This is a genomic window from Archangium minus (genome assembly GCF_044360475.1).
In the GTDB taxonomy this organism is placed as follows: domain Bacteria; phylum Myxococcota; class Myxococcia; order Myxococcales; family Myxococcaceae; genus Archangium; species Archangium minus.
Genome location: NZ_CP043494.1, coordinates 1,086,346 through 1,143,136, shown reverse-complemented (window position 1 = coordinate 1,143,136; position 56,791 = coordinate 1,086,346). Strand labels below are relative to the sequence as shown.

The window sequence follows — 56,791 nt, the reverse complement described above, 5'->3', positions numbered from 1 at the left end:
ATGTGGACCTCGAGAGCCGCGAGGTGCGCGTGCAGGGCGAGCCGGTGGAGCTGACACGCGTGGAGTTCGATCTGCTGGCCGCGCTCGCCCGTCGGCCGGGAGCGGCGGTGACGCGCCAATGGCTGGTGGAGAACGTGTTGGACCCAGAGCGCGAGGGCACCGAGCGGACGCTGGACGTGCACGTGTCGCGGCTGCGGCGCAAGCTGGGTCCTGGCAAGTACATCGAGACGGTGTGGGGCATCGGCTACCGGCTCGGCGGAGGAGAGGAGGCATGAGGCTCCGGATGCGGCTGGCGCTCACGACGGCGGCAATGGCGCTCCCCGTCACGCTGGTCATGACAGGGCTCCGCAACACCGTCGAGGTGAACGCGCGCAAGGCGGTCCTCGCCGAGTATGCGCTCGCGACCCTGCAGGCCGGCGAGCGTGAGCACTGCGAGGCCGCTCCCGAGAGCTGGAGCAGGCAGCCGCGTCCCCCTCCCCCTCTAGACAGGAAGGGGGAGAGCCCTCCGCCACCACCTCCCGGTGACCGCCCGGGTCCTCGTCTGGAGAGGGAGCTTCAGCTCTTCGCCTACGACGCCCACTTCACGTCCCGCAACCCCGCAGCTCCGCCCCTGGACGCGAAGCTCGTGGAGGCCCTACGGCGGGGAGAGGACCTCGCCAGCCGCTCCGCCACGTACGGACCCACGGGCCCGAGCGAGGTGCTGGTCCGGATGCCCTGGAACTCCGGGCCGTGCGCCTTCGTGCTCGTCAAGAGACGGGAGCCTCGCGACACGGGGATGTTGAAGGGCCTGCTCCCCCCGGCCGACATGTGGCTGATGCCCACGGTCGTCGCCCTGGTCGGAGTGCTGCTCACCCTCGGTCCGGTGGTGCGCCGCCTCCGCCAACTCACCGGCGAGGTGCGGACCTTCGTCCGCAGTGCCTACCAGGGGACCCTCACCATCCGCGGCAACGATGAAATCTCCGAGCTGGCGCGCGCCTTCGACGAGGCGGGGCGCGAGGTGCACGCGCAGATGGACCTCAAGGAGAAGCGGGAGCAGACGCTGCGCACCTTCCTGGAGAACACCACGCATGACGTGATGATCCCCCTCACGGTGCTCCAGGGACACCTGGCCGAGCTGCAACGACGCGCGGCCCGGGGAGAGCCGGTGGACGCGGCGATTGTCACGGCGGCCAGCCAGGAGTCCCACTACATGGCGGCGCTCATCCACAACCTGGGCGCCGCGGCCCGGCTGGAGGCGGGCGAGCCGTCCCTTCAGCGCGCGCCGGTGGACCTCAACGCCCTGGTGGAGCGGTGCATGAGCCGTCACCGGCCCATCGCGCGGCAGCTTGGCGTGGCGCTCGAGTGCGCCGTGCCCGAGTCGCCCGTGGTGGTGGAGGGAGACGTCACGCTCATCGAGCAGGCGGTGAGCAACGTCATCTACAACGCCATGCGCTACAACTCGCGCGAGGGGCACGTCGCCGTCGTGCTCGAGCGCACGCCTGGAGAGACCTTCCGCCTGCGGGTGCTCGATGATGGACCCGGCATCCCCGAGAGCGAGCTGTCACGCATCGTCGAGCGGCGCGTCCGGGGCGACACGGCACGCACGCGAGGGGTCCACGGGCACGGCCTGGGCCTGAACATCGCCTGGCAGGTGACGGTGCTGCACGGGTGGAAGCTGGAGCTGGGGCGCTCGGAGTACGGCGGGCTCCAGGTGGACTTCCTGGGTGGGCTGACGCCCGGCTCCAGGCAAGGCGGGGAACGCGAAGCGGTGGGCAGCCCTGGGATGCGATAGTGGAGTGTCCACGAGGTTCGTGAGTGGTCGGAAATACCCTCACCCTAGCCCTCTCCCAGAGGGAGAGGGGACGTCCACGGACTTTGTCCTATAACTTTGGACTCGCGGCCGGGTAGCACCCCGCCTGCCGTGCTCGCTCACGCACCAGCGTCAGCACCATGTCGCACGTGGGCATCGGCTTGCCCACGAGCTGGCCAAGCTCCACCACCGCGCCCAGCAGCGCGTCGATCTCCATCGGCCGGCCACGCTCGAGGTCCTGCAGCATGGAGGTCTTATGCGCGCCGACCTCCGCCGCCCCCTGAATCCGCTTGTCCACGTCGATGGGGAAGCGCGTGCCCAGCGCCTCGGCGACTGCCTGGGCCTCGACCATCATGGTGCGCGCCACCGTCCGGAGGTCCCCCTGCGTCGCGAGCCGGTCGAGCGTCGCGCCCGTGAGCGCCGAGAGCGGATTGAAGGCCAGGTTGCCCCAGAGCTTGACCCAGAGTTCGTCCCGGATGCGTGGGCGAATCGGTGACTTCAGGCCCGCTTGGATGAACAGCTTGGACAGGGCCTCGATGCGAGGGCTCCTGCTGCCATCGGGCTCGCCCAGGGTGACGCGGTCTCCGTAGGAGTGCTCGATGACGCCGGGCTCGAGCACCTCGGCCGCCGGGTAGATCACCGCGCCGATGGCTCGCGAGGGGTGCAGCGTCTCCCAGAGCTTCCCACCCGGGTCCACGCTCTCCACGTGCCGGTCGCGGTAGGGCCCGTCGAGGCCGTAGAAGTACCAGTAGGGCACGCCGTTGATGCCCGTGATGAGCGAGGTCTCCGGGCCCAGCAGGGGCAGCATCTGCGCCGCCGCCGCTGGCAGGGAGTGCGCTTTCAGCGTGATGAGGACAGCGTCTTGCGGCCCCGCCTCGGCTGGGTTGTCGGTGCAGCGCGGCCGAACGGTGACGCTCTCGCCGCCGCTCCGCAGGGTGACGCCCTTCTCGCGCATCGCGGCGAGGTGGGCTCCGCGAGCGATGAAGGTGACGTCCGCGCCCGCCTGGAGCAGCCGGACGCCGAGGAACCCGCCTATTGCGCCCGCGCCGAAGATGGAGATCCTCATGACGAGAGCCCCAGGCGCGCGGCCAGACCGATGCGCTGCAGCTTGCCCGTCGCTCCCTTGGGAATCTCCGGGAGGAAGAGGATTTTGCGCGGCACCTTGAAGTCCGCCAGGCGCGCGGAGACGAAGTCCTGGAGCTCCCGCTCTCCGACGCTCGCGCCCTCGCGCAGCACCACGGCGGCGGCGATCTCCTCGCCCAGCTTCGGGTGCGGCATGGCGAACGTCACCACCTGCTGCACCGCCGGGTGGTCCATCAGCACCGTGTCGATCTCCAGTGGGCTGATCTTCTCCCCTCCCCGGTTGATGATCTCCTTGAGCCGGCCCGTGAGCCGCAGATAGCCGGCCTCGTCGAGCACGCCCTGGTCTCCGGTGCGGAACCAGCCCTGGGAGAAGGCCTTGGCGTTGGCCTCGGGGTTGTTCTCGTAGCCGGCCATGACGTTGCGGCCTCGGATGACCACCTCACCGAGCGAGCCCGGAGGCAGCAGATTCCCGGCCTCGTCCATGATGGCGACCTCCGGCCCCGCGGCGACACCCACCGAGCCCGCGTAGCGAGGCCTCGGCGGCAGCGGGTTCGAGGCCATCTGGTGCGAGGCCTCCGTCATGCCGTAGCTCTCGATGACCGGCACGCCGAACACCTGCTCCAGCTCCTCCATGACCTGCGGAGGCAGCGACGCGGAGGACGAGCGGATGAGGCGCAGCCGCCCAGCCCGGATGCTCTCCGTGTTGCGGCTGGCACGGCTGAGGATGGCCTGGTGCATGGTCGGCACCGCCGTGTACCAGGTGGGCCGAACCTCCTCGGCCCAGGAGAAGAACTTGAGCGCGTTGAAGCCCGGCGTGCACACCACCTGGCCGCCTGCCGCGAGGCTCGCCAGCACCGCCGCGATGAGGCCGTGGATGTGGAAGAGCGGCATGATGTTGAGACAGACGTCCTCGCGCCGCAGCTCCAGGGTCTGGCCAATGTGGAAGGCGGAGGCCGTGACGTTGACGTGGCGCAGCGGGACGATCTTCGGCCGCGCGGTTGTCCCGGAGGTGTGGAGCACGAGCGCTACGTCCTCGGCCTCGGCGAAGCCCGCCCGTGCCGGCGTGCCGGAGAGTGGCCGCTCCGGCTTCAAGGTGAAGAGGCCCGCGGGACCGCTCGCCTCGGGGACCAGCTCAATGACTGGGATGCCTCGCGCGGCGGCGACGGCGCGGGCTGGGCTCTCCATTCCTTCGAGGATGACGAGCGCCCGGGCGTTCAGGTCCGAGAGGTAGAACTCGAACTCCTCCGCACGGTAGGCGGGGTTGAGTGGAGCGGTGGTGGCACCGCAGGCGAAGGAGACGAAGGCCGTCGCCATCTCCGGCCCATTGGGCAGCACCAGGGCGACCCGCTCACCGCGCCCAATCCCCAGGGCATTCAGCGCCGCAACGGTGCGCCGCGCGAGCTCCCGCAGGCCGCCATAGCTCAGACCGGGCCGCCCCGGCGCTCCAATCGCGAGGTCCCCCTCGTGACCGTGCTCGATGAGACCCACGACCGTATCCGCGCGGTACATGCTCGACGCTCCTCGGCTCGGGCTGGAGACGCCCTGAGACGTCGATACGTCCTCCTGTGCCCCCGTGCAACCGGAGAGATACCGCTCCGTTGGCGAGCGGCGTGGCGTCAGTAGCGCGCCTGAACTCCCAGCGATGGAAGCGTCACGGGCGGCAGACCGAAGGGCTTACGCACCAACTGGCCCTTCTCTGTCCCATAGGAGTAGCGGAACACCTCCCTCGTCAGTGACAGGTTGAAGACGTCCAGCCACGCTTCCACTTCCAGGGGTCCCAGCAGGCCAGTCTTCGAGACCCTGCCGTCCACCCGGAAGTAGCCGGGCAGGCGCGCCACCTGATCCCGGTCCGCCGGCACCCAGCGCGCCGTCCCCTTTTCCGGATCCACCCCCTCGCGCTGCGTGGACGAGAAGAGCAGGCTCCCCGTCTCGGGCGCCCCGGTGTTGTAGTGCAGCGTGGTGCCCACGGTGAGGCCCCACGGCAGCTTCACGGTGACGGCCGCGTTGAGCACGTGCTGCTGCTCGAGCGCGGAGGCCAGGGGCAGCGTCTCCACCCCCACCACCCGGCCCGTGTCATCCCGCCGCTCCACGCGCGTGCTCAACGTGCGCCGCTGAAAGGTGTACGAGGCGAGCAGCGACCAGCGATTCCACAGCCGGCGCCGCGCCATCAACTCCACGCCGTAACCGTACCCCTCCGCGGTGCGCAGCTGCCCCCGCGCCGCGGGGTCGTCCGCGAGGAGGTCGAAGGACAGCACGTCCAACTCCACCGTGCGCACGCTCGGGTGGACGAACACGTCCGCGCGGAAGGTGAAGCCCGCGGCTCCCCGCATGTCCGCACCCGCCTCGAGCTGGAAGGCCCGCTGCAGCCCCAGCCGCGCCGCTGCCGCCTCCACGCCCGGCGCGTCGAGGAGGTGGGCCGGCGGCTGGTGCAGGAGGCCCGCGCCCAGCCGCAGCGCCACCGTCTCCGAGAGCGCCGCTCGCGCATGCAGCCGGGGCTCGACGACCACCCGGTTCAGCTCCGGCGCCAGGAGGTAGCCGTCCACGCGCAAGCTCGGGGTCAGGCGCCACCTGCTCTGGGTCCACGAGGCCTGCGCGTACGCGCCCGCGAACGTCGCCCGGGCAAGCGACTGGAGGACGCTCGTGGTGGCGGTGGGGCGCGCCGGGTCCCCGGCCTCGCCGGGACGAAAGGTGGTGGACTGGTCCACGTGGGTGAGCCGGCGCTCCACGTCCGCGCCCGCTGCTACCACGAGCTGCCGCGAGAGCGCGGTATGCCACGCCAGCCGCGCCCCGAGTGTGCGCTCGGAGAGTCCCACCGTGACGCGCGAGGCCTCCCCTCCACCGTTTGCGCCCAGGGTGTCCTGGCCCCAGGTGACAGCGGCCTCGGCATGCCCCACGCCCAGCGGGTGTGTGAGGCGCAGGTCCACGCGGTGGAAGGCGGTGCCCAGCCGCACCACGTCTCCCGTGCCGCTCAGGCCCGCGTCATCCGAGCTGCCCAGGGCCAACAGGCGCAACGAGCCCCTGCCCACAGCCTGCGTGACGCGCGCCTGGTAGTCGAAGAGGCCGAGCACCAGGTCCGGGCTCGACGGGCCTCGCAGGCCATTGATGACCGAGGCGGCAATCCACGGCGTATAGGCGAAGCGCCCGGCGAGCGTGACTTCGGTCCCCGTGGAGCGGAGTGGCACCTGGGTGAGCACACCCACGTTGAAGAGATCAATGGAGCCCACCGCGAAGACGGTGTCAGTGCTCGGCGCGATGAGCCGCGCGTCCACGGTACCCCCCAGCTCCCGGCCGAAGCGGGCCGGAGCGGGACCCCGGTAGAAGTCGAGCCCGGAGACGAGCCCCGGGTGCACGGTCGAGGGACCAACCCATAGGTGGTAGAGCTGCGGCACGCGCACGCCGTCCAGGTAGAAGCCCGTGGAGGACGGGGCCGCCCCGCGCACCACGGGGAGGCTCGCGCCTGAGACAATGTGGCTCACCCCGGGCATCACCATCAGCGCGCGAAACGGCTCACCCCACGAGCCAGCCAGGTCATGCAGCTCGGAAGACTCGAAGGAGAGGGGGGCGCCCCCCTCACTGGGCATCATGATCAAGCCAAACGGATGACTCCGCGTGAACTCGCCGAGGGCGACACCGCTCGCCGCGGGCGTCTCCTCGGCTCGGGAAGCGGCGCCCACGAGGAGCGCAAGCAGGACACCTGACGTCGGACGCATCTCGGGTTCAGCTCTCTCTCCTGCCGGGAGAGGATGGAGGAGGGGGACCGGGTTATATCCGGGCCCCCCTCACGTCCAGAACTCGCGTGTGACTACGGCGTCTCGCTGTGGATCAGCGTACCGGTGGAGAAGGACGCCTCGGAGCCGCACTGCGTCTGCCGCACCGGAGTGCTCGGGCACGACACCGGCGCGCGGGCGCGGTTGTGGTCCGTGAAGCAGCGAGCGCCCTCCGTGTCCCACTCCGCTTCCACCGCCCAGTTCTCCGTGTCCCGCTGCACGCCCACTGCGTCGTAGAGGTTCACCCACTGCCCGTTCACGGTGTGCGAGGTGCCATCACCGCAGTAGTCCGCGCGGATGAGGCGCGTGCACGCCTGGTGGTGCGCCGCCAGGCTCACCCCGTTGACGCTCGCCCACGGCTTGTAGCCAAAGTGGATGCACTTCGCGATGGCCGCTCCCTCGCAAGCGAAGGTGAAGGTGCGCGAATCGTCATACTTCGCACCGCCCTGGCCCGGCACTCCCTGCCGGTAGTCCCAGCGTCCCGCCACGGCGATGGCCTCCGCGGGCTGCCCGCTCGTGTCCCGGCAGATGGGGTACCACCGGCCATCCGCTGGCTCGCGGTAGGACACCTGGTACGTCCACACATCCCGGTTCTCGCCCGAGCCCGGCGTGATGGAGTCCACGCGCAGTTCCACCTGGCCACCGTTGCCCAGGTTGCCCTTGAAGCGAACCTGCTCGAAGTCGAGCCCGGAGAGGTGACGCCCGCGGAAGCGACCGTGGAAGACCGAGCCCTGCAGCCACACCCTGTCGAGCCGCACCTCCCCTCGCGCGAACCCGTCCTTCTGGTTCAACTTTGCGCCCGCATAGTTCACGGACACCAGCATCCGAGCGAGCCCCTGCCCATTCAGCTCACCTCCATTCAGGTTGGAGCCATTGAGGTTGGACCCGTTGAGGTTCGAGCCATTGAGATTGGAGCCATTCAGGTTCGACCCATTGCGCACTCCGAGAGCAGCCTCCGCCTGCCCGAGCTGCTCCTCCTGAGACACCGGAGCCTCGCCACCACACGCAACCACGCCCACTGCCGCCACGACGACACGGCACCACCCGCTCGCTCGCATGACCCACCCCTCCGCTACTCCGCCGACCCCGTCACGAGCGACGGTGTGCAGGGGCCATCTCGCGGGCAAGCCACACATGCCGCACCGGACACTTGCAGCGTCCAGGGCAATCACCCACGTGAGCGCCCCTTGGGGTCACTCCCGCGTGGGCGGCTTACGGGAGGGCAGATCGGCGCACAGGCGGATGCCCACGGTGATGTCCCGGAGGGTCCGCTCGGGCAGCTCGCGGTTGGCCAGTCGCGCCGAGGCGGCGGCGAAGTAGTACGCGCCACCCCGAGCGACGACGCGACCGGGCTCCAGCGAGGAGCGCGTCCACTCCCAGGCGTTGCCCACCATGTCATCCACGCCGAAGGGGCTGCGGGAGGCCAGGTGCGTCCCCACCTCGTCAGGGCCGAAGCCACCGGGCTCCTTGCCGTAGGTGAGATCGAAGTTGGCATCGTCCGGAGCGAGCACGTCGCCATGAGGGAACTCGCGACCGTCCTCGCCCCGCGCGGCACGCTCCCACTCTAGCTCTGTACACAGCCGAGCCCCCGGCACCCTGCCCGTCCGGTCGAGCCAGGCCGCATAGGCCTCTGCGTCCTCGAACGAGATGCCGGTGACGGGAAAGCGCATCCAGTCCTGGGTGACGCGCCGGTCCCGCTTCGCGTAGTTCAGCAGCTCCCCGGCGCGGACCGTGTAGGGCACGCCTCCCGGCTGGAAGCGCAGGGTCCAGGAGCCTCCCTCTCGCGTCAGCCGGAGCATGCCGTGATAGGTCGTGCTCGTGCGCGGCAGGCGGCGGGTGCGCTCCGCCGCGGGCAACGACTCCACGAAGGTCAGCCACTCCCTGTATGTCGTCTCGCGTTGGGAGATGAGGAAGCCGGCCGTCTCCTTCGCATGCAGCGGCACGGCGTTGAAGAAGCCGCGTACGCTCGCATCCGCCGCGCTCCCGAAGAGCACGCGCCCCGGCGGCACGTAGGCAAAGCCCGAAGGAAGCTCTCCCTCGCGGATCAGCGGCAGGGACAAGCGTCTGCGCTCCGCACGAGCCAGGCGCAGCGGGACAAGCGCGGGCTCATACCCCGGAGCCCGCACCGTCAGCCGCCAGTCTCCCGGGGCCACCGCCACGTCCACCCACGGCCCAGATCCGAGTGGCACCGGCTCGCCGATGGTCTCGCGGCCATCCACGTCCTTGGTGACGGGCCGTAGCTCCAGCATCGCGCCGGGCACGGAGAGGTCCAACGTGACGAGCGCGGGCGCAATCCAGCGTCGCCAGCGCTCTCCCGAGGTGTCGTACAGCCGCAGCCGCTGCAGCAGCGCCGGCAGCTCACTGGTCTCCATCGCCTGCTCGGCGTGCAGGGCGCGCTCGAGGAGGAAATCGGCCAGCGCGTCCCGAACATCCTGGCGCGTGGGGTCCAACACCAGCGCGTGCTCCAGGTGGTCTCCCGCCTCGTCCAGGCGGCGGTGCAGCACGGCCTCCGCCGCGACGGTCCGCGTCCACGCCGTGTCGCCCTCCTCCTTACGACCGGCGTCGTAGTGACGAAGGGCCTCCTCGCGGGCCGCGGCGAAGGCGGCGCGCTCCCGCTGCACCGCGTCCATGGCGGTGGCGGCCTCGGCCAGCCAGCCACGCACGGCCCTGTCCCGCTCCGCCGCCTCGTGCATCCGCACGCCTGCGTAGACGAGCGCCAGCGAGAGGACGAAGGCCACCCAGAGCGCCCGCCGCATGTGACGGCTGCGCACCACCGTGCGACGCGAGGCCTCCAGGAAGGCCAGCTCGCGCCGGGTGAGCTCGGCGGGCTCGAGCAAGGAGGCCTCGGCCAGTTGCCGAGGGCCCCAGAGCATGTCCCGCACATGGCCCACGCGCTCCCAGTGGGCGGAGTCGGCCTCCAGCCGAGCCTGCACCTCACGGCGCTCAGCGGCCTCGGCCAGCCAGCGGGCCAGGGACCCCCAGCCGCTCAGCAGCGCCTCGTGGGCCACTTCATAGGAGGTACCGCCCTCCCCCTCGCGAGCCACCAGCAGGCGCGCGCGCACCAGGCTCTCCAGCACGGTCCGGTGGCGCGGGTCATCTCCCACCAGCTCCTGGTCTGTCTTACGCGCCCGGGTGCCCTCCGCGGTGATGAGGCGCAGCAGGACCCCGCGCGCGACGGTCCGCTGATCCGGCAGCAGGCGAGCCACGGCCTCATCCGCGTGCTTCGCCAGCGCGCCCGCCACCCCGCCCAGTCCGTCCAGCGAGGCCTGGGTGATGATGCCCGTGCTCTCGTCCCGCGCATCCCACAGCTCGGCGAGCGCGAACTGCAACAGCGGCAGCCCGCCCCCAGCGGCCGAGCCCACCAGCGCATCCACCAGGGCCTCGGACTCGAAGCGCACGCCCTTCATCCGCGCCGGGCCCACCACGGCCTCGCGAATCTCCTCCGGGCCGAGCGCTCGCAGCAAATAGAGCGCCCCGGGCACCGCCGCGCCCAAGCCTGGCACCGCCGTCAGCCGAGTGAGGAAGTCGCTGCGGCACGTGGCCAGCAGGCGCACGCCGGACACGCCCTCGGCCAGTCCCCCGAGCGCGAGCCCCGCCTGCGCGGCCTCCGCGTCACCCGCGAGCGTCACCAGCTCCTCCAGCTGGTCCACGTAGACGACGAGCCCCTCTTCCGAGCGGAGGTGGGCCCGCAGCCGGCGCGCGAGTCCCGTGGGGTCCGCGCGCAAGGAGGCGACGAGCCCCTCCTCGTCCGCGCCCAGCACGGGAGCGAGCGCGGCAGCGAGCGCGGCAGCGGGGCGCCGGCCCGGAATCAGCCGAACCCCGCGCCAGCGCCGCCCGTCCTCCAGTGCCCCCTCCGCGAGCCGCGGCAGCACCCCGGCCAGACACAGCGAGGACTTGCCCACGCCGGAGTCACCGGCGACGAGCAGGAAGGGCTCGGCACGCAGCCGCTCCACCACCTCGCGCTGCTCGCGCCGCCGGCCGAAGAAGAGCGCGCGATGCTCGGCCTCGAAGGCCTGGAGCCCCCGGTAGGGATTGCCCTCGGGCACAGCGCCCGCCCACTCGTCGCGAGACAGCTGCTCCAGCGCGTCCAGCAACGCCATCGCGGAGGCGAAGCGCTCCTCGGGGTCGCGGCGCAAGCACCGGTCCACCACCGCCGCGAAGTCCGCGTCCACGCCCGGGGCGGCCTCGCTCAGGGGCCGCGCGTCCTCCGAGGCCATCACCCTGGGGAGCTCGCGCAGGGGCACGTGCCGGAAGGGTCCTCTGCCCGCGCACAGCTCGTAGAGCACCAGCCCCAGCGAGTACACGTCACTCCGGGCGGTGAGCTCCTCGCCTGCCCAAGCCTCCGGGGACATGTAATAGGGCGTGCCCACCAGAGCGCCATGGGGCAGCGAGGGCAGCTCCACCCCGTCGAGCGAGCCCGCCACGACCTCTGGATCCAACTCGGGCAGCGAGGGCGGCTCCTCCTGGGCCATCCGAGGCGCCGGCACCTCCAAGAAGGGCGTGCCCGCATCCATCAGCTTGGCCAGCCCGAAGTCCAGCAGCTTCACCTCCCCCGTCTCGGTGAGGAGGGCATTGCCCGGCTTGATGTCGCGGTGGAGCACGCCCCGCCGGTGCGCGGCGCCCAGCCCGCGCGCCAGATCCTTGCCGAGCGCCAGCACGCGCTCCCACGGCAGCGGCCGGGTCAGCTCGTCCAGCGAGGAGCCGCGAACGAATTCAGAGATGAGGTAGGGGTGGTTCTCCAGCTGTCCCACCCGGTAGAGCGTGACGACGTTGGGGTGCTGGACACGCGCCGCGGCTCGGGCCTCGACCAGGAAGCGGGTGAGCGCACCGGCACCCAGCGCGCGCACGAACTTCACCGCCACCGGCCTGTCCAGCAGCGTGTCATGCGCCAGGTACACGCGTCCCGTGGCCCCACGGCCAATGAGACGCACCAGGCGGTACTCGTCGAATGCCTCGGGGGGAGTCCACCCGTCGACATTGGACCTTGAAGCAGGCGGAAGGCCCACGGGTCGTGCCTACGGAACGAAGAGAAGGGGTGACCGGCGTGAGAAACTAAGGTTTGCCCTTGGCTTTGCTGGGTTTGAGCATCCGGCGAATGCGGTCCTCCAGGTCCTGCGGCAGGCAGGGCTTGGCGACGAACTCGTCCGCGCCCGCCTGCCTCGCCTGCTCGGCGTTACCGGCCAGCACATGGCCGCTGAGCGCCATCACTGGAATGTTCCGCGTGCGGTGGTCCTGCTTCAGCAGCCGAGTGGCCTCCCAGCCATCCATGACCGGCAGGGACAGGTCCATCAAGATGATGTCGGGCGGGGCGCCCTGGGCCTTCTCCACGGCCTCGACGCCGTTGCGGGCCACCTCCACCTGAAACCCAACATATTCGAGGTACTCCGCGTACATCTCGCGGGCGTCATCGAAATCGTCGACCACGAGCACGCGGGTGCGGTCGGCCGAATTGGCTGGCTTGGCGACCTCATTCGCTCTGATTTCGAGGCTTTGCGTGGGCGGAGTGTCCATGGCGCGGGGCCCTCGTACCAAGTGGGAACGCCGCACCATGCTATGCACGCCCCCCTGGATGCGCTCGTGCCGGCCAGGGTCCGGAGGGGCTTGGGCCCTCGAAACGTGTCAGGGACCAGACACTTCACTCACAGCGTTGATGACTTGGGACAACCAGGCGGCGCAGTGCTGCCGCCTGGGGGTGTCCATCCGCGAGCAACGGCGAGCTACAGCTTGGTGAGCGGCGCCTCCAGGCTCGTCGTCGAGGGCACCGGTCCACCCCAGGCCGTCTCGAAGTAGAGCGAGGGGTCCACCGACTGGTACCTCGTGAAGTCCGCCTTCACCCGGACATTGCCAGCGCTGACGTTGATGGGCGGCAACGTCGACGTGGCAACGCCGTACGTAAAGAAGAAGCGGCTCGTGGCTTCGTTGAAGTTCGCGAAGTCGATGGGGTACTTCGTGGTCGTCTCCCCGAAGCAGACATTGCTCGAGGGCGGCGCGGCCGGGTTGACCTTGAAGGACTGGGTCGTGTCCCCCGAGGTGATGACGGCATCGAGCTGCACGGTGGTGACGGTGGCGGGGGTAGGAATCACCGTCTGGTTGAAGGTGAGGATGAGGCACTCGCCCGGCTCCAACGTCCCTGGGGTGCCCGTGGTGCCATCCTTGTAGACGACGCTCGCAATCTGGAGGGGTCGCGGAGTCTTCGGGTCACCGCTGAGGAAGTAGCCCTTCCAGGTCTTGACGGTGCCATCGTACGCCGAGGTGGCGCGCAGGATGAGGTTGTACTCCAGCCCCTCGCGGATCTGCGAGGACAGGGGCGTGAGCGTGTAGACATCCCCTGTGGCGCTCGGCGTCACGGTGAGGTTGAGGGACTCCCTGCCGAGCTCGTCCGTGAGGATGGCCAGCAGCGAGTCCTTCATCACCGGCTGGCTGAAGCCGAGGTAGATGGGCTGACCGGGCCGGACCAGGTTGCGCACGGGCTTCTTCTGCAGCTCCATCTGCGCCTTCTGGGGATCCGTATCCGCGAGCTTCACGTAGTTGAGGCTGGGCACGTTGGTGGCCACCAGCTGGAAGCCCGAGACCGAGCCCTCACCGCCCCCATCGTTGCGCGGCGCGGACATGCGGATGAGCCGCGAGCCGCCATACGTCAGCAGGTCCGAGGCGCTGATCTTCTCGTCATGACCGGCCGAGTCGAAGATGCCGTCCTCGTTCACGTCGACCGGGTCGACCCAGAGATGGTAGCCACCCGCGGCCTCGCCCACGCCACCGATGCGCGCGAGCTCCGCCGGAGCGGGCACGTTGCTGAAGGTGACGACGCCAAGCGCATCCGCCTTGGCAGAGACCACCACCGAGCTCACGGCCGCCGCCGTGCCACCGTTGAAGGCGATGGTGCCGGCGGGGGAGGCCTCGAGGTACGCCTGGGCGCCCGAGGCGGGCTGGCCCGAGGGCGTGACGAGCGAGAAGCTCACGGAGCTCTTCGTCTCGGTGAGGGCGACGGCGCCGATGTTCGCGTTGCCGTTGTTGATGGGGATGTTGCCCGCGGTGGAGGGGACTGTCGCGGTGGCGCGCAGGGTGGCGTAGCCCGCCTTGCTGATCGTCACCAGGACTTCGGAGCCGGCCGGCACGTTCGCGAGCATGAAGTTGCCCGCGGCGTCCGTCTGGGTCGTGAAGGGCTTCTCCGCCGTCGCGCTTCCGATGGTCAGCACCACCGAGGCCTCGGAGAGCGGCTCCAAGCGGGTGTTGAGGACCTGACCGGAGACGGTGCCCTTGGGGTTGGCCGGGGCCACCACCGTCACGGAGTCCGGCTCGCGCACGCCGTCGGCGATGCCGTCTCCGTCGGAGTCCTCCGGCGTGCACCCGATGACCAAGAGCGGCAGCACGACTGCCCAATGCTTCTTCATCTTTCCACCTTGCATGCTTGGAGTGTCAGCCCGCGCGTGGCGGCGGCCTGACAGTCTCCGACCGGGCCCGCCTCCGTCAAGAAGGGGACAATCCGACGGAATGTCAGGCGCGCTGATAGCGTGACGCGCCATGAGCGATGTGGACGTGAATGATCCCTGCCTCGGCTGCGCCGTCGTGAGTGGAAGCCACCGGCCCGTAGGAGGGGTGCTCGCCCGCTCGGCCGGGCTGGTGCTCCATGGCGTGGCCTCGCCCAGTCCCCTGCCCGGCTGGGTGGTGCTCACCAGCGTGCGGCACGCGCGCGCCCTGTACGATCTGGACGAGGAGGCGGTCCAGGAGCTGGGCCCCTTCGCCGCGAGGGTGATGAGGGCCCAGCGTGAGGTGCTCGGCGCGGAGCACGCCTATGCCTTCGCCATTGGAGACGTGCTGCGACATTTTCACCTCCATCTAGTGCCACGCTACCGGGACACGCCCCAACGGCTATGGGGCCGAGGAGCCTTCGACGCGACGGCTGGAGACTGGCGCTCGGCAACCGAGCTGGAAGCCGCGGCGCGACAATTAGCCTCAGCCCTGGCCCGGTGACTTTCCACGCCCACATGGAAGAATGGGTGAGCTCCATGCGCGCGCTCCGTCTCGGCTCCCTCATCCTGTCACTGCTGCTCGTGCCCATGGCCGCCCTGGCCAACAACACGGCGGATGAAGCGGACGTGGCCTTCGAGGTGGGCAACGCGGCCTACGACCGGGGGCTGTACATCGAGGCCCTGCGCTCCTACTTCGCCAGCTACCGGCTCGTTCCCAACCGCAACGTCCTCTTCAACATCGCCCGCTGCTACGAGGCGCTCAGCCGCTACAACGAGGCGTACCGCTACTACAACGACCTCGCGCAGGAGTACATCCCCGCCATAGACAAGGCGAAGGTGAACCAGGCCCTGGAGCGGCTGCGCCCCAAGGTGGCCCTGGTGCGCGTCATCACCGAGCCCGCGGGCGCCGAGGTGCTCGTGGATCGAGAGGACCTTGGAGTGCGGGGGCTCTCGCCTCGGACGCTCGCGCTGCCTCCCGGGCCCCACAAGGTGATGGTGCGCAAGGAGGGCTACCGCTCCGCGGAGCAGACCATCCAACTCCTGCGGGGCCAATCCGTGGAGCAGGAGTTCAAGCTGGAGCTCATCACCGGCGAGGTAGAGCTCGCTGGCACGCCTTATGGCGCGGAGGTGCGCGCGACTCCGGATGGCCCCGTGCTGGGGACGGTCCCTGGCAGGCTGCGCTTCACCCCCGGCCCTCACGTGCTGCATGTCCGCGCGCCCGGCTACAACTCGGCCCAACTCCTGGTGGACGTGCCCGCTGACGCCAGCGTCACGCTCCAGGTGGCGCTCCGCGAGCTGGAGCAACCCACCGGGCGCATCATCGTCACCGCCAACCGTGACAACGCAGCGGTGCGCGTGGACGGCCATCCCTCCGGCTTCACCCCCATGGTCCTCACCCTCCCCGAGGGCGAGCACAACCTGGAGGTGGAGAGCCGGGACGTGTACCCCGTGCGCCAGCTGGTCACCGTGGTGGCGAACCAAGACACGAAGTTCCATGCGGAGCTGCGCTACGAGCCCCCACCGGTGCGCGCCGCGTCCAAGAGCCCACTCACCGTGGACGAAGCCCCCGCCTCCACCACCGTCATCTCCCGAGAGGAACTGCGCGCCTTCGGCTACACCACGTTGGCCGACGCGCTGGCCGCCGTGCGCGGCTTTTTCATCTCAAACGATCGTTCGTACACCTACCTGGGCGTGCGTGGCTTCTCGCCTCCGGGCGACCTCAACACCCGCATCCTCATCCTCTGGGACGGTCACCCCATGAATGATGTGTGGGCCGGGCAGGGCTACTCGGCGCGAGACCTGTCGGTGGACCTGGAGGAGGTAGACCACATTGAAGTGGTGCGTGGCCCGGGCAGCGCCCTCTACGGAACGGGGGCCTTCTTCGCCGTCATCAACGTGGTGCCGCGCGAGTCGCTGGGCCTGGAGCGGAGGGTGGAGGTCACCGGCTCCGTGGAGGCACTGGGCACCACGCGGCTGCACGCGACGGGGGCGTGGGACAACGTGCGCGACTCGGTGCTGCTGTCCCTGGCAGCGGTGAACATGGAGGGCGCGGAGACGACCCGCCTGGGCGACGACCTGCCGGTGGTGGACGGATTGGACGGGGAGCGCGCCATCACGTCCTCGCTACGGGCCCGCTCTGGCGGTCTCTCGCTCCAGGCCCAGGTCCACGCACGGGAGAAGCAGATTCCCACAGGCCCCTTCGGCACTGTGCTGGGCATCGAGGGTACCCACATCCACGACTTCCGCGGCTTCGTCGAGGCCCGCTACGAGAAGATCCTGGACGAGCGAGTGCGCCTGTCGCTGCGCGGCTCCTATGACGTCAGCCGCTACCGCGGCTATTGGATGTACGTGCAGCCGAGCGGCGGCCTGCGGCGCGACACCGACGCCGGCAGTGCCGACTGGGTCTCCGCCGAGGCCCGAGTCCTCCTCTCCCTCTCCAACTCCCACCGCCTCACTGTCGGCGTCGAGGGACAGGGCCAGCTGCGCGTGGAGCAGGAGAGCATGGGCCCGGAGGGGATGGCGCCCATGGCCAGCAAGCGCCGGATGCTGCTCTCCGCCTATGTGCTGGACGAGTGGCGTCTGCACCCGCGGCTGAGCCTCTCGGCGGGCCTGCGCCTGGACAAGTACTTCGACGTGGACATCACGCCCATCACGCCTCGGCTGGCCGTCATCGCCCACCCCTATGACAAGGGCCTCACCAAGCTGGTGGTCGGCTCCGCCTTCCGCGCGCCCAACGTGTATGAGCTCGACTACAACGACAATGGTGTCACCCAGGTGGCTCCGAGCTCGCTGCAGCCGGAAGCCATCGGCACCCTGGAGTTGGAGCACTCGCACGATCTGACGGAGGATCTGCGCCTCACGGTCGCCGGCTATCACAACCGCATCAGCAACCTGATCGTCCTGGAGACGGAGAGTGGACAGCCCCGGTGTGGCACCCCGACGGGGACCGAGGCGTGCCTCGTCTTCGCCAACCGGCCCGGCCAGACGCTCGCATGGGGCGCTGAGGCCGGGCTGCGCTGGCAGCCGGGGCGCTACATGATGGTGGACCTGAGCTACTCCTTCGTCACGCTCCTGAATGCCTCGGAGGAGGTGGCCGCCGCCGTCCCCGCGCACCTGGCCTCCGGACGGCTGCTGCTGCCCCTGGGCAACACCGACGTGCGCCTGTCCACCCAGGCCACCTACCAGAGCGCCCGCGGCGGCTCGAAGGACGGTGCCACCAACAGCGAGGCCCTGCTGCTCGGCGTGGGCCTCTCTGGTGAGTTCCAGCACCTGCGCTACTTCGCCGGGGTGCAGAACCTGCTCGACAGCCACTACACCCTGCCGCTCGGAACGGATCGCGCCGCTGCGCCCGTGCCCCAGTACGGGCGTACCTTCTCGCTGCAGCTCACCGGCGCCTTCTGAGGCTCACAGCCCGGCGCTCACAGCTCCTTCGCGGGGAATTCCCTCTGGCCCTCGGTGCAGAAGAGCCCGAGCCGATTCTTCCCCACGAAGGGCACCTCCCGGACGCCCTTCTCGAAGTCGTTCAGGGGGACCTCCCGCGTACCGCCGGGGGACACACCGCCCAGCTTGTACACGTCCCGTCCCCGAGCGACGAGGATGCAGCCGCTCCAGACGATGGTGTCCGTGTTGGTGAGCTCGATCTTCTTGAGGAAGGGGCCGATGCTCTTGATGAGAATGCGCCCGCTCAACTCCCGTGGTGCAGGTGCGGCGGGAGCTGCGGCGGCCGTGGGAGCCGGCGCGGCCGAAGGCGTGGAGTCCTCGGCCTTGGATGCCGGCTGTTCGGGCAGAACCAGGAAGCGCTCGAGGGAGCCAGCCTTGCGCACGCGGGCGTCGGGTTCCACCACCGAGCGCCGCGGAAACACCTCGAGGACCGTCGCTTCGCCGAGCAGCCTCGCCTTTCCGTCCTTCACCGGCGCTGCCACCACCTGGAGCACCATGCCCTCGCTGAGCCCCGCCAGGCGGCCACGGGGAACCAGATAGGACGAGCCACTCGGTTTCATCGCCACCACGTTCCCCACGGGGATGAGCTTCGATGCGGGGCGTGAAGGAGCCGTGATTGGCTTTGCGGGAGGAGCCGCGGCTGCGACCTTGGGCTCAGCCTGCCCAGTGGCCTCCGGGGGCGTGCCCGGCTCGGGAGCGGAGGGAGCCACGGCATGGGACTCGGGCCCATGGGGAGGAGGCCGGGACTCGAAGTCCGGGCGGGGCTCGTCTGGAGGCATACCCGGAGGTGGCGGAAACCTCTCGTGCGGGGGGCGATCCCCCGGATGCATGCCCGGACCCCGGTGCGGAGGAGGACCCTGATGCGGTGGGTGTCGCCTGTCTGGGGCAACCATGGGCGGAGGGGGACGGCGAGACATCAGGACCGAGGTCACCCCCGCCGTGGCGCCGATCAGACCGAGAGCGCCGAGGGCGATCGCCACCGTCCAGCCCTTGCGGCCCGGCCCGGAGGAGGGCTTGTCCAGCTGGAGCGTCTCCGTCGGCGCGAGACCTTGAGCAGTGCCGACGACGGGCGTGCCGGTGCTGCTGGGCGAGCGCATCAGGGTGGCGTCGTAGCCAGACATGAGCGCAGGGTCCGCGTGGGACACCCCGGGAGGCAGCGGGGTGTGGCGGCCGGTGTTCAGGGGAACAACGGGGCTGCCAGGAGGGGGCGTGCGGCGCAGCCCCGTAGCTCGGGAAGTCGTGAGCCGGGAGAGGAGCTGGCGCTGCGAGGCGAAGGCCTCCGGGCAGAGCGAGCGCACGAAGTTGCCCACCTCCTCGGCACCAAAAGAGGAGGTCGTGCGCAGGAACTGCTCGTTGAGGGCCCGAGCGAAGTCATCAGCGCGGGCGTAGCGCTCCCCGGGGGTAGGAGCCAGCGCGCGGCGCACCACCGCGTCGAGGGCCGGGTCCACGTCCGGCCGCAGCTCGTGGAGCGCGGGCACGGTGGGGTTGGACATGGCGGCCATCATTTCGCCCACGGTGCCGTGGTTGATCAATGGCCGGCCCGCGAGCAGCTCCCACACCACCACGCCGCACGAGTAGATGTCGGTGTGGTGGTCAACGGCCTCGGCGCGCACCTGCTCTGGCGACATGTAGCCGAGCTTGCCCATGACGGTGGCGGGCAGGGTGTACTTGCTGCGCGCGGCGCTCTTGGCGAGGCCGAAGTCGATGACCTTCACCTCGCCCTCGTACGAGACCATCACGTTGTGGGGCGAGACGTCGCGGTGGACGATGCCCAGCGGCGTGCCATCCGGGCCCGTCTTGCGGTGGGCGTAGCCGAGCCCCTCGGCGATGCGCTGGCCGAGCAGGAGCGCCACCGGCACGGGGAGGAGTTGTCCCTGGGCACGCGCCTGCTCCAGCAGGTAGGCCAGGTCCACGCCCGCCACGTACTCGAGGGCCATGTAGTAGGTGCCCTCGGCCTCGCCCATGTCGTACACCTGGGCAATGGACGAGTGGACGAGGTGCACCAGCACCTTGGCCTCATGGTGGAACCGATCAAGGAACTGCGAGTCCTTGAGGAGCGCGGGGAGGATCGTCTTGACGATGCAGGGCTTCTCGAAGCCCGCCGCGCCGGAGATCTTGGAGAGATAGACCTCGCCCATGCCGCCCTGGCCAATAAGGTGGACGAGCTCGTAGCGTCCGAGGAGGCGGGGGAACTGGGGGGTGTCGTTCATCGGCGAAGAGTCCATGGCCCGGGGCGTCATCCATCCTAACCCGGGACGGTGCCGCTCGCTGGTGGGGCCCCTCCGACCAGGGGCGAGAGCCGGAACTCGTGAAGTGTCGGGTGCCAGCCGGCAACCGAGCGAACGAAATTGCCGCCAGGCGGTGCAGTCTCCTAGGGTGAACCCCGCTGGTCTGTAAGATCAGCGAGGATGGATGGAGAGGGGTGGAGCGCACCACTCCCGGGAAGGCCGTACTGAACATTTGTACAGCCCCCCCCCCCCCCCCCCCCCCCCCCAACCATCTGAAATTACTCGGTTTTTTTCGGCTGAACGGGAGTGTGGGGCATGGCCTGGAGGTACCTCGCGCTGGTGTGCGCCGTGATGGTGGCTTGCTCCGGCTGCGGGCACGCGCGAACGGCCCAAGGCCCGGCGGGGAGCTACGTCGTCGACACGGACGCGAGCGGCGTCGGCAGCGCGCTCGGGACCGGAGGCTCTGGCTACGACTGCGACGACGAACTCAACACCTGCTTCAACGCTTGCTGGGAGTCCGCGCGCAAACCCTATCCACACGTTGAAGGCAACGAATGGTATTACGAATACTGCAATCGGGAATGCCGCAAGCAATACATGTCTTGCATTGAGGAGCAGGAGAAGGAGGAGGCGGAGCGTGTCAAGAAACGCCCGCCGCTCGAGTTCTCGAGTCTAGACAAGGCGCGCGACTGGATTCGAGCGCACAAGACAGAGCTGGTACTCGGAACCGTCGTCATCGTCGCAGGGACCGCGTTCATCCTCGTTACAGGCGGAAGTGGAGCGCTGCTCCTGGTCCCACTCGCCCTCTAGAAGCTTGTCATTTCCCGGCCTGCCAATGAAATACAACAAAAACTTCGATGTGGACGCAGTTCTCCGGACCGTGGAGGCCGTGAGCAAGAATCACCCCGAGGGCTCGCCCGAAGACGAGGCGCTCAGGATTTGCGCGGCCGCGTTGCTCTTCGTGCGCGACGACGTCCGGAAGCTCGAGGAGTTCCGCGAGTTCTTCCGGAAGATAACGACCCCGGCCACCGAGGGGATAAAGATTGCCCACACCTTCGCCACGAGAGAAGAGGCGGAGAACTGGCTCGCGAGCGGAGCGGCCACGGACGGCCAGCTCGTCCGGGCGGGTGGCCAGGGCTTCACCGTGGTCGACCGCGGGCCGAAGGGGCTGAAGCTCGTCCGGATACCCCTTCCGGATGAGCTGTCGACTCACAAGCCGGAGAAGTAGCGCCCCGTCACTCGGCCTTCTTTGGCGCGCTGACGGCTTCCACCACGCGGTGGATGGGGTAGAGCTCGCCCACCGTGATGAGCCCGTCCAGGAACTGCCAGCGGCAGAAGCCGTCATCGGAGTGCGGCTCGAGCAGGTACACAATCAGCGTACCGGTGCGTTGCGCCGTGGGGACGTACAGAGTCCCCGCGGGGAACTCGCGCGTGGAGCGCTCGGGGGCCACCGTGAGCACGGTCTCGAAGCGCACGGGCTTGGGCTTCTGACTGAGCGGCACCTCGGCCTGGCCGGGCGGCGGGACGTTCGCGGCCACGTCGGGGCTGAACGTCTCCTCGCGCCGCGCCACCCGGTAGCTGTCGACGGTGAAGCGCCGCGGCGCATCCAGGCGCTCGAAGCGGATGCCATGCCCCTCGAGGCGCGAGGCGAGCTCCGCCGGCACGAGATACGCCATCGGCGTGCTCACCGCCTGCGTGGGCACGAACGTCCGGTGGTGCGGCATCTGATAGGTCCGCCGCCGCTTTCCGGGGTACCGCCGCTCGGAGATGCTTGCCTCGTCGAAAGCCTGGATGTGGGCCACATCACCGGGCTTCGCATGGGCGGGGTACTCGAACACAAGCGAGCCCTTGTCGTCGCGCGTGGCCACGCCGTAGTTGATACCCACGAGCGTCTGCACATCGGGCGACTCGCCGCGCGCGAGGATGTGCTCGGCCTCAATGTCAGTGATGGCGCGATAGGCGGTGGCGTTCTTCGCGGCATCGCGGAACAGCTCAAGCAACCAGGCCCGCATCACCGCGCAGCGGCGCGGGAAATCGATGTAGCTGTAGGTCTCGAGCAGCACGTCCAGCCGGCCGAGCAACCCGCGGTAGTGGCTTCCGAAGCGCGGGAGCGCGGGATAGGTGTGCCAACCGGAGCGGGGATTGCCCTCTTCCTTGTAGTTGCCATACCAGAAGCTGTCGAAGCCATGGCGCGTCTTCACGGCCTTGGCCACGCGCTCGAGCATCACGCGGTTGAAGGCGCGCATCTCCGCGAAGAGCGGCTCGTTCGAGTGCGACGTGTCAAAGGTGAGGTCGAAGGCGTGGATGCTGCCATCGGTGGTGTGGCAGTCGATGAAGAGGTGCGGCCACCACTCCTGGTACAGCTTCGCGATGCAGCGCGTCTCAGGCGCCTCCTGCTTCATGCTGTCGCGATTGAGGTTCCACCCCTCGCCCGTGTAGCGCGTGCCCACACCGCCCTCGGGGTTCACCTGTCCCTCGAGGTTCTTGAGGTCGAGCTTGCGGTTGTTCGGGCTGATGCGGTCGTTGCCGTCCGGGTTGAAGTTCGGAATCAACACGAGGCAGAGCTTGTCGAGCAGCTTCTGGCCGAGCTTCGTGAGGGTCAGGTCCCGGGCGAGCGCGAGCACGGACTCCTTGCCCTCGACCTCACCGGCGTGGATGTTGGCCTCCACCATCACGACAATCTTCTTCTGCTTGCGCGCGAGCTCGGGGGTGAAGCAGCCGCGGTCGCTCACGATGAGCGCCACCATGGGCTGGCCTTCACCGCTCTTTCCGAAGTCGACCCGTCTGGCGAGCTTCGTCCGGCGGCAGAGCTCGTCGACGAAGGCGAGCACGTCGGAGTGGCGCGAGGTTTCCTTGTAGTTCGAGGCTTCGGCGCGGGTAAGCAGCTCGGTCATATGGGGGCGCATCCGAGCGCTCCGCCCCCGCAGCGTCAAGCATTTGCTCAGGCGGCGGAGGCCACGTCCGCCTCACGCGCCGGAGCCCGGCGCATCGGTTGGAGCTTCCTATAGGTCAACGAGCGCCACACCCACTCGACGGGGCCGAAGCGGAAGCGCGCCAGCCAGAGGTGGCTCACCAGGATCTGGACCCAGAAGAGTCCGAACATGAGCGCGAGGCACGGCAGGGGGCGCAGCTTGCCGAGCAGGTTGAACCCATAGCCGTAGTAGACGAGCTGGCTGATGACGGTCTGGCACAGGTAGTTCGTCAGCGCCATCTGGCCGGCGGGGGCCCACACCAAGAGGAAGCGCCGCACGCGGGGACGCAAGAAGAGGAGCGAGAGGCCAGCCACGTAGCACGCGGCAAGACCGAGCACCCCCACCTCCCAGACTGATTGGTTGAGGAGCCGCCACCACAGCGCTGGCTTGGAGAACACCCCGATGCGCAACAGGTAGTCAACGAGCAGCCCCACGCCATTGCCCAGCACGGCCAGCCCCAACCCCCACCCGAGAATCCAGCGGAAGACGGGACGGTTCGCTTCCACGTCGTGGAAGAGCCTCCGCCGCCCGGCCAGGAGACCGAGGAGGAATCGACCGAGGGTGATCAGCGCGTGCGCCGCCGTCATCGGCTTGAGGAAGACATTCCAATAGAAAGCGGCATTGGCCTTCGCCGTGGTGAGGTAGGAGCCGCTCTGGAAGGCGGCCAGCGTCTGGCTGCGGATCTCCGCCAACCTTGCCATCTTCGCTCTGGCCGCCTCCTGCGCGACCTCCGGCGAGCTGGCGAGCAGCGGCACCAAGGTCATGACGGCGGTGACGGCGAGCGGTGCGCCGATGATGAGCACGAGGCTCCAGACGATCAGGTTCCTGTCGGGCAGCTTACGAAACAGCAGGAGCACGAAGCCCATCACCGCGTACAGGTTGAGGACGTCGCCGTACCAGAGCGCGAACAGATGCGTGAGGCCGATGAGCAGGAGCACCGCCAGCCGCCGGGTGTAGACGGAGACGATGGAGCTCCCCCGCGCCTCGGCCCGGCCCATCTGGATGGCGAAGCCGAGGCCGAAGAGGAACGAGAAGGTGGACATGGCCTTCTCGGCCACGAAGCGGGTGAAGAGGAAGTCGGTGACGACATCCACCCGCGTCGACATCAGGGCGTCGGCGGCCTCCTTCGGCAGGAAGCCCCGGCCGCTCAGGTGCACGTAGGCGTTCGAGACGAAGACGCCACACAGGGCGAAGCTGCGCAGGACATCGAGGAGGATCAGGCGCTCGCTGGAATCGACCGGCCGCGCACCGGTGTCCGCGGCAGGCACCGGGGTGGAAGTGCTGTCCATCCGTACAGCAGACGCGTCCCACCCACGCGCGTCAAGCAGCCGATACAGGGTCCTCACCTCGCATGTGAACGAGGCCGCACGCATCTTCCGCACGGACGTTGCGGCCCGGGGTTCGCTTGGATACGTGTGTTCAGGCATGGAACGAGGACGAAGACCGGGGCTGCCAGCGGGCGGCGGGAAGGCTGTGTGGCGGGCGCTCGGGTATCTCAAGCGCTACAAACTGGAGACGGCGGGCGCGCTGGTGTCGCTCCTGCTGGTCTCGGCCGCCAACCTCGCCGCGCCCCAGATGGTGCGGCTGGCCATCGACGGAGGCCTCACCCAGGGAAGAAGCGCCCCGGTCTTCGCGGCAATGGGCGGTCTGTTGGCTATCGCGCTGGGGCGCGGGCTCTTCAACTTCCTCCAGGGCTACCTGGCCGAGCGCGTGTCCCAAGGCGTCGCCTTCGACCTGCGCGATGCGCTCTTCGCGCGCATCCAGCGGCTGAGCTTCAGCTATTACGACCAGGCCCAGACTGGCCAGCTCCTCACCCGGCTCACCAACGACGTGGAGCAGGTGCGCACCTTCGTTGGCTCCGGCGTGCTCCAGCTCGCGGCCTCGTCCGCCATGCTGGTGGGTTGTGCGGTGCTGCTGCTTAGCATCAACCCCGTGCTCGCCGTCGTAGCACTGGCCGCCATCGCACCCATCCTCTGGCTGCTCCGGGTCTTCGTGGGCAAGATGGGCCCGCTGTTCGGCAGGGTGCAGGGAGCCCTCGGCCAGCTCAACACAGTCCTCCAGGAAGACCTGCGCGGCATCCGCGTGGTGCGCGCGTTCTCCGGTGAGGCTCGCGAGGCCGCCCGTTACCAAAAAGTCAATGACGAGCTGCTGGACAACAACCTGCAAATCATTGATGCGATCGCCAACAACTTCCCCTTCGTGAGCTTCTTCGCCAACCTCGGCACACTCGTCGTGGTGGGCGTCGGCGGCATGCTCATCTTCCGTCAGGAATTGACCATCGGCGAGCTGCTCGCGTTCAACTCCTACCTGGGCTTCGTGCTCATGCCCATCATGACGCTGGGCTTCGTCGCGGCGCAGATCTCCCGGGCCGGGGCGTCCGCGCTGCGCGTCTTCGAGCTGCTCGACACCCAGGTGGAGGTGGCCGACAAGCCCGGAGCCCGGGTGCTGCCGCCCCTCCAGGGACGGGTTGAGTTCCGCGACGTGCGCTTCCGCTACGCGGGCGGCGAGCGTGAAATCCTGAGCGGGGTGAGCTTCGTGGCCGAGCCAGGACAGCTCGTGGCGATCCTCGGGACGACGGGCTCCGGCAAGAGCACCATCATCAACCTGCTGCCCCGCTTCTACGACGTGACGGGTGGCGCGGTGCTCCTCGACGGACACGACGTGCGCGAGGTGACGCTCTCCAGCCTGCGCTCGCAGATAGGCGTGGTGCTACAAGACGCCCTGCTCTTCTCCGGAACGGTGCGCGAGAACATCGCCTACGGCCGCCCGGACGCGACGCTGGAGCAAATCCAGGCGGCGGCCGAAGCAGCGCAGGCGGCGGAGTTCATCGCGGGGCTGCCACAGGGCTACGACACGGTGGTGGGCGAGCGGGGCGTCGGGCTGTCGGGGGGCCAGCGACAGCGTCTGGCCATCGCGCGAGCGCTGCTCACGGAGCCGCGCCTGCTCATCCTCGACGACAGCACCTCGGCGGTGGATGCCGAGACGGAGGCAGCCATTCAAGGCGCGCTCGACCGGCTGATGCGCGGCACGCACCGCACCGCCCTCGTCATCGCCCAGCGGATCAGCACGGTGCGCGACGCGGACCTCATCCTCGTGCTCGACGAGGGCAAGGTGGTGGCACAAGGGAACCATGAGCAGCTCCTCGCCTCGAGCCCGCTCTACAACGAGATTCTCGGCTCGCAGCTACAGCCCGGGACGGTGGAGGCAGCATGAGACCCGGATCCATCCACTCGATGGCGGAGCAGGAAGACCAGCGAGCCGCCAACCGTGGCACGGTGGCGCGCCGACTGCTGACCGAGATGAGGCCCTACCGAGGCACGCTGCTCGTGGCCATGGGGTTCATCGTCGTGGGCGCACTGACACAGGCCGCGGGACCGTACCTGGTGAGCCGAGCCATCGACCACGACATCTCGAGCGGGAATGTCCTGGGCCTGCTGCGCACCATGGTGCTGCTGCTCGTCGTCTACGGAGCAGGCGCGCTCTCCGGGCGGGCGCAGACGCGGCGAGTGGGCGCGACGGGCCAGAAGGTGCTCTCCTCGATGCGCACCCGGCTCTTCGACCAGCTCCAGACGCTGCCGCTCACGTATTTCGACAAGCGGCCGATCGGCGACCTGATGAGCCGGCTGCTCAGTGACGTGGACACGCTCAACCAGTTCTTCTCCCAGGGCGTGACACAGCTGCTGGGCTCGATGCTGGGGCTGGTGGGCGTGCTGGTGGCGATGCTGGCGCTCAACATTCCCCTCGCGCTGGCGTGCTTTACCCTCATTCCGGTGATGCTGCTCACCACCCGGTTCTTCGCCACCCGAGCCCGCAAGGCCTATCGCAAGACGCGGCAGACGGCGGGCAACGTGACCGCGGAGTTGCAGGAGGAGATCGTCGGCGTGCGGCAGGCGCAGGCGTTCAACCGCACGGACGTGAACATCCAGCGCTTCCGTGACCGGAACGCCGCCAACCGGGACGCCAACGTGGCCGCGGTGGGTATCACCTCCGCGTTCTCCCCGGCGATGGACATGCTCTCCACCATCGCCACGGCGCTCGTCATCGGTTACGGCGGCTACCTGGTGCTCCAGGGGCGGCTGAGCGTGGGCCTGCTGGCGGCGTTCCTCATCTACGTCCAGCAGTTCTTCCGGCCGGTGCAGCTCATGGCCTCGGTGTACACGCAGATGCAGTCGGCACTCGCTGGAGCGGAGCGCATCTACGCCATCCTCGACGAGACGCGCGAGCCCGCTGATGCCCCGGACGCGGTGGAGCTGGGACGAGCGGAAGGACGCATCACGTTCGAGAAGGTGTCCTTCGCCTACGACCCCGCGCACCCGGTGCTGCATGACATGAGCTTCGAGATCCAACCCGGCCAGACGGTGGCGCTGGTGGGCCGCACGGGCGCGGGGAAGACGACCGTGGCCAACCTCATTCCCCGCTTCTACGACACGACGACGGGGGTGGTTCGGCTGGACGGGCAGGACATCAAGCGGGTGACGAGGGCGAGCCTGCGACGGCAGATGGCGATGGTGATTCAGGAGCCATTCCTGTTCTCCGGAACCATCGCGGAGAACATCGCCTATGGCCGGCCGGGCGCGAGCCGCGAGGAGGTCGAACAGGCGGCGCGAGCGGTCCATGCACACGAGTTCATCACGGCGCAGCCCAAGGGCTACGACTCGGTGCTGGGCGAGGGAGGCGCCACACTGAGCCAGGGCCAGCGGCAGTTGCTCGCGTTCGCGCGAGCAGTCATCGCGGATCCCCGCGTACTCATCCTCGATGAAGCGACGGCGAACATCGACACACGGACGGAGGCGCTCATCCAACGTGCGCTCTCCACGCTCCTAGCGGGCCGGACCAGCGTGGTCATCGCGCACCGGTTGAGCACCATTCGGAACGCGGACCTCATCCTCGTCATCGATGCCGGACGCATCACGGAGCGCGGCACACATGAGGAACTGATGGCTCGGAACGGCCTGTACGCGGAGCTGTACCACCGGCAGTTCCGAGAGCCGCCGCCCGCCGCACCAGCGAAGCTCGCGAGTGGAGACACACGGCCGCTGAAGATGTGATTCCCCCTCTCCCCTCGGGAGAGGGACGGGGTGAGGGTATCGGGTGGACCCGGGTTGGATCCCTTGTTCACACTGAGGGCCACGGGCTGAAGAACGGGCTCGACTACCCTCACCCTGACCCTCTCCCAGAGGGAGAGGGAAGGGAACATCATCACGTCCCTGAAAGGGATTAGGGAGCGGAAGTGACGGGCTTCACGGGCTCGCCCTGGCGGAAGCGCTGCTCGGGGCCGGGGCCCACGTACACCTGCACGGCGCGGAAGCTCGGTGCACCCTCGGGAATGCGGGCCGAGTGGCGGGTACCTGCCGGAATGTAGACGGCATCCCCCTGCTTCACGGGCAGCGTCTGCCCCTCGATGGTCATCTCCGCCCCACCCTCTTCCACGTAGAGCATCTCCACGCTGTGCTCGTGAATGTGCTCGGGCACTCCGGCCCCTGCCTGGAGTTCCAGAATTCCCATGGCGGCGGCACGCGCTCCGGTCTCCTCGTTGACGAGCAGGATGGCAGTGCCCTTGCCTTGGGAGATGCGAAAGGTGGGGGCCTCCGCGCTGCCCACCACGTGGCGGACGGGCACGGTAGGGACCCGGGCACAACCGGCGGAGACACAAAGCAGGGCCGTCAGGAGCGAAGTGCGGAACATGGCTCCTATTCGTAGCACGGGAGTCACTGCCCTGGCGGACCCGGTCCCGCTAAGGTGCCCAGCGTGAGCCAGCCTCGATTCATTCCCGGACATGACGCACCCACGCGCTCGCGTGACACCGCCCTGCTCTTCGCCGCCCGCGGCCTCGACCTCCTCATCGTCGAACGCGACGGCGCCATGCACATCCCCACGGGCGCGGAGCTGCCCGCGCTCGCCGCTGAGGCGCACTTCCTCGGCGCGCTCGATGGCGTGGACTGCTACGCCGTCGCCCTTCCCAAGGACACCGAGCCCCCCGCCGGGATGAAGCTCGTCCCCGCGCGCGGCCTCTACACCCAGGTGGACGAAGTCCTCTTTGGCATCGTCGGCCGGGCGCTCGCCACCGCCGAGTGGGACATCACCCACCGCTTCTGCGGGCACGATGGCCAGCCCACGGTGCTCGTCCCCGGTGAGCGCGCTCGCCGCTGCTCCGTCTGCCGCACGCCCTTCTACCCGCGCATCTCCCCCGCCGTCATCGTGCTCATCACCCGCGGCGACTCGATGCTGCTCGCGCGCAACGCCAACTTCCCTGGCGCCTTCTTCAGCACCCTGGCCGGCTTCGTCGATGTCGGCGAGTCGCTCGAGGAGACGGTGGTGCGCGAGGTGAAGGAAGAGGTCGGCGTGGAGCTGAAGAATCTCCGCTACTTCGGCAGTCAGCCGTGGCCCTTCGGCCGCTCGCTCATGCTGGGCTTCACCGCCGAGTACGCGGGCGGCGACATCCAGGTGGACGGAAAGGAGATCGCCGAGGCTGGCTGGTTCACCCCAGACAACCTTCCGAACCTCCCCCCGCCCATGAGCATCGCTCGCCAGCTCATCAACAGCTTCATCGCCCAGGTGAAGGCGCGCTCCACTCAGGGCTGAGGACTGAGCTCCAACGCCCGCTCTCCCTGGAGGGGGACGGGCGTCTGGAATTCCTGTGGGACGTCGCATGGTTGAGGCCCAGGGGCCATCTCCGCTTGCATCCACCTGCCCAGGTGAGATTGAAGCGGGTCCCCGGACTTCCCCATGCCCCTCGCGCGTCCCCACATCGAGCCTCGTCGTGTTCCCACCGCTGACTCGGTGGTGGTCAAGGAGATCTACCTGTCCGTGCAAGGCGAGTCCTCGCACGCGGGGCTCCTCTGCTCCTTCGTGCGGCTCACCGGCTGTCACCTGCGCTGCTCCTACTGCGACAGCGAGTTCGCCTTCCATGGCGGCACGCGCATGAAGAATGCGGACGTGGTGGCTCAGGTGAAGGCGCTCGGCGCGCCCCGGGTAGAGGTCACGGGAGGTGAGCCCCTGCTGCAGCCCGGGGTGTATCCGTTGATGGAGGAGTTGCTCGCCGCGGGCCTTATCGTGCTGCTGGAGACGAGCGGCGCCATCGACGTGCGGCTGGTGCCTCCAGCGGTCCACAAGATTGTGGACATGAAGACGCCGTCCTCGGGCGAGTGCGACCGGAACGACTACCGGAACCTCACCACGATGAACGCCAACGACGAGCTCAAGTTCGTCATCGGCAGCCGCGAGGACTACGAGTGGTCCAAGCGGCTCATCGCCGAGCACCGGCTGCTGGAGAAGCCCTACGAGCTGCTCTTCTCCACCGTCTTCGGCAAGCTCACGACGAAGGCGCTGGCCGAGTGGATCATCGAGGACCGGCTCCCGGTGCGCTTCCAGCTCCAGATGCACAAGTACACCTGGGATCCGAACGAGCGCGGCGTGTGACGGCGGGGCGCGGCCGTTTCAGGGCCGCCGGGCGGGGTCGTAGTAGTCGCGGACGCTCTTGACCACCAGGTAGGCCTGGAGCAGCACGTATCCCAGATGGAGCCAGGCCCCCGCGTGGACCCATCGGAGCCACCGGCTCGCGGAGGGTTGAAGCCCCGCCCGCCCCAGGCGGCGCCGCTCATACAGCACGGCCCCGAACCCGAGCCCGGCGGCGAGCACGCTGAGCACCGGGCTGAGCACCGGAATGATGCGCAGGAGCGAGAAGACCTGGAGCGGCGGGAGCAGTGCGAGCGGAATGGACGCGAGGGCGATGACCTCCAGGCCGAGCGCCAGCTTGAGGAACAGGGAAGGCGCCCCGTGCTTGCCGACAAAGGCCATGCAGGAGGCGCAGTACGTGGCCTCGCCGAGCAGCTCCGTGCACTCGCCACACAGGAAGGTGCCACAACGCACACAGGTGGCGACTGCGGTCCGCTGATGGGTGGGACAGCGAGCCGATGTGAAGACGGTCGAGCTCAGAAGATGGGAGGCGGAGGCGGGCGCAGCATGACCTGCTCCAGCGCGTGCGCGCCAAGCCCGAGGAAGACAGCGGCCAGCACGGTGCCGCCGAAGAAGCCCGCGAGGATGAGGTTCTTGCGCGGGTGCTCGAACTGACTGAAGGCGTAGACGAGCATGTAGAAGGGAATCAGCAGCACCATGATTCCTGTCCCCAGGCTGCGGCGGAACGCATGGACGAGCAGGAAGGCGGCGCAGACGAGCGTGATGACGCCGAACAGGGCGGCAAGAGGAAGGAGCGGCACGGCCTTCTGATAGCACGGCTCTCGCATCCTCGCGGTCCAAGTACGCAGATTGCGTGCTAAAGGACGCTCCCACGTCTCCTCACCGAGGTACCCGGATATGGCCACACTGAAGACGCTGCTGACCTTCATTCTCGCGGGGGCCTTCCTGGGCCTGGCCACGGCTTCGTGGCTGGCGCCAAAGTGGCTCGAGTGGGACAACACCACCCGCTTCCAGTCGACGCAGACGATGTGCGACCTGCCCCAGGTCATCCGGCAGATCTCCGCGGACCTGCTGCACTACCAGCTCATCGGTACCCTGGTCGGCGCGGGAGCCTTCTTCATCCTGGGCATCTTCTTCGTGGTGGCGCGCTCCAAGAAGCAGAAGCAGTCCCAGCAGCCGCCCCCCACCCCGCCCCAGCCCCGTCCGGCGGCCTGAGCCCCACCCGCGGCGCCTAGGCCGCCGGCAGCTCCACGATGAAGCGCGCACCGCCCTCGGGGCGGTTCTCCGCGTGCAGCGTGCCCCCGAAGGACTCCACATACTGCCGCGACAACGCCAGCCCCAGCCCCGTCCCCTTCCCCGGCGCCTTCGTGGTGAAGAAGGACGTGAAGAGCCGCGGCAGGTTCTCCGGCAGGATGCCCGGCCCGTTGTCCTCCACCATCAAGCGCACCCGTCCTGCCTGCACCTCCACGCGCACCGCCACCCGCCCGTCCAGCACCTTCGAGTCCTCGATGGCGTCCGCCGCGTTCAGCAGCAGGTTGAGCAACACCTGTCCCAGCCGCCTCGACTCGGCCCGAACCGAGAGCGCCTCCGGCACCTCCACCGACAGCTTCACCAGCGACTTGAGCCGCACCGACGCCAACCGCACGCTCGCGTCGATGATGGGTGACAGCTCGCACCGCCCCACGCCCTCCACCGACTCCTCCGCGCGCGACAGTGCCGTGAGGTCCTTCACGATTTGATGGATGCGCTCCACCCCCTGCATCGTCTCTTGCAGGGCGTCCGTGTATTCGGTGTCGGTGGCACCCGTCATCGGCTGCCGCCACTCCTCCAACAGGAAGCGCAGGTTGGCCTGCACGTAGGCCAGCGGGTTCTTCACCTCGTGCGCCACACCCGCCGCCAGCCGCCCCACCTGCGCCAACCGCTCGGCTTCCAGCACGCGCGCCTGTGACGCCACCAGCGCCGCCTGCACCGCACGCTGCTCCGCGTCCGCCTTCTTCCGCGCCTGCCGCAGCCGCCGATAGAAGGAGCTCATCTGCAGCCCCACCGCGCCAGAGCCCGCCACCAACAGCAGCCACGGCACCGCCTTCACAGCCGGCGCCGCATCCAGCCACAGCAACGTCCCCGCACAGCCGAGCGGCACGAGCGTGCTCATCAAGGCCTGCCACGTCTCCCCTCGGGACACCGTGAGGCTCACCACCGGCATCACGCAGAACCAGCCGAAGAGCGGGTTATCCACCCCACCCAGCCGGTGCACCACCACGAGCAGGAAGAGGTTGGGCACCACCACCCCGCCCGTCGTCAGCACCAGCCGGCGGCTCGATGGCTCTATCCGCGGCAGCCACCAACCCATCGCCCACGTCAGCCCCGACCACGCCACGCGCAGCGCCAGCGTGTCCCAGGTCGGCCGCATCACCGACAGCGCATCCACCACCCAGAACGGCAGACACGTAAGGGCCAGCATGTAGAGGAAGCGCTGCTCATTGCGGAGCACCAGGTCCTCGCTTCGCAACGTCGCTTCCTGGCTGTCCAGGGTCTCTCCCCCGTGCTGCTGCGTCATGTCCTACCGGTCTCCCCCGGATTCTTGGGTATGGAGAGTTGCGCCCCGAACACTGTCACAAAATGAGGTCAAACAAAACCCATCCCGGGTCAGCGGCGCACCCGTTGGACAAGACGGAGTTTCTCCATTCGTGAGAGACGCTTGAGCGCAGCCTCGCGGCGCAGGGCGGCGCTCCGGTCGGCTGCCGGCTCGCTCCAGACGAGCGTCACCGGCAGGCGGGCACGGGTATAGGCGGCGCCTCGGCCCCGGTTGTGGGTGGCCAGGCGGCGTTCCAGGTTGTTGGTGGCACCGGTGTAGAGCGTCCCATCCCGGCAGCGCACCATGTAGACGGTCCAGGCGTCCGGCACGGCGGAGCGGCAGCATAGCGCACGCCCGCGCCCGTCCGGACGCCTGCTTGGAGTGCCTGGCACCTCATGGGGCCACCAGACATTCTCCCCGCGGCCTTTCACATGCCGCCATCACCAGCGACACCGGCAGGAGGGGGTCCACACCCCAGGCCGACAGGATGTGGGCCTTGCTGATGAGCCCCACCACCCCTCCGGCCTCCCCTACGACGGGCAGCAGGCAGACTCGGTACCGCTCCATCACTCGCAAGGCACGCAGGAGGGTATCACTGGGAACGAGGGTGACTTCAATCGAGGACAACTTTTCCGCTAGAGTCTGCTTTTGCCGCATCCACGAGCCTCCCGTGATGAATGAGGGAGTACCTCTGCAACCGTCCTGCCGACATGTGGGTACGTGGGATTTTCGACACGGCACTCGTACCCGAGGGCATTAGATTCCAGTCGTGACGAACCGAAACGGGCCCAGGCTGACGCGGATGGCGGATCTCTTCTCTCGGGCGGTCAACCGCGAGGGAGAAGGGTTGCTCACCCTGACCTTCAAGCCGGACGAGCTGTACCGAGTGCCCACCGACGACGGCGCGGCCATTGCCCTGGGGCGCTACCACCCTCGGGGCGAGCGCCGGTACGCCGAGCCGGTCATCCTCTGCCATGGGCTCGGGGCCAACCGGTTCCACATGGACTTCGATGAGCGCTACAGCCTGGCGCGCTACCTGGCCCGGGCGGGCTTCGAGAGCTGGGTGATGGAGCTGCGCGGCCGGGGCCTCGCGGGCCCGTGTGGCGATGCCTCCTTCGATGACCAGGCCGAGCACGACGTGCGCAGCGCCCTGCGAACCGTCCTGTCCACCGGGGCGAAGGAAGTGCTCTGGGTGGGCCATTCCAAGGGCGGTCTCACCCTCTACGGTCATCTGGCGCGAAACCCGCAAGCACCGGTGCGCGCCGCAGTGGCCATGGGCAGTCCTTTCACCTTCGCGGTGCAGCCGGGCGTCAAGCTCTTCATCCAGAAGATAGAGCCGCTGCTGCGCTTGAAGGTGATTCCCACCCGGCGCATCACCGGCATTGCCCTGTTCGGCGCGCCGCCGGGGCCACTCAGCCGTTACATGATGTTGGACTCCAACATGGAGCCGGACGTGGTGCGCAAGGCGCTGGCCAACGTGCCCTCGGACATCTATGGCGGCGTGGTGCGGCAGTTCGCCCACTGGATTACGACGGACTCCTTCTGCATGGTGGACGGCACCTGCTACCGCAAGCCGCTGGCCGGGGTGAGGCTGCCCGTCATGCTGCTCGCGGGGAGCAAGGACCTGCTCGCTCCCCCGCTTGCCGTGGCGCGGGCCCAGGAGCACCTCGGCGGGCCAGTGAAGCTGGTGGTGGCCGGGCGGGGGCATGGCTTCGCTGAGGACTACGGCCATGCCGACATGGTGCTGGGGCGTCGGGCACCGGACGAAATCTTCCCGCTGGTGGAGGCGTTCCTGTCCGCGCACGCGACCCGGGCTTGACGCCCCGGGGGACGGCTGGTTGTCCGCTCCCCCCTGGCGTGCTACCCCACGGGCCCGCACTCCATGTCTTCCTCTTTCCGTTTCCTCGCCCTCGCCCTGTTGGCCCTCACGGGCTGCGAGCGCGGCCCCGCGCCGGGCCTCGCCGTGGTGGACTTCCGCCATGCCCGGGAGTCCGGGGGCACGCCGGTGGCCTCCTGGAAGGGCGACCAGGTGACGGCCGAGGAGCTGCGCCAGCGCCTGGAGGAGATGAGCCCCGCGCTGCGCGAGCGCTACCAGACGCTGGAGCAGAAGCGCGAGTATGTGGAAGGCCTGGCCCGCTTCGAGCTACTGGTGCAGGAGGCGCTCGCGCGCGGGCTGCAGAACGACCCTGAGGTGCTGGCCAGCACCAAGCGCGCCCTGGTGTCCCGGCTGATGCGCTCGCAGCTCGAGGAGGCCAGGCCCCCCGTCTCCGACGCGGAGGTGGCCGCGTACTATGCGAGCCACGAGGAGGACTACGTGCGGCCGGAGCAGGTGCGGCTCTCGCACGTCTTCCTCGCGGCACCCCGAGCGGACGCGGCCCGCGTGGCGGCAGCGCGCGCGAAGGCGGAGAAGGTGCTCGCCGAGGCGAAGGCGCTCCCTCCCAAGGACTTCGCCGCCTTTGGCCGGCTGGCGCGCACGCACAGCGAGGAGCCCCGCACGCAGCCGCTGGATGGAGATCTGCGCTACCGCTCCCTCGAGGTGCTCGCCCAGGACTTCGGGCCCGAGGTGGCCGAGGCCGCGCGTGCCCTGGTGACCAGCGGTCCGGGCGCGCTCTCCAGCGTGGTGCAGACGGACGCGGGGCTGCACGTGCTGCAGCTCACCGGCCACCAGACGGCGTCGGACCTGAAGCTCGAGGACGTGCGCCAGCAGATTACCGGCCGCCTCTCGCAGGAGAAGCGCACCCAAGCCTGGGCAGAGCTGCTCTCCCACCTGGAGCGCCGCGCCGGCTTCACCGTGGACGCCACAACACTTTCGCGGGTGCACGTGGACATGAGCACGCCCATGTTGCCCCCGAGCGGCCCTCCGCCCGGTACCATTCCCGCCCCCTTCCCCACCGCCGCCGCGGAGCAACCGTGACCGTCGAGAGGAGCTCCTTCATGCGTCAGGCCTTCGTCCGTGCTACCCCGCTGCTCGCCACCCTGGCACTCGCTCTGGGCTTGGCGGGCTGCACCAAGAAGGACCAGGAGGACCCAGACACCAACGTGGTGGCCACGGTGAATGGCGAGGTGCTCTCCCGCGCGGACTTCGAGAACGAGCTGGGGCGGGAGCTCGCCTCCTCGGCCACCGAGTCCGCCCAGCACACCCCGGAAGAGGTGGAGCCCTACAAGCGGGCCCTGCTGGACACGCTCATCTCCCGCATGGTGCTGCTGCAGGAGGCTCGGACGCACAACATCACGGTGACCCCTGAGGAGGTGGACCGGGGCGTGCTGCGGCTGTCGAGTGACTACCCGGCGGGCAACTTCAACGAGGTGCTGGCGCAGGGTCAGCTCTCCATGGCGGAGCTGAAGGCGCGTGAGGCAACGCGGCTCACCATCGAGAAGCTCTTCGCCAACGAGGTGTACACGCGCGTGGCCCTGACGGAGGAAGAGCTACGCGGCTACTACTCGGCGCACGAGGCGGAGTTCTCCGAGCCCGAGCAGGTGCGCGCCGCTCAAATCGTGGTGAAGGGCATGGACGAGGCGCGGCGAGTCCAGGCGCAGCTCAAGGCCGGCAAGAAGTTCGCGGAGCTGGCGCGCAAGTATTCGCTGAGCGCGGACGCCAAGGTGGGAGGCGACCTGGGCTTCTTCCCTCGCGGGCAGATGCCGCCGGCCTTCGACCAGGTGGTCTTCTCCATGAACGTGGGCCAGGTGTCCGACGTGGTGGAAACGGAGTACGGCTACCACCTGTTCCGGGTGCTGGAGAAGAAGGCGGGCCGCAAGCTGGAGTTCGCCGAGGTGCGCGAGCAGGTGGAGGCGAAGCTCCTGGAGCAGCGCCGCTCGGAGGCGCAGACAAAATATGAGCAGGAGCTGCGGGCGAAGGCGAAGGTGTGGGTGAACGAGGCCACACTGCAAGCCATCCGCGGCAAGCCGGCCACGCAGGCGGCGAAGAAGGAATGAAAACCCGTCCCCCTCGACACGGGCACGGAAAAAGGAAGCATATGAAGAAGCTGATCGGGACGATGGTGGCGGCGCTGTTGCTGAGCAGCGCCGTGGCTCGCGCGGAGATGGTGGATCGGGTGGCGGCGGTGGTGAACCGTGATGTCATCGCGCTCTCCGAGGTGGAGAAGCGCGCGGCGCCGGAGCTGTCGAAGCTGGCGGGTGTGAGGGATCCCCAGAAGCGGGCCGAGGAGCGGACGCGGCTCATCAAGACCGCCCTGGACGCGCTCATCGGCGAGAAGCTGATGGAGGAGCAGATCCGCGAGCTGGGCCTGGGCGTGACGGACTCGGAAGTGGAGGCGGCGGTGGCGGACGTGAAGCGGCAGAACAACGTCGCGGACGACGCCCAGTTCGAGCAGCTACTGTCCGGCGAGGGCTTCACCATCGCCACCTACAAGCAGTTCCTGCGCAACCAGATGTCGCGCATGAAGCTGGTGCAGCTCAAGGTGACGCCGAAGGTAAAGGTGTCGGAGGAGGACCTGAAGGCGGCCTACACGCAGTACTCCAAGCTGGAGTCGGGTGACGCGGAGGTGCACGCGCGCCACATCCTGGTGCAGGTGGACGCGAAGGCGACGCCGGAGCAGGTGGAGGCGGCGCGCAAGAAGGCGCTCGCGCTGGCGGAGGAGGCGCGTCAGCCGGGCGTGAACTTCGCGGAGCTGGCGAAGAAGAAGAGCGAGGGCCCGAGCGCTTCGGATGGCGGGGACCTGGGCTTCTTCCGGCGTGGCGTGATGGTGCCGGCCTTCGAGAAGGTGGCCTTCACGCTGAAGGAGGGCGAGGTGAGCGAGCCGGTGCGCACCCAGTTCGGCTGGCACGTGCTGAAGGTGGAGGCGCGCCGCGCGGTGGACGTGGCTCCCTTCGACCAGGTGAAGAACGAGCTGGAGTCTCGGCTGAAGATGCAGAAGACGGAGAAGTACGTCGAGCAGTACGTTCAGGAGCTGCGGCAGAAGGCCTCCGTCGACGTGAAGATCTGACGCACAGGGAGAGGGAAGACGCGTGAACGAGCGACCCGTCGTAGGCATCTCACTGGGAGACGTCTCCGGGATCGGCCCGGAAGTCACAGCGGAGGCTCTCTCCCTGCCCCGGGTACGCAAGTCGCTGCTGCCCGTCGTCTTCGGAGACGGGCCCACGCTGGCGCGCTTCCCTCTCTTCAAGAAGTACGCCCACACCACGCCCCAGACGCTGGCCCGCGCCACGGAGCCCACGGTCTGCGTGGTGACGGAGCTGGCGGAGAAGGACCGCGTGCTGGGGAAGCCCGCCCGCGCCGGAGGCCGCGCCCAATACGCTTACATCCAGGCGGCCATCGAGGCAGCGCGCGCCGGCAAGGTGGACGCCCTCTGCACGGCGCCCGTATCGAAGGAGCAGATCTCCCGAGCCGGCATTCCCTTCATGGGACACACGGAAGTCCTCGCGGAGGCGTTCGGCCGCGAGGTGCTGATGCTCATGGACGGCCCGCGGGTGCGCGTTGCGCTGGCGACGAACCACGTGCCGCTGTTGGAAGTCTCGCGGATGCTGACGGTGGAGCGGCTGGTGGGCCAGCTCCAGCTCTTGTCGCGAAGCCTGAAGCCGGTGGTAGGCCGGACGCCCCGGATTGGGGTGCTGAGCTTCAACCCCCACGCGGGCGAGGGCGGGCTGCTGGGCCGCGAGGAAGTGGAGGTCCTCACGCCAGCCATCAAGCGCGCGCGCCGGCTGCGGGTGGACGCGCACGGGCCGCTCGCAGCGGATGGGCTGTTCGCCCAGGTGGAGCGCTTCCCCTACGACGTGGTGCTGGCCATGTACCACGACCAGGGCCTCATCCCGGCGAAGGCCCTGGACTTCGAGCGAACGGTGAACGTGACGCTCGGACTGCCGGTACCGAGGACCTCGCCGGACCACGGCACGGCCTACAGCCTGGCCGGCACGGGCAAAGCGAGCAGCGTCCCCATGGTGGAGGCGCTGCTCAAGGCTGCCCAGCTGGCTGCGCGCTGAACCCGCTCAGTACGTGAACGGGAAGCGGACGGGCTCGCGGCTCTGCACCCGGTGCTGCGGGAACTTCCACGAGCGCACCTGCCCCTCGATGCAGCGAGCGAACGGCGTGCCCTTGAGGGCCTCCGTCTCCATGGCGACGTCGATAGCAGAGCCCGACGGCTGCACGCGCCAACGCACCACGAACTTGTCCTTGCCGGAGTCCGACATCCGCTCGGGCTCGTGCGTGTCGATGCAGGCGAGGATGGCCTCCTTGTGCGAGCTCACCACCTGCACGATGTCCGAGGTGGAGAGGGAATCGGGCACGTCCTTGCCGGGCTCGGGCGGCACATAGACGCTCCGACTGGAGCGCGGATCCTCCGGCGTGTGCTTCGGCGCCCCCTTCGCGAAGCCGAGCTCCCGCTCAAACTCCTGGTCGATCGAGTCATCGAAGTTGGTGGGGTCCACGGCCGGCGGGTTGTCATTCACCGCCGTACGCGGCTCCGTGCTGACAGGAGCCACGGGTGCAGGCGGAGGCTGCTGGCGGCGCTGCGAGGCCGACTCAGCGACCCGCGCGATGCGCTCCTCCGAGGCCGACGCGGCCACCACCACGGACTTCGGCTTCTCGTGCTGCGCCGGAGCGGCGACGACCTTCGACGCGACAACCTCGGGCTGAGGCGCCGGAGGCTGCGCCACTGGCGCCGCGGGCTGTACGACCGGAGCCGCCGCAACCACGGGCGCGGGGGCGGGAGCAGGCGGAGGCGTCTGGGCCACAATGGGAGCACTCGGCTGCGTGGCCGCCACAGGGGCCGGAATGGGCTGCGGAGCCACCGCGGTCACCTGCTCGGGTGCGCGACGCACCTGAGGCAGCAGCATCATCGCCCCCACGATGACGCCCGCGACCGCCGAGCCGATGAGCGCACCCGCCAGGAACATCCTCCCCCGCCGCACAGGCGCGAACGCCTCGGGAGGAACAGGAACGGCCATCATGGCGGGAACAAGGGGAGGGGCCATGGGCAGGCCCGGATACGGCGCAACCGGCACACCCACCTGGGGAGGAGGAACAGGAATCGGCCCCAGCAGCCCCCCCGTCGCCACGGGAGCCACCGGCGCCACCACGGGCTGCATGGGCGGAGCCACCGGCACCACGGGAGCCACCGGAACGGGAGCGCTCGGCGCATCCAACAAGGCCAGACGAGCCTCCTCCTTGGCCTGCTCCTTCTCCTCCTCCTGCTTGCGCAGCCACGTCTCTTCCTGCTGGACGAGCGAGTGCAGCGCGGAGACGACCTTCTTCTCCGAGCCGGGCTCCTTCGCACGAACCGAGGAGACACTCGCGTCCGCGGCCACCGTGGGCAGCCCTGAGATGGTCATCGCGGCGACGAGCTCGGGCACGTGGGACAGCGGCCTCCAGTTCGTCCACGCCTCACACCAGAAGAGGGTGTCAGGGTCGAACTCGCCCTGGTGCCACAGCTCGCGCAGCCGCTCCAGACGGAACGGGCCCGCCGGCTGCTCGTTGCGCTCCATGTACCAATCCATGGCGCCCACAGGCACGGGCGCGGTGACCGCTCCGCCAGCGATCTCCTCTGCCTGGACCGCCTCCAGCGTGGGCGGCCCGAAGAGCGCGCCATCGAAGATGGCATCCAGGTCATCCGGCCTCACTTCACGCAAGGCGGATTGGACGCTCGGTGGCGCCTCAGGCTCGGACAGAGACAGCTGCGGCGGTTGAGCCCCGCTGCCCGCACGAGAAATGGAATCGCCCTCGATGCTCGAATGGTTCCCGTCCACACGCCCTCCAACCGGCCCCCGCTGCCCAGACGTTGGGTCAGCACAGGCCTCAAGCTAAGGACGTCCGACGCCCCAGCTAGGATTCACATTCCTGGGTGTGAGTGGTTCTTTTCACTTTCGAGCGCTTCCCGAGAAGGAAAGTTCTGCTCTGGACGACACCAAATCCCTGGCAGGTCCAAACCCCTGGACAACCGGACTACGGCGTTTCCGATGATGGGCAAGAAAGGTGCGTGAGCAGCTCCGCGCCATCCCTCGCTGGGTCGATCAACACCACATCCAAGAACTCGCCGTTGCGCCGGAGCTGGACACTCACGAGCCCCACAGGGCAGTAACCGAGGCACCCGGTGAGGCTCACCCGGACAGACTCGGCACACCCCTGCGCGGCGAGCGTGTCGCGAATGCGGCGTGGCAGGTCTACACCCCCCGCGCTTGTCTCGAGCCGCAGCAGGCAGCGGTGACAGACCTGGGCCTGCGTTTCCTGTGAGCCCTCGTCACGCATGAAGCACCTCGGCACTACCCCTCCACATCCCGCGCACCCGCTCAAGAAATTGCTGGAACCCCAACACGGGGAACCCCCTGGCTGGCCGTTCCCGGAGCGAGCCTCCAGGCGGGCGCTGGCTCGAAAAACCGAGGGGCTGCCACAAAATCCAGAAGGCACCGGAGCCTCCCGCTGGCGCAAGTCCTCGTCTTTTGGGCCTTGCAACGGAGGCAACATCTGGCGTGGGGCTTGCTGTCCAGGGGCCTCTACGTCTTCAACTCAGGAGGACCAGGCGTGTCTCTCGTACGTGGAGTCTGCAGCGTTTGGGTCGCCGTTCTGCTGTGGGGTGCGGGGTGCGACGGTTCGCGGGACGAGCCCCCTCCGGAAGGCTTCGCCGGCGTGTTCCACTGGGAGGACAAGCCCGATGCCTACAACCTGTCCATCGAGCCGGGTGGACGGGTGCGCTGGTCGCACAGCGGCTGCGACACCTTCAGACAGGGACATGGACAATGGGAGGTGCGTGACGGAAAGCTGGTGCTGACCGGAGTGGGGGGTGGCTCCACGGTGACGCTGGAGCGCGCCACCGATTTCGATGGACTCATCGCCAACGGACCCGTGCTGGCCAGCGATGGCTCGCCCACGCAGCGCTGGCCCCGAGGCGGAGTCTGTGCGGTGTGCAAGAACCCCGATGGCGGACCCGTCCTGGGTCCCGTCGAGGTTCGCGCGTGCGACAACCCGACGCTCCCCTGACAGGAGCAGCGATGTCGGCTTGAGTCGTGCGCACCGCCTTGTGAGGATGACGGAACAACAACCTCTTCTGGCTGGAGAACCTGGATGGCCTCCTTCTTCGTCTCTGCTGGTGTCCATCGCGGCGCCCTCTGTCTCCTCCTCGGAGCGGGACTGCTCACCGGATGCGGACCCAGCGGCAGGTGTGATGGCACCGTGGGCGGCACGCTCATCCAGGGCGACATCGATGGCGACAGCTCGCTCACCATCCAACCTACGACCTTCAGCGTCAATCAGTCCGCGCACGTCCGGGGAGCGTGGCTCCAGCTCTCCTACGGAGAGGGCGCGCTGCGACTGCTGATGGAAATCAAGCTTCCGGCGGAGCAGGACACGACGGAGCTGCCCCTCGTCATGACCGAGGAGGAGTGGCGCCAGCGACCACCACAGAATGGCGCGGTGTCCATCTGGAAGCTCGAGTCGCCCGCGAACGCGCCAGCCCTGAGCGGCGGCACCATCACCGTGAAGCTCGCGGATGCCAACAACCTCGAGGGAAAGCTCAACGCACAGTTCGAGGACGGCTCTCGCCTCGAGTGCACCTATGACGTGCGCGGCAAGAACTTCGTACCGGGTGACGACCCCACCTACAACGGCCCGCCGTGAGTTGGGTGGGAGCCCGGGAACGACAAGGGGGATGGCTCGAACGGAGCCCTCCCCCTCACGTGCTTCAACGGTGGGCGCGGAGCCCTTCAGCGTAGTGCTGCAGCTGGCGCCGGGCGGCATCGAAGGCATCGTTCACAGCCTGGTAGGGGTCCTCGTGCGAGCTCTTCTCCGCGTGCTCGCGGTCGACCACGATGTTCTTACCGGGGACGTGCAGGTCCAGACGGACGTGGAAATGCTTGCCCTGCTGATGATGCCGGTGCGGCTCCTCTACCACCACGTGGCAGCCAGTGATGCCGTCGAAGAACTGCTCGAGCTTGTCCGCATTGTCGCGGATGTGCTCCGAGAGGGCATCGCTGGGGCTCATTCCACGGAAGGTGATCTGCAGGTTTCGCTTCATCTTCGCGCCTCTTGATTGGCTCACCGTTGGAGCCGTCGTGACGACCACTCTCCACTGCATACGGGAAGCCAACGCCTCTTCCCTCGGAAACCAGGGGGTTGGGCCCCGCAAATGGCGCAGCCTTTGCGGTAGCCCTCGCGGGGCACGCAGCCTTTGCGGTGGCCGCACACCGCGTCTGAGAACCCATACGGACAGGCAACCCGAGGGGCGACCAGGCGGGCACATGCTGCGGAGCGTCGAGGCGGTGCACACCCTGTGCGGTTGGAGGTGCGTGAGTGATTCGCATCGGCCCCGCGGGGTGGAGCTACGATGACTGGGCGGGAGTGGTGTACCCGAAGCCGAAGCCGAGGGGATTCGACCCATTGGCCTTCCTGGCGGAGTACTTCGACGCGCTGGAGCTGAACACCAGCTTCTACCGGCCCATCAGCCGCCGCAACGCGGAGCTCTGGGTGGAGCGCACGGACTTCAACCCGGACTTCCGCTTCACCGCGAAGCTGTGGCGGCGCTTCACCCACGAGCGCAACGCGGTGTGGACAGCCGACGAGGTGCGCCAGACACGCGAGGGGCTCGACACCCTTCACGATGCAGAGAGATTAGGGGCAGTGCTGGTGCAGTTCCCCTGGTCGTTCCGCAACAACGAGGAGAACCGGGACTGGCTGGACGAGATTGTGACCACGTTCTCCGACTGGCCGCTGGTGCTGGAGGTAAGGCACGAGTCCTGGAATGTCCCGGACGTGTTCGCGGAGCTGGCCGAGCGAGGCGTGGGCTTCGTAAACATCGACCAGCCGCTCTTCCATAACTCGATAGCGCCGAGCGCGCGGGCGACGTCGTCGGTGGGCTACGTGCGGGTGCACGGGCGCAACTACCGCAACTGGTTCAGCAAAACGGCGAACGCGATGGAGCGCTACGACTACCTGTACTCGGCGAAGGAGCTGAAGCCCTGGGCCGAGCGCACGAAGGAGATCGCCGAGCACCCGCGCGTGAGTGATGTGTATGTGGTCACCAACAACCACGTGCGAGGCAAGGGCATCGCCAACGCGATGATGCTGCAAACGATGCTCACGGGCCGGAAGGTGCACGCTCCAGAGACGCTGGTGCGTGAGTACCGCGATACGCTCGGGCCCTACGTGCTGCCGCCGGGGGAAGAGGCTCCCGAACCACCCGGCGCGAGCCCCCCGGGCTGAGAGGCGCGAGACTTCAAACCTCGATGAATTTGGCGCCGGTGATGCCCTCTTCTTCCATGGCTTGCTTGACGCGCTCAGAGACGATGAGGACCACCTTCCAGCCCCAGGGGCGGAAGATGTTGGCCTTCCCAATCTTCGCCGGATCCACCTTCAGCCCTCGAACATTCCTGTATCCGCCCAGCTTGTCCGGGCGGTTGTCCTCCGGTAGCCAGTAGAAAACCTCCTCACACTTGGCATCGTCGATGCAGCGGATGACGTACAAGGTATTGAGGATGAACCAGGGCTCCGTCTGTCCCTCCACCTCCACGGCGATGAACTGGACCTCCTTCTGGATACCCAGACGTTCAAAGAGTGAGACAACCCGGCGGTGAACGACGGGAACCCCCATGGAACAAAGGGTGAAGTCCAGGGCAACACCCGCAAGCTTCAAGGGAAAGCGGATCAACCCCTCAATATCGAGAACTCTTCCCTCGTTGAACCGCCAGGTGTCGATCCACACACCCCGACCATCAACAGGCATCTTCAAATGCCAACGCCCTGGGATATACACGTCGTCGTATAGCTCGTAATACTTCATTTGTGCTGTCACGATCTCCTCGTGGCAAGCTTGTTGAGTGTGGAGCCGGGCGTACACACTTCCCCAGCAATCCTGTCGAGTTCATCCACGAGCTTGGCTCGACAATCAGCCCCAGGCCTACAGAACTCAAGCACCTCCCTCAGTCGTTTGAAGATTTCGCTGTGATACTCCTCGGGATGCGGCCCCTTGTGGCCTCGTAAATAAACGATGTTCGCGGGATCCTCTAGGCTCATTCCCGCCCGTTCGAAGAGTTCCTCGAACCGTGGCGTCCAGGGGCCACCATTGCTCTCGGACTTGTCGTTCTTGTTGGTGCACAGGTGGTGAGCGTGGTTGTCATCCGCCTTTGACCCAGCACACGCCCCTGTCGTCCGTGCCAAGGACGCCGCAGTGGTGATTGCGGAGACGGTTGTGCTCGCTGACACGCCCATGAACACCACCGTGCCGTCCGCCACGCTCACCCGCGCGCGAGTCCCCGCGCTCACCTTGAAGCCTCCCCGCCCTCCCGCGAAGGCGAAGCGTGGAGGTGACAGCCGCGCCCACAGCCCGCCCGGGGGGACCTCCGGCAGTCCCCTGGCCAGCTTCGCTCCCGCCACCGTTACCAGCACGCGCAACCCCACTCCCCCAAGCGTCTTGCCGAAGCGCTCTGCCACCGCCTCCAACTGCGCCTGCGTCCTCGCGGCCTCCGCCTCCCGGTACAGGTGCAGGCACGCCAGCCCCACGGCGTAGAGTTCCGCCGCCGTGTAGGTCATCATCAACCCGAGGGTGACCGCAGCGGCCAACGCCTTGGAGAAGAAGGGCTCGGGAGCCGCCCAGGCCATCATGTAGAGCATCATCGACAGGCCCACCGACAGCAGCACGGCGGGCGAACTGAACATCTCCACGGCGGCTTCGCGTACCCCGTCGCCCATGTAGCGCGGCGAGAGCGCGAGCGCCTGAAACCACCTGGCCCTCTCCAACGAGCCCGGCAGCTCTACCTGTGCAGGCCCATACAGCGCCTCGTACGCCTCACGGCCCCGCCTCTCCAATGCTGGCGGGGTATGTGGCGACAGCAGGGACATCATGCCCACCACCTCCCTTCTCGGGCTAGCCTTCTTCCCCCTCGTCCCTGCCCTTCCCACCCACCCGAACTCTTCCTCCAGAGCCACCACCACCTCCCGCGCCTCCTCCAGCGTCCACAGGGCCAGAGCTGGCTCCGCTTCCAGCGCCTTGAAGCCAAGTCTCACTCCAATCCCCTCATCTCCGCGGTATTCGTCCACCCGCACCGGCTCCAACATCCGCAGCCGTGATTGGCCTTCGGACGGGGTTGCCCACACCAGAAGCGGTAGCAACAGCCACGGGCAAAGGGCGGAGATGACTCGCGAGTTCATGACCGGCTCCGGCGGCCCCTGGTCATTCAGGGGCGTCGAAGGCCATTGTCCATCCCCAGGTAACAGAGAGCCAGAACCAGCCGGATCCCATGAGGGAGTCCCCACCTGGACGGAGACTCGGATCGCACTCGCGGAAGAACACCCGGCACACTCGGTCCCCACGGTCTCGTGCCAGTAGCTTGTCGGTGTACCCCACCGTAGAGGGTGGACCAGAGGGATGACGCCCCAGGTGGTCCTTCCGTGGGGAATCGAGACCCGCGTAGAACCCGGTCCGAGTGTCGAGTCAGGTTCGAGGAAGAACTCAACAAGAGCGCAGGACAGATGCCCGCCCGGCTCTCGGCTCAACACGCCCACTACGAGGCAATCATGACCGCGCAGATGAAGTACTACGAACTCTACGACGACAAGTACATTCCAGGGCGATGGCACGTAAGGATGCCTCGTGATGATGAGGAAGGCCGCGAAGAATTGTTCGACGTCTGGCGATTCAACGAAGGCCGGGTCCTGAACATTGAAAAGCCAATTCGCTTGTCCGTGGAACCGCCGGGCATTCCGCTCGAGTTCTCTCACGCGCTGGGGATTCCCATCGTCCACCGCCGGGTCGTCGCGCCGTTCGAGCGGCTGGGGCTCCAGAAGGAGGTTCAGTTCATCCCCGTCGAGGTGGAGGGACAGACGGAGCCCTGGTTCATCCTCAATGCCCTGCAAATCATCCGGTGCATCGATGATGCCCGGTGTGAGGAAGTGCTCTACTGGCTGCCGGAGGACAACCGCCCGGACAAGTTGGGCGGGTATCGGAACGTTCGAGGCCTGAAGGTGGATCCGGAGAAGATTGGAGAGGCCCACATCTTCCGCCCTTGGGGTTGGAAGGTCGTCCTCATCGTCTCCGAACACCTCAAACGAGCCATGGAGGATGAGGGCATCACTGGCATCAAATTCCTCGATGTCTGACCGGCAAGCAGAGACAAGCCATGAACACCCTGAACAGCTACTTCGATTTCATGGATGACATGAGCACCCCGGGACGCTGGCACTTGAGGAGCCCTGTCGATGCCCGGGGACAAAGGGTTGATCCCTGGCAGTTCAAGAAAGGACAACCCCTCGATATCGAAGGAGTCATTCGATTTCCCGTAAATCCAACTGGAATCGCGCTCGAGTTCACTCTCGCGTCTTTCCTCATCCCAGTGGTCCACCGACGGGTCGTCGCGCTGTTCGAGCGGCTGGGGCTCCAGAAGGAGGTTCAGTTCATCCCCGTCGAGGTGGAGGGACAGACGGAGCCCTGGTTCACCCTCAATGTCCTGCAAATCATCCGGTGCATCGATGACGCCCGGTGTGAGGAAGTGCTCTACTGGCTGCCGGAGGACAACCGCCCGGACAAGCTGGGCCAATACCGCAACGTCGCGGGGCTGAAGGTGGACCCTGCGAAGATTGGAGACGCCCACATCTTCCGCCCCTGGGGCTGGAAGGTCGTCCTCATCGTCTCCGAGCACGTCAAGCGGGCCCTGGAGCAAGAGGGCATCACCGGCATCAAATTCCTCGAGGTCTGACGGGCGGGTAGAGTCGCCATCCACGGAACCACTCATGCAAACACGTCTCCTTCTCGCATTCTGCGTGTGGCTGTGGGTGCCTGCTTCCGCCCAGGCCGCTCCGCCCACAACCGAATCGCGACTCCATGTGTTGGAAGCCGTGGCAGTGAGCGGATACCAAGGCGATGAGGGACAGGGACTGAGGCTCAGCTTCAAGCCGCTCGGACCGAACCCGGCTCTATCCTTGTTCACGCTGGAGGACGCTCGCGAGGTGGTGGCGGCGCTGGGGAACCGCTCGCCACCCAGGAAGACCCGCCCGACCGCGATAATCGCAGGCGGCCTGCTTGGGCCACCATCAGACTACCGGCGCTCAGACCTGGAGAGTCGCACGCGCGAGGAATACGAGGTGCTGTATGGGCCTGCCCTGGTGGAGTTGCCGGGCTCGCTGGAGAGCGCCAGGTGGTTTCAGGCACTCGCGCTCTCCCCACGCTATATGGGCGACGGGGTCCGCGAGGCCGCCGTGGAGATGTTCAGTTCGCCCGCCGTGCTGCTGTCGGTGGGCCTGTCGATGATGCTCTACATGATGGCCTGGGCGGCTCCCGAGCCCTTCTTCTCCAAGGCGTTGGCCGCTGCGGTCACCCTCGGGTTGATGATGACCTACACGGCGGCGGAACTCTACGCCGTGGGGCTGGCGTGCCTGCACCTGTACCGGGAGGCGGAGGCCGCGAGGACGCAGGCGCAGTTGGAGGCGGTGGCCGAGCGCTTCGGCAAGGCGCTTGGGGGAGTGGGGCTGCGCGTGCTGGTGACGGTGGCGGGAGCGAAGCTGGCCAGGGGGCTTCCAGAGGTTCCCCCGGGCGGGCTGTGGGCGCGGCTGTCACCTCCGCGCTTCGCCTTCGCGGGAGGGCGGGGAGGCTTCAAGGTGAGCGAGGGGACGCGCGCGCGGGTGAGCGTGGCGGACGGTACGGTGGTGCTCATGGGCGTGTCGGCGAGCACGACCGTCTCCGCGGTCACGGCGGCGGCTTCCTCTGCTCGGACGACGGGCGCGTGTGCCGAATCGAGGAAGGATGGCCACCACGCCCACCACCTTGCCACCAACAAGAACGACAAATCCGAGAGCCGTGGTGGCCCCTGGACGCCGGAGTTCGAGGAACTCTTCGCACTCGCGGGAATGAGCCTCGAGGACCCGGCGAACATCGTCTACCTGCGAGACCACAAAGGGCCCCATCCCGAGGTGTACCACAGCGAGATCTTCAGGCGACTCAGGGATGCGCTCAAGAATTGTAAGAATCAGGTCGATTGTCGAGCCGGGCTCGTGAGAGCGCTCAATGAGATCGCAAGCGAGGTATGTGCGCCGGGCTCCAAGCTCAACAAGCTCGTCACGAGGAAACCATGACCGCTCGGATGAAATATTACGAACTCTACGATGACAAGTACATTCCAGGGCGATGGCACGTGAGAATGCCTCGCAATGATGAGGACGGACGGGAAGAGCTGTTTGACGTCTGGCGATTCAACGAGGGCCGGGTTCTGAACATCAGAAATCCGATTCGCTTGTCCGTGAAGCCGGAGGGTATTCCGATCGAGTTCTCTCATGCTCTGGGGATTCCCGTCGTCCACCACCGGGTCGTCTCGCTGTTCGAGCGTCTGGGCCTGCGGAGGGAAGTCCAATTCATCCCCGTGGAGGTGGAGGGACAGACGGAGCCCTGGTTCATCCTCAATGCCCTGCAAATCATCCGGTGCATCGACGACGCCCGGAGTGAGGAGGTGTTCTATTGGAGACCGGAAGACGGTCAGCCAGACAGGGTGGGTGAATACAAGAACGTTCGAGGCCTGAAGGTGGACCCCACGAAGATCGGAGAGGCCCACATCTTCCGGCCCTGGGGCTGGCCAGTGGTCCTCATCGTCTCCGAGCACGTCAAGCAAGCCATGGAAGAAGAGGGCATCACCGGCATCAAGTTCCTCGAGGTCTGACGGGCGGGCGGCGTCGTGCCCCTCGTGCGAACAGCGCGAGGAACACCTGGGAGCACGCCCGGCTCACACAGGGCGAATCGCGTCACTGCCTGGCGAGAATGCGTCCTTCACCATCGACGGCGTACTCCGCACCTCCGTCAGTGATGATGGCGCCAGGGGCACATCGCGACAGGTCTGGAGTAAAGCGAACGAAGAAGATGTTGTTGTCGTTCGGCTGCCAGGCAGACACTTAAAACGTCTCTCGAAGGGATAGGCACCGCGCCACGGGATCGTCTCCCTTCCGAGGTGCCGTTCCGGGCGGCAGGAAGTCATTCATGGCCGCTGCCAGCGCCACAACCATGGGTCCCTCAAGGTGGGCACCCTTCTCATATGAATTGGGGAACTTCACCTTGGTAGCCACTTTCGGAGGTACCCACTCCGCCTTCTTGTACAAGCCATATCCGAAGAGCGAACAACCCGGCAGGCTCATCAGACAAAAAGGAACAACAAAGAAAACCCGTTTCATGAGTATCCCTCCCATGGCTCGTCTCACACGAAACCCGGGCTGTGGGTCCCCCCGGGTTCCTCACGTACTCTTCGCCAAGCCTCAGTCACTGGAACAGAATCAGCGCATCACGGCTGGTGGGTCGTCCCCACCGTCTCTCCTCGGAGGAACCGTTCCACGGCGTGGAGCACGTCACGGTCAGACATGAGCTCCACGTGCTCGGCGGAGCTGTCCAAACGCTGATAGGAAATGGGCAGCTCGGGCAGCGCTCGCGCGGACTGCACCGAGCCATCTCCATCCGCACGCGGTGGGTTCTTCAGGTCGAGCTTCCCGTTCACCATCCGCATCCCGCTCACCGAGGGCCGCCCCGTTCCCACCACCACGAGCGTCTCGAAGGCAGGCGAAGGCAGCCCAGGTCGCGGCGAGAGCGCCTCGCGGAACTCCCGGTGCGCGTCCAGCATCCGCACGAGCTGCGCCCGGTAGGCCTCGTCCTCGCGCAGCGCCGGGTCCGCGAAGGGTCCCCAGCCCTCCTTCAACCAGACGGCCGGGTCAAAGGCATCCACCTCCACCGGCCTGCCCTCCGCGTCCACGAAGAAGTCGCTGCGCGTGGGCAGCATCTGGAACGCCGAGGCGAAGGTGAAGAGCGCCTCGGGTGCCATCAGCGCCCGGTTGCGCATCGTCTCCGTGCCCACCTGCAAATCATCGAACATGCCCGGGCCCCCGCCAAACGGCGTGCCGATGATGGCCACGCGCTTCACGTGCTCCGCTCCAGCCCATGGCCTCTCGCCAGTCCGTGCACCACCGTGGAGCAGGCAGTGCATCGTCACCAGCCCGCCCATGCTGTGGGCCACGATGTTCACCTTGCGCCGCCCTCCCCCTTCCGCCACGAGCTGCTCGATGCGCGCGCACAGCGCTCCGGCGCTCTCGCGGATGTCCCGCCGCCAGTCATAGGAGAACGGGACGAAGCCCGGCAGGTGGTCCCGACCAAACTCCATGAACGAGCGGTACGCGTCCACTGACACGAAGAGCGCCGACAGCTGGGTGAGCGGTCCATCCGGACGCAGGGAACCGTAGGTCGGCACGGGCCGCTGCCCCGGGAAGGGAATCGCCAGTGTCTTCTCCCCCCGCGAGAGCGCCTGTCCCACCGTGAGCCAGGCGCGCTCGGGCTCCGGGCCCTCGGTGACGAGGAAGCTGCCGCGGTAGCCGGGCACGAGAATCGTGACCTCCTCCCCCGTGGGCGGTGGAACGGTGACTCGGGCAACAGAGCAGCCGGCGAGGACCGACCCCAGCAGGAGCAACAGGAAGCGCGCGCGATAGAGAGTCTTCATGGCGCGCAGCTTCCGGGGGAAGGCCCACGCTCGCAAGCCTCCTGCCTCTCCGCCAGGCAGCCAAGTACCCGGGCCCCAGAAAACCTGTCACCGTCCGCTGACGCTCGCCAACACCGTTCGCACTTTGGGGCAAGGAGGTACCCCATGTCGAACGACCCTTTGGAGAAGCTGCACCAGCGCGAGCGGCAACAAGAGCGGGAGCGGTTGCGCGAGCTGGAGGCCAAGGACCTGGAGGTGGAGGCAAAGCGCGGCCCACGCCCGCTCGAGGGCTTCGCCGGGGGCCACACCACGTGGACTGGCAAACAGGACGATGAGGCGGCTTCAGAGGTGCATGCCCACGACGCGCGGGACGCCTGGGAGGCGAGCGAAGAGCAGGTGGCGCGCCTCTCGCCTGACGATGAAGCTCCCGCGCGCACGGACGAGGAGTAGCCTCACACCGCGAGTCGCAACGGCCGCAGCACGCCGCGGAAGCGCCGATCTCCACCCACGGCGAAGTTGCGCGTGGCGCCCAGCTTGTCGAGCAGCGGGAGGGCCGCCAACATCAACCGCGGCAACAGCCCCGTGCCCACCAGGAATCGCGCCTGCCGCGTCTGGATGGTCTGGATGTCGGAGACCTCGGGCAGCCGCTCGCCCTGCACGCGCGCGGCGGCGGCATCCAGCGCCTCGGGCGAGCCTTCCGCGGCGAGCACGGGGAACAAGTGGTTCGCAGCCACGAGTGCGTCGCGCAGGGCCACGTTCACGCCCTGTCCTCCCACGGGGGACATGGGGTGCGCCGCGTCCCCGATGAGCAGCAGCCCCGGCGCCGTCCAGTGCACGAGCCGATCGCAGATGACATCCAAGAGGAACGGGTGGCTCACCGCGCCCCGGTGGGCGAGCAGGTGCGCGCCCAATTCCGGCCGCACCGCCCGGGACAACGCCTCCACCCATGCCTCCACGCCCAGCCCGCGCAGCTCCTTGAACTTCCCCTTCCGCATGCTCCAGCCAAGCTGCAGCATCCCGTCATAGGAGGGAAAAGCCAGACACAGGCCGCCGAGGGTGGTGGCGTGAATCTCCGCCTCGCCCGGCCGCCAGAAGGCGGGAACAGGCACCTTGCACCAGAGGATGTCGAAGGACTGCGGCGTGCGATCCTCGTGCAGGCCCGCCTTGCGGCGCAGCACCGAGTTGCGCCCGTCCGTGCCGATGACAAAGTCCGCGCGCAGCTCCTCCTCGTGCCCGTCCCGCTCCACGCGCACGCCCACCACGCGCCCGCCTTCACGCACCACGTCCCGAACCGCCACGCCGCGCTCCAGGCGGAAGTGCGGGAAGCGCCCCGCCTCCTCCACCAGCATCTCCAACAACGCCGGCTGGCTCACGATGCGCACCGTGTTGTCGCGGGCCTGCTCGGGCACGTCCACTGACAGCAGCTTCCGCGAGCCCCGCCACACGGAGACCGCCGCCATCCTCACGGACGGCAGCGCGTCGAAGCGCGCGCCCAGCCCCATCTGGCGCAGCACGTCCTGGCCGCTCGGCTGGAAGCCTTCGCCGCGGAACTCGCGCGAGAAGTCCCGTTGGCGCTCCAGCAGGTGCACCGGCACACCCCGGCTCGCGAGGATGTACGCGAGGGCCGCGCCCGCCGGTCCCGCTCCCACGATGAGTACCCGCTTCATGACTTCCCTCCTGGTTGGGCCGGCGTGAGCAGCCGACGTATGGCATCCACGACACGGTCCGCGTGCTCTCGCATGGCCGCGTCGTCGAGCTGCTCCCAGTGCTCGAGCAGCCATTGATCTCCCGCACTGTCGAGGGCGCGCACCCAGGCACCGAGCAACGCCTCGGGCACGTCCTCGCGAATGACGCCCAGCTCGCGGCCTCGCACGAGTAACCCACGCATGAGGGCCTGGCCCCGCTCGATGAGGACCGCCATCGGCCCGCTCTCGCGCAGGTGCGGCGGCAGCGTCCACACGGCTCGCGCCACGCCCATCATCCAGGGGTGCTGGCGCAAGAGACCGAACTGACGCTGGTAGAGGGCACGCAGGTGCTCCCAGAAGGTGTCGGCCCGCAGCACCTCCGGCCGCAGCGCATCCTCGACCATCAAGTGCTCCCAACAGTGCAGCAGCACCGCGAGGAACAGGTCCGCCTTGTCGTCGAAGTAGTAGTAGGCCGCGCCCTTGCTCAGCTCCGCCTTCTCCAGGATGCGGTTGAGCGACGCCCCCTCGTAGCCGAGCGCACCGAACTCGCGCGCCGCCACCTCCAGGATGTGGGCGCGACGCTCGGGTGGAAGCTTCTCGAAACGCGGACGGGGCATGGCGGCGGGCACCTCGGGCCGATGGGTAGACCGGGAGTACGAACCCTCTGGTTAGACCAAGTAGTCTGAACGCTCGGTCCACGCAAGTCCGCCTGCGGTCAAAGGAAGCCAGACTCCCAGGCAATTTGAATTTCCAGTTAAATCGAATCCTACCGCCTTGCTGGATTCCCAAGGATTGAGATAACGACGGATGTCCCTGTCCCAGGAGGCGAGCCCATGCTCACCCACCCGCTGACCCGCGTCCGTTCCCTGCTGCTGCTGACCGCCTTATTGCCCACCCTGGCCTGGTCGCAGGGCCTGCGCTTCACCACCCTGGACATCGGACAGGGGGACGCGGCGGTGCTCATCGCGCCGGGGGGCTGCGTGGCGCTGTTCGACGGCGGCCCCACGGGCTCGGGGGCCACCATCAAGGCCTACCTGAAGTCGTTGGGGGTGACGAACATCGACATGGTCTTCGTCTCGCACATGCATGCCGACCACATGGGCGGCATCGACGAAGTAGACGTAGGGACGGACGCGGTCTCCATCGATGCGGTGTACGACCACGGGGGCAGGTACGACTCAGCCACGTATGACGACTACGTCAGCCACTTCAACGGTCGGCGCTTCACGGCGATTCGGGGACAGACCTTCTCGCTCTGCGGCGAGGTGACGCTCACCGTCGTGGCAGCCAACGGCAACGGCATCTCCAGCGCGGATGAGAACGCCAAGTCCGTGGCGGTGAAGGTGTCGTATGGCGAGTTCGACGCCCTGGTGGGAGGCGACCTCACTGGCAGCCCGGACATTGAGTCCACCCTCCTCAATGACGTGGGAGAGCTCGAGCTGTACAAGGTGCACCACCACGGCTCGCGCAGCTCGTCCAACGACTCGTTCCTGGACGCGACGAAGCCCACGGTGTCCTTCATCTCCGTGGGCAAGGACAACACCTACGGCCACCCGACGCAGGAGTGCTTGGATCGACTGACGGCGCGCGCCTCGGACATCTGGCTGACGGAGGATCCGGCCACGAACAAGGTTCGGGGTCACATCGAGCTGAGCTCCGCGGATGGAAGCACCTTCGTGGTGAAGCAGGGCACCGTGAACGTCTCGTACGCCTCGAAGGGCCCGGACCTTCAGCCGCCTTCCGCGCCTGGTGCGCTGGTGGCCAGCGCCGTGTCCTCTACGGAGATCGACCTGTCCTGGAATGCCTCCACGGACAACGTGAAGGTGACGGGATACCGGGTGTATCGGAGCATCAACGGCGGCACCTTCACGTCAGCAGGCACCACGAGCACCCCGGGCTTCGCGGACCTGGGCCTGACGCCCGGCACCACGTACGCGTACCTGGTGACGGCCGTGGACGCGGCAGGCAACGAGTCCACCGCGAGCAGTGCCTCCACGCGCACGCCCGCGCCGGGCATCACCGTCACCCGGCCCAACGGTGGCGAGAGCTGGGCGGGGGGCCGGGCGCAGAACATCACCTGGACGGCCCGGGACATCTCCAACGTGAAGCTGGAGTACTCGCTCGACAACGGCACCACGTGGACAGTGATTGCCAGCAGCGTGGCCGCGTCCACGGGCAGCTATGCGTGGACAGTCCCGAGCACGGCCAGCACGGCGGCCCGGGTGCGCGTGAAGGACGCCTTCGGCACGGACTGGGACATGAGCGATGGCCCCTTCACCATCAACATGGTCAACAGCCCGGCGAAGGTCATCCTCAATGAGATCCTGGCCAACGAGCCCGGCAGCGCCACGGACAGCGAGTTCGTGGAGCTGGTGAACGTGGGCGGCGCGTCCATCGACATCAGTGGTTGGACCCTGTCGGACGCGACGTCCGTGCGGCACACCTTCGCCGCGGGGACGGTGCTCGGCGCGGGCAAGGCCATCGTGGTGTTCGGCGGCTCGAGCGGGATTCCCGCCGGGACGACCAACGCCGTGGTTGCATCCACCGGCACGCTCAGCCTCAACAACGGCGGCGACACGGTGACGGTGAAGACTTCTTCCGCCAAGGCCGCGACGACCATCGACACGGTCACCTACACGAGCGCGCTGGCCGGCCAGGACGGCGTGTCGATGAACCGCAGCCCCGACGCGAGCGCCACGGGAAGCTTCGTGCTCCACACGAGCCTCTCGTCGCGGAGCGCATCACCGGGTACACGCGTGAGTGGCGTCGGCTTCTAGCCCATCCCTGTGGCGCTCATGTCCAACACCGACAGGTGCCGTCACTCCATCCCAGCCATGGCACCCCCACCCTCGTGCCCGGCCCGAGAATGCGCGCCCGCTCACCTGCCTTCACCACCGTGCCGACGATTTCGTGCCCCAGCACCAGCGGCAACCGGGGGCGCGTCAGCTCTCCGTCCATCACGTGCAGGTCCGTGCGGCACACCGCGCACGCATGCACTTTCAGTAGGAGTTGCTCGGGACCCGGCTCAGGAACCTGCCGCTCCTCCAACTGGAGCAGCTGACCTGGAGCGTGGAGCACCATGGCACGCATGGGGGCTCACCAAGAGGAGCGCGTCCGGCACGGGCTCACCAGCCCCACACCCACCATCCGGCACCCACCCCGTCCCGCACCGGAAACCCACTCTCGTCCGTGCCGGGCACGCATCTAGAACCTAGGTACGTTCCAGCCGGGCACCACCCCCCCTTGAGGGATGCCCGGCCGTCGAGCCGCCAGGAGGAGAGGCGCTCGAAGTGCCTCTTGCGGCTCAGATCTGAATGCCGGCGACCAGCCCCGGCCACACCTGCACGCGGACGTCATCCGAGTAGAAGACCCGACCCTGCTTGAAGCGGTCCGTCCCCGACGGCGCCTCGCCCTCCCAGGTGACGAGGGTGTTGGCCGTCACGCCACCGAAGATGGCGAAGTGCTTGAACGGCTGGAAGCCGGCCACCAGGCGCAGCTGGCCCAGCAGGTTGTGGCTGGAGTCGATGAACGCGCCCTCGTGCAGGGAGCTGGCCAACGCGTCCAGGTCGAAGAAGAAGAAACCAACGGGGATGTGGCCGCCGAAGCCGATGCCCGACGACCAGAGGCGCGGCTCGCCATCGAGGGGGGGCCGCATGCCCACGGTCAGCAGCGTGTGGAAGTACTTGCCGCCGAACTTCAGCGCCACGTTCGCCATGGCCATCTCGCTCACCCAGGCCTGCACGTGGTGCTGGCCGTTGCCCACGATGCTCAACACGCCGAGGTTGACGCCCTCCGCCTCACCCGCCACGTTGAGGATGCCGAGCTGCAACCCCTTCATCCGCCGCGCGATGTTGACGATGCCCACCTGCGCGCCGCTCACGTCCCCGCCGATGTTGAGGATGGAGATCTGGGCACCCTCGAGACGGCTCGCGATGCTCAGGCCCGACGACGTCTGCACGCCCACCATGTCCGGGGCGATGTTGAGTCCCACCGC

The 56,791-nt window shown here is 68.0% G+C and carries 51 protein-coding genes (2 of these 51 running past the window's edge); 25 read left to right on the top strand and 26 right to left on the bottom strand.

What is annotated here, in order from left to right:
• Together F0U60_RS04870 and F0U60_RS04865 are read left to right on the top strand one after the other, a co-directional pair.
• Positions 1-275, top strand: the 3' portion of a protein-coding gene (locus F0U60_RS04870; protein ID WP_395814584.1) for a response regulator transcription factor. Its footprint begins 397 nt before the window's first position; the window shows 275 of its 672 coding nt (coding positions 398-672); the start codon falls outside the window, past its left edge; it ends in the stop codon at positions 273-275.
• Complete coding sequence (locus tag F0U60_RS04865) at positions 272-1,771, top strand: sensor histidine kinase (RefSeq protein WP_395814581.1); 1,500 nt, start codon at positions 272-274, stop codon at positions 1,769-1,771. Before F0U60_RS04870 ends, F0U60_RS04865 begins: the two co-directional genes overlap by 4 nt.
• 88 nt (positions 1,772-1,859) lie before the next feature.
• On the opposite strand, the gene F0U60_RS04860 is transcribed toward F0U60_RS04865, so the two are convergent.
• From F0U60_RS04860 to F0U60_RS04830, 7 genes are all read right to left on the bottom strand, one after another.
• Complete coding sequence (locus tag F0U60_RS04860; protein WP_395814579.1) at positions 1,860-2,855, bottom strand: 2-dehydropantoate 2-reductase; 996 nt, start codon at positions 2,853-2,855, stop codon at positions 1,860-1,862.
• Positions 2,852-4,381 carry an acyl--CoA ligase gene (locus F0U60_RS04855; protein WP_395814577.1) on the bottom strand — a complete coding sequence of 510 codons (1,530 nt, stop codon included), beginning with the start codon at positions 4,379-4,381 and terminating at the stop codon, positions 2,852-2,854. Before F0U60_RS04855 ends, F0U60_RS04860 begins: the two co-directional genes overlap by 4 nt.
• A gap of 107 nt (positions 4,382-4,488) precedes the next feature.
• Entirely contained in the window at positions 4,489-6,582 is a 2,094-nt protein-coding gene (locus F0U60_RS04850; RefSeq protein WP_395814574.1) for a TonB-dependent receptor, read from the bottom strand.
• 92 nt (positions 6,583-6,674) lie between these two features.
• Entirely contained in the window at positions 6,675-7,697 is a 1,023-nt protein-coding gene (locus F0U60_RS04845; protein ID WP_395814571.1) for an ADYC domain-containing protein, read from the bottom strand.
• Positions 7,698-7,832: 135 nt separating this feature from the next.
• A complete protein-coding gene (locus F0U60_RS04840; protein ID WP_395814568.1) occupies positions 7,833-11,645 on the bottom strand; it encodes an SUMF1/EgtB/PvdO family nonheme iron enzyme in 3,813 nt (1,270 codons plus the stop codon).
• A 46-nt stretch (positions 11,646-11,691) separates the two neighbouring features.
• On the bottom strand, positions 11,692-12,150 hold the full coding sequence (locus F0U60_RS04835; protein ID WP_395814565.1) for a response regulator: 459 nt from the start codon (positions 12,148-12,150) through the stop codon (positions 11,692-11,694).
• Positions 12,151-12,356: 206 nt separating this feature from the next.
• Positions 12,357-14,030: a carboxypeptidase-like regulatory domain-containing protein gene (locus F0U60_RS04830; RefSeq protein WP_395814562.1), complete on the bottom strand. Its 1,674-nt coding sequence runs from the start codon at positions 14,028-14,030 to the stop codon at positions 12,357-12,359.
• Between the two features lie 130 nt (positions 14,031-14,160).
• Between F0U60_RS04830 and F0U60_RS04825 the strand changes: the two genes are divergently transcribed.
• Together F0U60_RS04825 and F0U60_RS04820 are read left to right on the top strand one after the other, a co-directional pair.
• Positions 14,161-14,610 carry an HIT family protein gene (locus F0U60_RS04825; protein WP_395814559.1) on the top strand — a complete coding sequence of 150 codons (450 nt, stop codon included), beginning with the start codon at positions 14,161-14,163 and terminating at the stop codon, positions 14,608-14,610.
• A gap of 35 nt (positions 14,611-14,645) precedes the next feature.
• Positions 14,646-17,510 (top strand): TonB-dependent receptor domain-containing protein, encoded by a 2,865-nt coding sequence (locus tag F0U60_RS04820; RefSeq protein WP_395814556.1) that lies wholly within the window; start codon positions 14,646-14,648, stop codon positions 17,508-17,510.
• A gap of 17 nt (positions 17,511-17,527) precedes the next feature.
• Here F0U60_RS04820 and F0U60_RS04815 read toward each other — a convergent pair whose 3' ends face one another.
• Positions 17,528-19,759, bottom strand: coding sequence for a serine/threonine protein kinase (locus F0U60_RS04815; RefSeq protein WP_395814553.1), 2,232 nt, complete (start codon positions 19,757-19,759; stop codon positions 17,528-17,530).
• A 333-nt stretch (positions 19,760-20,092) separates the two neighbouring features.
• On the opposite strand from F0U60_RS04815, the gene F0U60_RS04810 reads away from it, so the two are divergent.
• Entirely contained in the window at positions 20,093-20,587 is a 495-nt protein-coding gene (locus F0U60_RS04810; RefSeq protein WP_395814549.1) for a hypothetical protein, read from the top strand.
• Positions 20,588-20,666: 79 nt separating this feature from the next.
• Positions 20,667-21,005 (top strand): hypothetical protein, encoded by a 339-nt coding sequence (locus F0U60_RS04805; RefSeq protein ID WP_395814546.1) that lies wholly within the window; start codon positions 20,667-20,669, stop codon positions 21,003-21,005.
• Positions 21,006-21,012: 7 nt separating this feature from the next.
• On the opposite strand, the gene F0U60_RS04800 is transcribed toward F0U60_RS04805, so the two are convergent.
• Together F0U60_RS04800 and F0U60_RS04795 are read right to left on the bottom strand one after the other, a co-directional pair.
• Complete coding sequence (locus tag F0U60_RS04800) at positions 21,013-22,671, bottom strand: M14 family zinc carboxypeptidase (RefSeq protein ID WP_395814543.1); 1,659 nt, start codon at positions 22,669-22,671, stop codon at positions 21,013-21,015.
• 47 nt (positions 22,672-22,718) lie between these two features.
• The gene (locus F0U60_RS04795) at positions 22,719-24,038 is read right to left on the bottom strand and encodes a DUF418 domain-containing protein (protein ID WP_395814540.1); all 1,320 of its coding nucleotides are present in this window, start codon (positions 24,036-24,038) and stop codon (positions 22,719-22,721) included.
• 136 nt (positions 24,039-24,174) lie between these two features.
• Between F0U60_RS04795 and F0U60_RS04790 the strand changes: the two genes are divergently transcribed.
• Both F0U60_RS04790 and F0U60_RS04785 read left to right on the top strand, forming a co-directional pair.
• Positions 24,175-25,962, top strand: coding sequence for an ABC transporter ATP-binding protein (locus F0U60_RS04790; RefSeq protein WP_395814537.1), 1,788 nt, complete (start codon positions 24,175-24,177; stop codon positions 25,960-25,962).
• Positions 25,959-27,797 carry an ABC transporter ATP-binding protein gene (locus F0U60_RS04785; protein ID WP_395814534.1) on the top strand — a complete coding sequence of 613 codons (1,839 nt, stop codon included), beginning with the start codon at positions 25,959-25,961 and terminating at the stop codon, positions 27,795-27,797. Before F0U60_RS04790 ends, F0U60_RS04785 begins: the two co-directional genes overlap by 4 nt.
• Positions 27,798-27,966: 169 nt before the next feature.
• Here F0U60_RS04785 and F0U60_RS04780 read toward each other — a convergent pair whose 3' ends face one another.
• The gene (locus tag F0U60_RS04780) at positions 27,967-28,434 is read right to left on the bottom strand and encodes a cupin domain-containing protein (RefSeq protein WP_395814531.1); all 468 of its coding nucleotides are present in this window, start codon (positions 28,432-28,434) and stop codon (positions 27,967-27,969) included.
• Between the two features lie 63 nt (positions 28,435-28,497).
• On the opposite strand from F0U60_RS04780, the gene nudC reads away from it, so the two are divergent.
• Positions 28,498-29,331, top strand: coding sequence for an NAD(+) diphosphatase (gene nudC, locus F0U60_RS04775; protein ID WP_395814528.1), 834 nt, complete (start codon positions 28,498-28,500; stop codon positions 29,329-29,331).
• 144 nt (positions 29,332-29,475) lie between these two features.
• Positions 29,476-30,168: a radical SAM protein gene (locus tag F0U60_RS04770; protein WP_395814525.1), complete on the top strand. Its 693-nt coding sequence runs from the start codon at positions 29,476-29,478 to the stop codon at positions 30,166-30,168.
• 18 nt (positions 30,169-30,186) lie between these two features.
• Here the strand turns inward: F0U60_RS04770 and F0U60_RS04765 are convergent, their stop codons facing one another.
• Entirely contained in the window at positions 30,187-30,618 is a 432-nt protein-coding gene (locus F0U60_RS04765) for a hypothetical protein (protein ID WP_395814522.1), read from the bottom strand.
• A gap of 62 nt (positions 30,619-30,680) precedes the next feature.
• On the bottom strand, positions 30,681-30,992 hold the full coding sequence (locus F0U60_RS04760) for a hypothetical protein (protein WP_395814518.1): 312 nt from the start codon (positions 30,990-30,992) through the stop codon (positions 30,681-30,683).
• Between the two features lie 70 nt (positions 30,993-31,062).
• On the opposite strand from F0U60_RS04760, the gene F0U60_RS04755 reads away from it, so the two are divergent.
• Positions 31,063-31,380, top strand: coding sequence for a hypothetical protein (locus F0U60_RS04755; protein WP_395814515.1), 318 nt, complete (start codon positions 31,063-31,065; stop codon positions 31,378-31,380).
• 16 nt (positions 31,381-31,396) lie between these two features.
• Here F0U60_RS04755 and F0U60_RS04750 read toward each other — a convergent pair whose 3' ends face one another.
• The 3 genes from F0U60_RS04750 to F0U60_RS04740 form a co-directional block, all read right to left on the bottom strand.
• Complete coding sequence (locus F0U60_RS04750) at positions 31,397-32,722, bottom strand: sensor histidine kinase (RefSeq protein ID WP_395814512.1); 1,326 nt, start codon at positions 32,720-32,722, stop codon at positions 31,397-31,399.
• 89 nt (positions 32,723-32,811) lie between these two features.
• Entirely contained in the window at positions 32,812-33,045 is a 234-nt protein-coding gene (locus F0U60_RS04745; protein WP_395825975.1) for a GIY-YIG nuclease family protein, read from the bottom strand.
• An 88-nt stretch (positions 33,046-33,133) separates the two neighbouring features.
• Positions 33,134-33,367, bottom strand: coding sequence for a CBS domain-containing protein (locus F0U60_RS04740; RefSeq protein ID WP_395814509.1), 234 nt, complete (start codon positions 33,365-33,367; stop codon positions 33,134-33,136).
• 175 nt (positions 33,368-33,542) lie between these two features.
• Here F0U60_RS04740 and F0U60_RS04735 point away from each other — a divergent pair, with 175 nt between their 5' ends.
• From F0U60_RS04735 to pdxA, 5 genes are all read left to right on the top strand, one after another.
• Positions 33,543-34,559, top strand: coding sequence for an alpha/beta hydrolase (locus F0U60_RS04735; RefSeq protein ID WP_395825972.1), 1,017 nt, complete (start codon positions 33,543-33,545; stop codon positions 34,557-34,559).
• A 63-nt stretch (positions 34,560-34,622) separates the two neighbouring features.
• Complete coding sequence (locus tag F0U60_RS04730; protein ID WP_395814506.1) at positions 34,623-35,654, top strand: peptidylprolyl isomerase; 1,032 nt, start codon at positions 34,623-34,625, stop codon at positions 35,652-35,654.
• 20 nt (positions 35,655-35,674) lie between these two features.
• A complete protein-coding gene (locus tag F0U60_RS04725) occupies positions 35,675-36,673 on the top strand; it encodes a peptidyl-prolyl cis-trans isomerase (RefSeq protein WP_395814503.1) in 999 nt (332 codons plus the stop codon).
• Between the two features lie 41 nt (positions 36,674-36,714).
• Positions 36,715-37,683, top strand: a complete 969-nt coding sequence (locus F0U60_RS04720) for a peptidylprolyl isomerase (protein WP_395814500.1) — start codon at positions 36,715-36,717, stop codon at positions 37,681-37,683.
• Positions 37,684-37,705: 22 nt separating this feature from the next.
• Positions 37,706-38,677: a 4-hydroxythreonine-4-phosphate dehydrogenase PdxA gene (gene pdxA / locus F0U60_RS04715; RefSeq protein ID WP_395814497.1), complete on the top strand. Its 972-nt coding sequence runs from the start codon at positions 37,706-37,708 to the stop codon at positions 38,675-38,677.
• 6 nt (positions 38,678-38,683) lie between these two features.
• On the opposite strand, the gene F0U60_RS04710 is transcribed toward pdxA, so the two are convergent.
• Both F0U60_RS04710 and F0U60_RS04705 read right to left on the bottom strand, forming a co-directional pair.
• A complete protein-coding gene (locus F0U60_RS04710) occupies positions 38,684-40,438 on the bottom strand; it encodes a GYF domain-containing protein (protein ID WP_395814494.1) in 1,755 nt (584 codons plus the stop codon).
• A gap of 196 nt (positions 40,439-40,634) precedes the next feature.
• Positions 40,635-40,937: a hypothetical protein gene (locus F0U60_RS04705; protein ID WP_395814491.1), complete on the bottom strand. Its 303-nt coding sequence runs from the start codon at positions 40,935-40,937 to the stop codon at positions 40,635-40,637.
• A gap of 273 nt (positions 40,938-41,210) precedes the next feature.
• Here F0U60_RS04705 and F0U60_RS04700 point away from each other — a divergent pair, with 273 nt between their 5' ends.
• Together F0U60_RS04700 and F0U60_RS04695 are read left to right on the top strand one after the other, a co-directional pair.
• Positions 41,211-41,666 (top strand): hypothetical protein, encoded by a 456-nt coding sequence (locus tag F0U60_RS04700; RefSeq protein ID WP_395814488.1) that lies wholly within the window; start codon positions 41,211-41,213, stop codon positions 41,664-41,666.
• Positions 41,667-41,750: 84 nt separating this feature from the next.
• Entirely contained in the window at positions 41,751-42,302 is a 552-nt protein-coding gene (locus F0U60_RS04695) for a hypothetical protein (protein ID WP_395814485.1), read from the top strand.
• A gap of 64 nt (positions 42,303-42,366) precedes the next feature.
• On the opposite strand, the gene F0U60_RS04690 is transcribed toward F0U60_RS04695, so the two are convergent.
• Positions 42,367-42,699: an HPF/RaiA family ribosome-associated protein gene (locus F0U60_RS04690; RefSeq protein ID WP_395814482.1), complete on the bottom strand. Its 333-nt coding sequence runs from the start codon at positions 42,697-42,699 to the stop codon at positions 42,367-42,369.
• 275 nt (positions 42,700-42,974) lie between these two features.
• Between F0U60_RS04690 and F0U60_RS04685 the strand changes: the two genes are divergently transcribed.
• On the top strand, positions 42,975-43,883 hold the full coding sequence (locus tag F0U60_RS04685; RefSeq protein ID WP_395814479.1) for a DUF72 domain-containing protein: 909 nt from the start codon (positions 42,975-42,977) through the stop codon (positions 43,881-43,883).
• A gap of 13 nt (positions 43,884-43,896) precedes the next feature.
• Here F0U60_RS04685 and F0U60_RS04680 read toward each other — a convergent pair whose 3' ends face one another.
• Both F0U60_RS04680 and F0U60_RS04675 read right to left on the bottom strand, forming a co-directional pair.
• Positions 43,897-44,460, bottom strand: a complete 564-nt coding sequence (locus tag F0U60_RS04680) for an imm11 family protein (RefSeq protein ID WP_395814476.1) — start codon at positions 44,458-44,460, stop codon at positions 43,897-43,899.
• An 8-nt stretch (positions 44,461-44,468) separates the two neighbouring features.
• Positions 44,469-45,827 carry an AHH domain-containing protein gene (locus tag F0U60_RS04675; protein ID WP_395814473.1) on the bottom strand — a complete coding sequence of 453 codons (1,359 nt, stop codon included), beginning with the start codon at positions 45,825-45,827 and terminating at the stop codon, positions 44,469-44,471.
• A 366-nt stretch (positions 45,828-46,193) separates the two neighbouring features.
• Here F0U60_RS04675 and F0U60_RS04670 point away from each other — a divergent pair, with 366 nt between their 5' ends.
• The 4 genes from F0U60_RS04670 to F0U60_RS04655 all read left to right on the top strand — a co-directional run bounded on the left by F0U60_RS04670 (position 46,194) and on the right by F0U60_RS04655 (position 49,321).
• Positions 46,194-46,775, top strand: a complete 582-nt coding sequence (locus tag F0U60_RS04670; protein ID WP_395814470.1) for an imm11 family protein — start codon at positions 46,194-46,196, stop codon at positions 46,773-46,775.
• 20 nt (positions 46,776-46,795) lie between these two features.
• A complete protein-coding gene (locus F0U60_RS04665) occupies positions 46,796-47,371 on the top strand; it encodes an imm11 family protein (RefSeq protein WP_395814467.1) in 576 nt (191 codons plus the stop codon).
• A gap of 145 nt (positions 47,372-47,516) precedes the next feature.
• Positions 47,517-48,743, top strand: coding sequence for an AHH domain-containing protein (locus tag F0U60_RS04660; protein ID WP_395814464.1), 1,227 nt, complete (start codon positions 47,517-47,519; stop codon positions 48,741-48,743).
• Complete coding sequence (locus F0U60_RS04655) at positions 48,740-49,321, top strand: imm11 family protein (RefSeq protein ID WP_395814461.1); 582 nt, start codon at positions 48,740-48,742, stop codon at positions 49,319-49,321. Before F0U60_RS04660 ends, F0U60_RS04655 begins: the two co-directional genes overlap by 4 nt.
• 612 nt (positions 49,322-49,933) lie before the next feature.
• Here the strand turns inward: F0U60_RS04655 and F0U60_RS04650 are convergent.
• Positions 49,934-51,133, bottom strand: a complete 1,200-nt coding sequence (locus F0U60_RS04650; protein WP_395814458.1) for a lipase family alpha/beta hydrolase — start codon at positions 51,131-51,133, stop codon at positions 49,934-49,936.
• A 144-nt stretch (positions 51,134-51,277) separates the two neighbouring features.
• On the opposite strand from F0U60_RS04650, the gene F0U60_RS04645 reads away from it, so the two are divergent.
• On the top strand, positions 51,278-51,562 hold the full coding sequence (locus tag F0U60_RS04645; protein WP_395814455.1) for a hypothetical protein: 285 nt from the start codon (positions 51,278-51,280) through the stop codon (positions 51,560-51,562).
• 2 nt (positions 51,563-51,564) lie between these two features.
• On the opposite strand, the gene F0U60_RS04640 is transcribed toward F0U60_RS04645, so the two are convergent.
• Together F0U60_RS04640 and F0U60_RS04635 are read right to left on the bottom strand one after the other, a co-directional pair.
• The gene (locus F0U60_RS04640; protein ID WP_395814452.1) at positions 51,565-52,779 is read right to left on the bottom strand and encodes an FAD-dependent monooxygenase; all 1,215 of its coding nucleotides are present in this window, start codon (positions 52,777-52,779) and stop codon (positions 51,565-51,567) included.
• On the bottom strand, positions 52,776-53,414 hold the full coding sequence (locus tag F0U60_RS04635) for a TetR/AcrR family transcriptional regulator (RefSeq protein WP_395814449.1): 639 nt from the start codon (positions 53,412-53,414) through the stop codon (positions 52,776-52,778). Before F0U60_RS04635 ends, F0U60_RS04640 begins: the two co-directional genes overlap by 4 nt.
• Before the next feature lie 216 nt (positions 53,415-53,630).
• On the opposite strand from F0U60_RS04635, the gene F0U60_RS04630 reads away from it, so the two are divergent.
• Positions 53,631-55,574 carry a lamin tail domain-containing protein gene (locus F0U60_RS04630; protein WP_395814446.1) on the top strand — a complete coding sequence of 648 codons (1,944 nt, stop codon included), beginning with the start codon at positions 53,631-53,633 and terminating at the stop codon, positions 55,572-55,574.
• A gap of 16 nt (positions 55,575-55,590) precedes the next feature.
• Here F0U60_RS04630 and F0U60_RS04625 read toward each other — a convergent pair whose 3' ends face one another.
• Complete coding sequence (locus tag F0U60_RS04625) at positions 55,591-55,887, bottom strand: alcohol dehydrogenase catalytic domain-containing protein (RefSeq protein WP_395814443.1); 297 nt, start codon at positions 55,885-55,887, stop codon at positions 55,591-55,593.
• Between the two features lie 214 nt (positions 55,888-56,101).
• Positions 56,102-56,791, bottom strand: the 3' portion of a protein-coding gene (locus tag F0U60_RS04620) for an LA_2272 family surface repeat-containing protein (RefSeq protein WP_395814440.1). 513 nt of this gene lie beyond the right edge of the window; the window shows 690 of its 1,203 coding nt (coding positions 514-1,203); its start codon lies beyond the right edge, outside the window; the stop codon is at positions 56,102-56,104.

Bases quoted from the DNA above. Each gene is read 5' to 3' on its own strand.
- F0U60_RS04725 (WP_395814503.1), top strand. From the start codon at position 35,675: ATGCGTCAGGCCTTCGTCCGTGCTACCCCGCTGCTCGCCACCCTGGCA.
- F0U60_RS04845 (WP_395814571.1), bottom strand. From the start codon at position 7,697: ATGCGAGCGAGCGGGTGGTGCCGTGTCGTCGTGGCGGCAGTGGGCGTG.
- F0U60_RS04645 (WP_395814455.1), top strand. From the start codon at position 51,278: ATGTCGAACGACCCTTTGGAGAAGCTGCACCAGCGCGAGCGGCAACAA.
- F0U60_RS04675 (WP_395814473.1), bottom strand. From the start codon at position 45,827: ATGAACTCGCGAGTCATCTCCGCCCTTTGCCCGTGGCTGTTGCTACCG.
- F0U60_RS04625 (WP_395814443.1), bottom strand. From the start codon at position 55,887: ATGCGTGCCATGGTGCTCCACGCTCCAGGTCAGCTGCTCCAGTTGGAG.
- F0U60_RS04655 (WP_395814461.1), top strand. From the start codon at position 48,740: ATGACCGCTCGGATGAAATATTACGAACTCTACGATGACAAGTACATT.
- F0U60_RS04670 (WP_395814470.1), top strand. From the start codon at position 46,194: ATGACCGCGCAGATGAAGTACTACGAACTCTACGACGACAAGTACATT.
- F0U60_RS04790 (WP_395814537.1), top strand. From the start codon at position 24,175: ATGGAACGAGGACGAAGACCGGGGCTGCCAGCGGGCGGCGGGAAGGCT.
- F0U60_RS04665 (WP_395814467.1), top strand. From the start codon at position 46,796: ATGAACACCCTGAACAGCTACTTCGATTTCATGGATGACATGAGCACC.
- F0U60_RS04730 (WP_395814506.1), top strand. From the start codon at position 34,623: ATGTCTTCCTCTTTCCGTTTCCTCGCCCTCGCCCTGTTGGCCCTCACG.
- F0U60_RS04810 (WP_395814549.1), top strand. From the start codon at position 20,093: ATGGCCTGGAGGTACCTCGCGCTGGTGTGCGCCGTGATGGTGGCTTGC.
- F0U60_RS04690 (WP_395814482.1), bottom strand. From the start codon at position 42,699: ATGAAGCGAAACCTGCAGATCACCTTCCGTGGAATGAGCCCCAGCGAT.
- F0U60_RS04650 (WP_395814458.1), bottom strand. From the start codon at position 51,133: ATGAAGACTCTCTATCGCGCGCGCTTCCTGTTGCTCCTGCTGGGGTCG.
- F0U60_RS04695 (WP_395814485.1), top strand. From the start codon at position 41,751: ATGGCCTCCTTCTTCGTCTCTGCTGGTGTCCATCGCGGCGCCCTCTGT.
- F0U60_RS04800 (WP_395814543.1), bottom strand. From the start codon at position 22,671: ATGACCGAGCTGCTTACCCGCGCCGAAGCCTCGAACTACAAGGAAACC.
- F0U60_RS04745 (WP_395825975.1), bottom strand. From the start codon at position 33,045: ATGGTGCGCTGCCGGGATGGGACGCTCTACACCGGTGCCACCAACAAC.
- F0U60_RS04865 (WP_395814581.1), top strand. From the start codon at position 272: ATGAGGCTCCGGATGCGGCTGGCGCTCACGACGGCGGCAATGGCGCTC.
- F0U60_RS04860 (WP_395814579.1), bottom strand. From the start codon at position 2,855: ATGAGGATCTCCATCTTCGGCGCGGGCGCAATAGGCGGGTTCCTCGGC.
- F0U60_RS04785 (WP_395814534.1), top strand. From the start codon at position 25,959: ATGAGACCCGGATCCATCCACTCGATGGCGGAGCAGGAAGACCAGCGA.
- F0U60_RS04770 (WP_395814525.1), top strand. From the start codon at position 29,476: ATGCCCCTCGCGCGTCCCCACATCGAGCCTCGTCGTGTTCCCACCGCT.
- F0U60_RS04750 (WP_395814512.1), bottom strand. From the start codon at position 32,722: ATGACGCAGCAGCACGGGGGAGAGACCCTGGACAGCCAGGAAGCGACG.
- F0U60_RS04630 (WP_395814446.1), top strand. From the start codon at position 53,631: ATGCTCACCCACCCGCTGACCCGCGTCCGTTCCCTGCTGCTGCTGACC.
- F0U60_RS04640 (WP_395814452.1), bottom strand. From the start codon at position 52,779: ATGAAGCGGGTACTCATCGTGGGAGCGGGACCGGCGGGCGCGGCCCTC.
- F0U60_RS04835 (WP_395814565.1), bottom strand. From the start codon at position 12,150: ATGGACACTCCGCCCACGCAAAGCCTCGAAATCAGAGCGAATGAGGTC.
- F0U60_RS04825 (WP_395814559.1), top strand. From the start codon at position 14,161: ATGAGCGATGTGGACGTGAATGATCCCTGCCTCGGCTGCGCCGTCGTG.
- F0U60_RS04780 (WP_395814531.1), bottom strand. From the start codon at position 28,434: ATGTTCCGCACTTCGCTCCTGACGGCCCTGCTTTGTGTCTCCGCCGGT.
- F0U60_RS04850 (WP_395814574.1), bottom strand. From the start codon at position 6,582: ATGCGTCCGACGTCAGGTGTCCTGCTTGCGCTCCTCGTGGGCGCCGCT.
- F0U60_RS04680 (WP_395814476.1), bottom strand. From the start codon at position 44,460: ATGAAGTATTACGAGCTATACGACGACGTGTATATCCCAGGGCGTTGG.
- F0U60_RS04720 (WP_395814500.1), top strand. From the start codon at position 36,715: ATGAAGAAGCTGATCGGGACGATGGTGGCGGCGCTGTTGCTGAGCAGC.
- F0U60_RS04760 (WP_395814518.1), bottom strand. From the start codon at position 30,992: ATGCGAGAGCCGTGCTATCAGAAGGCCGTGCCGCTCCTTCCTCTTGCC.
- F0U60_RS04755 (WP_395814515.1), top strand. From the start codon at position 31,063: ATGGCCACACTGAAGACGCTGCTGACCTTCATTCTCGCGGGGGCCTTC.
- F0U60_RS04795 (WP_395814540.1), bottom strand. From the start codon at position 24,038: ATGGACAGCACTTCCACCCCGGTGCCTGCCGCGGACACCGGTGCGCGG.
- F0U60_RS04820 (WP_395814556.1), top strand. From the start codon at position 14,646: ATGCGCGCGCTCCGTCTCGGCTCCCTCATCCTGTCACTGCTGCTCGTG.
- F0U60_RS04705 (WP_395814491.1), bottom strand. From the start codon at position 40,937: ATGCGTGACGAGGGCTCACAGGAAACGCAGGCCCAGGTCTGTCACCGC.
- F0U60_RS04735 (WP_395825972.1), top strand. From the start codon at position 33,543: ATGGCGGATCTCTTCTCTCGGGCGGTCAACCGCGAGGGAGAAGGGTTG.
- F0U60_RS04635 (WP_395814449.1), bottom strand. From the start codon at position 53,414: ATGCCCCGTCCGCGTTTCGAGAAGCTTCCACCCGAGCGTCGCGCCCAC.
- F0U60_RS04815 (WP_395814553.1), bottom strand. From the start codon at position 19,759: ATGAACGACACCCCCCAGTTCCCCCGCCTCCTCGGACGCTACGAGCTC.
- F0U60_RS04830 (WP_395814562.1), bottom strand. From the start codon at position 14,030: ATGAAGAAGCATTGGGCAGTCGTGCTGCCGCTCTTGGTCATCGGGTGC.
- F0U60_RS04855 (WP_395814577.1), bottom strand. From the start codon at position 4,381: ATGTACCGCGCGGATACGGTCGTGGGTCTCATCGAGCACGGTCACGAG.